At 36.3% G+C, this 57,671-nt stretch carries 43 protein-coding genes, 1 tRNA gene, 1 other RNA gene and 2 pseudogenes (1 of these 47 only partly in view); 9 read left to right on the top strand and 38 right to left on the bottom strand.

The genetic code is table 11. The annotated features are described in order from the left end of the window. Positions 1–705, bottom strand: the 5' portion of a protein-coding gene (locus BN2628_RS06435) for an RtcB family protein (protein WP_021931526.1). It extends 465 nt beyond the left edge of the window; the window shows 705 of its 1,170 coding nt (coding positions 1–705); it begins with the start codon at positions 703–705; its stop codon lies off the left edge, out of view. 93 nt (positions 706–798) lie between these two features. Here BN2628_RS06435 and BN2628_RS06430 point away from each other — a divergent pair, with 93 nt between their 5' ends. After that, positions 799–1,809, top strand: coding sequence for a helix-turn-helix transcriptional regulator (locus tag BN2628_RS06430; protein ID WP_021931527.1), 1,011 nt, complete (start codon positions 799–801; stop codon positions 1,807–1,809). Positions 1,810–2,214: 405 nt separating this feature from the next. Here the strand turns inward: BN2628_RS06430 and eno are convergent, their stop codons facing one another. After that, complete coding sequence (eno, locus tag BN2628_RS06425) at positions 2,215–3,495, bottom strand: phosphopyruvate hydratase (RefSeq protein WP_044230956.1); 1,281 nt, start codon at positions 3,493–3,495, stop codon at positions 2,215–2,217. A 39-nt stretch (positions 3,496–3,534) separates the two neighbouring features. After that, positions 3,535–3,894, bottom strand: a complete 360-nt coding sequence (locus BN2628_RS17775) for a DUF6686 family protein (RefSeq protein ID WP_074024030.1) — start codon at positions 3,892–3,894, stop codon at positions 3,535–3,537. Between the two features lie 219 nt (positions 3,895–4,113). On the opposite strand from BN2628_RS17775, the gene fldA reads away from it, so the two are divergent. From fldA to BN2628_RS06405, 3 genes are all read left to right on the top strand, one after another. After that, positions 4,114–4,620, top strand: coding sequence for a flavodoxin FldA (fldA, locus tag BN2628_RS06415; protein ID WP_044230955.1), 507 nt, complete (start codon positions 4,114–4,116; stop codon positions 4,618–4,620). Positions 4,621–4,649: 29 nt separating this feature from the next. Continuing rightward, a complete protein-coding gene (locus tag BN2628_RS06410; RefSeq protein WP_044230954.1) occupies positions 4,650–5,027 on the top strand; it encodes a DUF2023 family protein in 378 nt (125 codons plus the stop codon). Positions 5,028–5,551: 524 nt separating this feature from the next. Further along, positions 5,552–6,103 (top strand): hypothetical protein, encoded by a 552-nt coding sequence (locus tag BN2628_RS06405; protein WP_044230953.1) that lies wholly within the window; start codon positions 5,552–5,554, stop codon positions 6,101–6,103. 17 nt (positions 6,104–6,120) lie between these two features. Here the strand turns inward: BN2628_RS06405 and BN2628_RS06400 are convergent, their stop codons facing one another. From BN2628_RS06400 to BN2628_RS06350, 11 genes are all read right to left on the bottom strand, one after another. Then, the gene (locus tag BN2628_RS06400) at positions 6,121–6,903 is read right to left on the bottom strand and encodes an EFR1 family ferrodoxin (RefSeq protein WP_044230952.1); all 783 of its coding nucleotides are present in this window, start codon (positions 6,901–6,903) and stop codon (positions 6,121–6,123) included. Between the two features lie 130 nt (positions 6,904–7,033). Then, a complete protein-coding gene (locus BN2628_RS06395) occupies positions 7,034–8,698 on the bottom strand; it encodes a T9SS type A sorting domain-containing protein (protein ID WP_055096548.1) in 1,665 nt (554 codons plus the stop codon). A 139-nt stretch (positions 8,699–8,837) separates the two neighbouring features. Then, positions 8,838–10,181: a RagB/SusD family nutrient uptake outer membrane protein gene (locus BN2628_RS06390; RefSeq protein ID WP_044230172.1), complete on the bottom strand. Its 1,344-nt coding sequence runs from the start codon at positions 10,179–10,181 to the stop codon at positions 8,838–8,840. Positions 10,182–10,201: 20 nt separating this feature from the next. Next, positions 10,202–13,471 (bottom strand): SusC/RagA family TonB-linked outer membrane protein, encoded by a 3,270-nt coding sequence (locus BN2628_RS06385; RefSeq protein ID WP_044230174.1) that lies wholly within the window; start codon positions 13,469–13,471, stop codon positions 10,202–10,204. Positions 13,472–13,638: 167 nt separating this feature from the next. Then, a complete protein-coding gene (locus tag BN2628_RS06380) occupies positions 13,639–16,302 on the bottom strand; it encodes a zinc-dependent metalloprotease (RefSeq protein ID WP_044230176.1) in 2,664 nt (887 codons plus the stop codon). Between the two features lie 644 nt (positions 16,303–16,946). After that, on the bottom strand, positions 16,947–17,600 hold the full coding sequence (locus BN2628_RS06375) for a TIR domain-containing protein (protein ID WP_052431591.1): 654 nt from the start codon (positions 17,598–17,600) through the stop codon (positions 16,947–16,949). A gap of 197 nt (positions 17,601–17,797) precedes the next feature. Further along, positions 17,798–18,460, bottom strand: coding sequence for an FtsZ/tubulin family protein (locus tag BN2628_RS06370; RefSeq protein WP_044230178.1), 663 nt, complete (start codon positions 18,458–18,460; stop codon positions 17,798–17,800). Between the two features lie 1,081 nt (positions 18,461–19,541). Beyond that, the gene (locus BN2628_RS06365) at positions 19,542–20,726 is read right to left on the bottom strand and encodes a class I SAM-dependent rRNA methyltransferase (protein ID WP_044230180.1); all 1,185 of its coding nucleotides are present in this window, start codon (positions 20,724–20,726) and stop codon (positions 19,542–19,544) included. A gap of 29 nt (positions 20,727–20,755) precedes the next feature. Then, positions 20,756–22,078: an RIP metalloprotease RseP gene (gene rseP, locus BN2628_RS06360; RefSeq protein ID WP_044230182.1), complete on the bottom strand. Its 1,323-nt coding sequence runs from the start codon at positions 22,076–22,078 to the stop codon at positions 20,756–20,758. A 13-nt stretch (positions 22,079–22,091) separates the two neighbouring features. Further along, positions 22,092–23,249 (bottom strand): 1-deoxy-D-xylulose-5-phosphate reductoisomerase, encoded by a 1,158-nt coding sequence (locus BN2628_RS06355; RefSeq protein ID WP_044230183.1) that lies wholly within the window; start codon positions 23,247–23,249, stop codon positions 22,092–22,094. A gap of 156 nt (positions 23,250–23,405) precedes the next feature. Next, a complete protein-coding gene (locus BN2628_RS06350) occupies positions 23,406–24,275 on the bottom strand; it encodes a murein hydrolase activator EnvC family protein (RefSeq protein ID WP_044230184.1) in 870 nt (289 codons plus the stop codon). A gap of 198 nt (positions 24,276–24,473) precedes the next feature. Between BN2628_RS06350 and BN2628_RS06345 the strand changes: the two genes are divergently transcribed. Together BN2628_RS06345 and BN2628_RS06340 are read left to right on the top strand one after the other, a co-directional pair. Continuing rightward, positions 24,474–26,426, top strand: a complete 1,953-nt coding sequence (locus BN2628_RS06345) for a glycoside hydrolase family 97 protein (protein WP_044230185.1) — start codon at positions 24,474–24,476, stop codon at positions 26,424–26,426. A 455-nt stretch (positions 26,427–26,881) separates the two neighbouring features. Further along, positions 26,882–28,072: an OmpA family protein gene (locus BN2628_RS06340; RefSeq protein ID WP_044230186.1), complete on the top strand. Its 1,191-nt coding sequence runs from the start codon at positions 26,882–26,884 to the stop codon at positions 28,070–28,072. An 83-nt stretch (positions 28,073–28,155) separates the two neighbouring features. On the opposite strand, the gene BN2628_RS06335 is transcribed toward BN2628_RS06340, so the two are convergent. The 9 genes from BN2628_RS06335 to BN2628_RS06295 all read right to left on the bottom strand — a co-directional run bounded on the left by BN2628_RS06335 (position 28,156) and on the right by BN2628_RS06295 (position 39,302). Next, complete coding sequence (locus BN2628_RS06335) at positions 28,156–28,998, bottom strand: hypothetical protein (RefSeq protein WP_044230187.1); 843 nt, start codon at positions 28,996–28,998, stop codon at positions 28,156–28,158. Between the two features lie 255 nt (positions 28,999–29,253). Beyond that, a complete protein-coding gene (locus tag BN2628_RS06330; protein WP_052431592.1) occupies positions 29,254–29,685 on the bottom strand; it encodes a hypothetical protein in 432 nt (143 codons plus the stop codon). 119 nt (positions 29,686–29,804) lie between these two features. Beyond that, complete coding sequence (gene leuB, locus BN2628_RS06325; RefSeq protein WP_044230188.1) at positions 29,805–30,881, bottom strand: 3-isopropylmalate dehydrogenase; 1,077 nt, start codon at positions 30,879–30,881, stop codon at positions 29,805–29,807. Positions 30,882–30,915: 34 nt separating this feature from the next. Then, on the bottom strand, positions 30,916–32,418 hold the full coding sequence (locus BN2628_RS06320; RefSeq protein ID WP_044230292.1) for an alpha-isopropylmalate synthase regulatory domain-containing protein: 1,503 nt from the start codon (positions 32,416–32,418) through the stop codon (positions 30,916–30,918). 117 nt (positions 32,419–32,535) lie between these two features. Then, a complete protein-coding gene (leuD, locus tag BN2628_RS06315; RefSeq protein WP_044230189.1) occupies positions 32,536–33,126 on the bottom strand; it encodes a 3-isopropylmalate dehydratase small subunit in 591 nt (196 codons plus the stop codon). A 30-nt stretch (positions 33,127–33,156) separates the two neighbouring features. Further along, the gene (gene leuC / locus BN2628_RS06310) at positions 33,157–34,551 is read right to left on the bottom strand and encodes a 3-isopropylmalate dehydratase large subunit (protein ID WP_055096545.1); all 1,395 of its coding nucleotides are present in this window, start codon (positions 34,549–34,551) and stop codon (positions 33,157–33,159) included. Between the two features lie 100 nt (positions 34,552–34,651). After that, complete coding sequence (locus BN2628_RS06305) at positions 34,652–36,148, bottom strand: 2-isopropylmalate synthase (protein ID WP_044230191.1); 1,497 nt, start codon at positions 36,146–36,148, stop codon at positions 34,652–34,654. A gap of 524 nt (positions 36,149–36,672) precedes the next feature. Continuing rightward, the gene (locus BN2628_RS06300) at positions 36,673–37,533 is read right to left on the bottom strand and encodes a sigma-70 family RNA polymerase sigma factor (RefSeq protein ID WP_044230192.1); all 861 of its coding nucleotides are present in this window, start codon (positions 37,531–37,533) and stop codon (positions 36,673–36,675) included. A gap of 257 nt (positions 37,534–37,790) precedes the next feature. Then, entirely contained in the window at positions 37,791–39,302 is a 1,512-nt protein-coding gene (locus BN2628_RS06295; RefSeq protein ID WP_021931558.1) for a Do family serine endopeptidase, read from the bottom strand. A gap of 789 nt (positions 39,303–40,091) precedes the next feature. Between BN2628_RS06295 and rnpB the strand changes: the two genes are divergently transcribed. Continuing rightward, positions 40,092–40,447, top strand: an RNA gene (rnpB, locus tag BN2628_RS10075) — RNase P RNA component class A. A gap of 152 nt (positions 40,448–40,599) precedes the next feature. Beyond that, positions 40,600–41,970 carry a YihY/virulence factor BrkB family protein gene (locus tag BN2628_RS06290; protein ID WP_021931560.1) on the top strand — a complete coding sequence of 457 codons (1,371 nt, stop codon included), beginning with the start codon at positions 40,600–40,602 and terminating at the stop codon, positions 41,968–41,970. A 58-nt stretch (positions 41,971–42,028) separates the two neighbouring features. Here the strand turns inward: BN2628_RS06290 and BN2628_RS06285 are convergent, their stop codons facing one another. The 6 genes from BN2628_RS06285 to BN2628_RS06260 form a co-directional block, all read right to left on the bottom strand. Continuing rightward, on the bottom strand, positions 42,029–42,493 hold the full coding sequence (locus tag BN2628_RS06285) for a TspO/MBR family protein (protein WP_021931561.1): 465 nt from the start codon (positions 42,491–42,493) through the stop codon (positions 42,029–42,031). Positions 42,494–42,608: 115 nt separating this feature from the next. Beyond that, positions 42,609–43,376 carry a TIGR03915 family putative DNA repair protein gene (locus BN2628_RS06280; RefSeq protein ID WP_021931562.1) on the bottom strand — a complete coding sequence of 256 codons (768 nt, stop codon included), beginning with the start codon at positions 43,374–43,376 and terminating at the stop codon, positions 42,609–42,611. Next, on the bottom strand, positions 43,373–44,638 hold the full coding sequence (locus BN2628_RS06275) for a putative DNA modification/repair radical SAM protein (protein WP_021931563.1): 1,266 nt from the start codon (positions 44,636–44,638) through the stop codon (positions 43,373–43,375). The genes BN2628_RS06280 and BN2628_RS06275 overlap by 4 nt, the downstream gene beginning before the upstream one ends. Positions 44,639–44,865: 227 nt before the next feature. Then, entirely contained in the window at positions 44,866–46,614 is a 1,749-nt protein-coding gene (locus BN2628_RS06270; protein ID WP_021931564.1) for a phospho-sugar mutase, read from the bottom strand. Between the two features lie 101 nt (positions 46,615–46,715). Continuing rightward, positions 46,716–48,353 carry a dipeptidase gene (locus BN2628_RS06265; protein WP_021931565.1) on the bottom strand — a complete coding sequence of 546 codons (1,638 nt, stop codon included), beginning with the start codon at positions 48,351–48,353 and terminating at the stop codon, positions 46,716–46,718. A gap of 53 nt (positions 48,354–48,406) precedes the next feature. Beyond that, positions 48,407–50,113 carry a M23 family metallopeptidase gene (locus tag BN2628_RS06260; RefSeq protein ID WP_055096543.1) on the bottom strand — a complete coding sequence of 569 codons (1,707 nt, stop codon included), beginning with the start codon at positions 50,111–50,113 and terminating at the stop codon, positions 48,407–48,409. A gap of 304 nt (positions 50,114–50,417) precedes the next feature. Between BN2628_RS06260 and BN2628_RS06255 the strand changes: the two genes are divergently transcribed. Continuing rightward, positions 50,418–50,491, top strand: a tRNA-Asp gene (locus BN2628_RS06255). A 78-nt stretch (positions 50,492–50,569) separates the two neighbouring features. Here BN2628_RS06255 and BN2628_RS17550 read toward each other — a convergent pair. The 9 genes and pseudogenes from BN2628_RS17550 to BN2628_RS17540 all read right to left on the bottom strand — a co-directional run. Further along, the gene (locus BN2628_RS17550) at positions 50,570–51,166 is read right to left on the bottom strand and encodes a sugar O-acetyltransferase (RefSeq protein WP_055097117.1); all 597 of its coding nucleotides are present in this window, start codon (positions 51,164–51,166) and stop codon (positions 50,570–50,572) included. A gap of 9 nt (positions 51,167–51,175) precedes the next feature. Continuing rightward, positions 51,176–51,646: pseudogene (locus tag BN2628_RS17770) on the bottom strand (GNAT family N-acetyltransferase); the annotation flags it as partial. Between the two features lie 4 nt (positions 51,647–51,650). Further along, entirely contained in the window at positions 51,651–52,061 is a 411-nt protein-coding gene (locus tag BN2628_RS06240) for a hypothetical protein (protein WP_055097115.1), read from the bottom strand. A 99-nt stretch (positions 52,062–52,160) separates the two neighbouring features. Further along, positions 52,161–53,564: pseudogene (locus tag BN2628_RS06235) on the bottom strand (mobilization protein). 226 nt (positions 53,565–53,790) lie between these two features. Next, on the bottom strand, positions 53,791–54,750 hold the full coding sequence (locus BN2628_RS06230; RefSeq protein ID WP_055096541.1) for a toprim domain-containing protein: 960 nt from the start codon (positions 54,748–54,750) through the stop codon (positions 53,791–53,793). A gap of 207 nt (positions 54,751–54,957) precedes the next feature. After that, the gene (locus tag BN2628_RS06225; protein WP_055096539.1) at positions 54,958–56,034 is read right to left on the bottom strand and encodes an AAA family ATPase; all 1,077 of its coding nucleotides are present in this window, start codon (positions 56,032–56,034) and stop codon (positions 54,958–54,960) included. A 14-nt stretch (positions 56,035–56,048) separates the two neighbouring features. Continuing rightward, positions 56,049–56,357 (bottom strand): DUF3853 family protein, encoded by a 309-nt coding sequence (locus BN2628_RS06220; protein ID WP_074024026.1) that lies wholly within the window; start codon positions 56,355–56,357, stop codon positions 56,049–56,051. 266 nt (positions 56,358–56,623) lie between these two features. Beyond that, on the bottom strand, positions 56,624–57,181 hold the full coding sequence (locus BN2628_RS06215) for a hypothetical protein (protein WP_154668413.1): 558 nt from the start codon (positions 57,179–57,181) through the stop codon (positions 56,624–56,626). After that, on the bottom strand, positions 57,171–57,671 hold a 501-nt coding region (locus BN2628_RS17540), incomplete at its 5' end, for a hypothetical protein (RefSeq protein ID WP_257606414.1). The genes BN2628_RS06215 and BN2628_RS17540, both read right to left, overlap by 11 nt.

The raw sequence follows: 57,671 nt of genomic DNA, 5'->3' as shown, positions 1-57,671 counted from the left end.
CATCATAACCTTACGATTGGCAAAAGCTAGATGTTTACAATACTCCATTTCATGCATATAGTCTTTACCCACTTGCTCTTCTATGGGCAAGAATGCAAGTCCGGGTAGTGTATCTGCATACCAACGTTCGCAGAGTATCTCTGCCTGCTTATTGTAATAGTTGGCTACTGTGAGACCGACATGTCGGCTACCAGAGTGTATCATAATCCATACATCATCTTTCTTTGTATCTTTCTGAATTTCAATGAAATGATTCCCGCCTCCCAAAGTGCCAATCTCCTTGAGCATAGCAACTGTCTTATTCCTTAAGAAAGGGCATGCATCGAGATCGAGGTCAGGAAGAAGACTTTTATCCATGGCATTCTTTTGGTGGTCGAAGCCAAGAGGGATTGTTTTACGGATATGCTTCATGATGGCTTTGATTTGATTGACAGAAAGTTCTGAAGCCTTAAGATTGGTTTTCACAGCACACATTCCACAGCCAATATCCACGCCTACTGCGTTAGGGATAACTACACCTATAGTTGCAAGTACACCACCGATAGGCATGCCTTTGCCTGTGTGTGCATCAGGCATGATGGCTATGTGTTTGAAAGCGAATGGGAGTGATGCCAGACTGATAATCTGTGCCATACATGAATCCTCCACATCGTCAAGCCATAATTTTGCGGGTAATCTGGTACCCATAACTACTTTTTGTACCATAATCAATTAATTTTACTACAAAGTAAGGTTTATACTACGCCATCTATTGTCGTAGTTGAAAAATCTTTTTATCTTTATATAAAAATTATATATATGCCATTAAATAGAAATACATTGATACGGATTCGCACGATAGATACTTGTTTACATCGCAGACAAAGACTGTGGACATTGGAAGACCTTCGTCAGGCATGCGAAGACGCATTATATGACTATGAAGGTATTTCGAGTATTAGTACGCGTACTATCCAGCGTGATATAGAACTGATGCGTGGTGATAAACTCGGATACTATGCTCCCATTGTGGTGAAAGATAAGAAGTATTACACTTACGAAGACCCAAACTTCTCTATCACACAGCTACCTCTCACGAAACAGGATTTGGCGGAACTGAGCAGTGCTATGGATATTATCAAGCACTACAATGGTTTTCAAAGTATGGCGGGGCAAGAGGATATCTTAGCCCGTATGCAAGATCAAATTCAAACACAAGAGAGTCACCAACAAGTTATCTTCATCGAAACCAATGCTCGTCTCAAAGGATTAAATTTTCTCTCTAATCTCTATGACCACATCGTAAAGAAGAATCCTATCGTCGTTGACTATCGATCGTTCAACTCAAAACGTAATAACCGTTTCTATCTCTCTCCTTATTTATTAAAGGAGTTCAACAACCGTTGGTTTTTATTGGCCTACAGTAAAAAGATGAATGATATTCAGACTATCGCTTTAGATAGAATGTTGGCGGTATCGAAGGATGAGAAAGGAACTTATGTGGAAAATACTTTCTTCGATCCAAGTATATATCTTGATGAGATGGTAGGTGTTACACGCGACATACATTCCCAAAAGGAGGTTGTCACACTATGGGTGGATGCAGACCAAGCTCCTTATGTTCTAACCAAGCCCATGCATAGCAGTCAACGGTTGGTACAGGAGAACGAAGATGGCAGTATCATTCTGTCACTTGAAGTAATTCTTAATCTTGAACTGGAACGATTAATTCTTGGTTATGGCTGTCACATAGAAGTAAAAACGCCACGATTGTTGCGTCATCGTATAGCACAAGCTATCCTTTTGGCTGCAACGAGATATCAAATGTAAACACATTAATCTGACTTTGGAGATTTGACAGTTGCTATTAGTGTGACCTTGATGGAAACTATACTTTTCTTATCTTTTATTTGGAACAAGTTTGTGATATGTTTTATTTGAAAAAGTGCAATTTAGTTTGATATAAAATATTTGTAACGAGAAATATATGTTGAGAGGTAACATAACATTCTTAGAATCTGTAAGTAATCTGGTAGAATTTTCACTTCTTCGATATTAATGTTGAAGTCATATTTGATTTTATGATATTACTATAAATAAAAACACTCCGGGAATTTTCCTCCGGAGTGTTTTTAGACTTATTATGGCTAAACAGAAAATAACAAAGGTAAAACAGGAGCTTTTCACAAAGTCCCTGTTTTTTTGATCTATTCACAAAATAAGAGATACGTATACTTATTTTATCTTTTTATATCCATAAACAGCTAAATTCCCGAGTTCTTCTTCTATCCGTAATAGTTGGTTATATTTAGCCATTCTGTCTGAGCGGCTTAAAGAGCCGGTTTTTATTTGTCCACTATTTGTAGCAACGGCAATGTCGGCAATAGTTGTATCTTCTGTTTCTCCGGAACGATGGGATGTTACGGTTGTATAACCATTTCGGTGAGCCATTTCTATTGCATCTAAAGTTTCACTTAAAGATCCTATTTGGTTTACTTTAATCAGGATAGAATTGGCACAGCCTTGTTGGATTCCTTTAGCTAAAAATTCAACATTTGTGACAAACAGGTCATCTCCGACAAGTTGGCAACGGTTACCGATTCTTTCTGTAAGTTTCTTCCAACCTTCCCAGTCATTTTCGCTCATACCGTCTTCAATTGAATCTATTGGATATTTGTTTATTAAACTTTCGAGATAATCGATCTGTTCATTTGCGGTACGTTTTTTCCCATTATTCCCTTCAAAAATAGTATAGTCATAAATACCGTCTTTGTAAAATTCTGACGAAGCACAGTCCATACCTATCATGACATCTTTTCCAGGTTCATATCCAGCAGCTTTAATTGCTGATATAATGCTTTCGATTGCATCTTCTGTTCCATTAAGAGCTGGTGCAAAGCCTCCTTCATCTCCTACAGCAGTACTTAATCCTCTGTCATGAAGTACCTTTTTCAAAGCATGGAACACTTCTGCTCCCATGCGTAACCCTTCACGGAAAGATGTTGCGCCTACCGGACGAATCATAAATTCTTGAAAAGCAATCGGGGCATCACTGTGAGAACCTCCGTTGATGATATTCATCATGGGTACGGGCATTACATAAGTATTGGTGCCACCAATATAACGGTATAGAGGGATATCAAGATATTCGGCAGCGGCTTTAGCTACAGCTAAAGATACTCCTAAAATAGCATTAGCTCCCAAGTTCGATTTCGTTTTTGTACCATCTAATTGAAGCATGGCATTGTCTATAGCTCTTTGATTTAGAGCAGACATTCCGACAAGAGCAGGAGCGATGATGGTATTGATATTTTCAACAGCTTTTAGTACACCTTTTCCTCCATATCTTTTTTTATCGTTATCTCGTAATTCAAGGGCTTCATGCTCTCCAGTTGATGCTCCTGAAGGAACAGAAGCTCTACCTTTGACACCGGATTCTAACCATACGTCTACTTCTATAGTAGGATTTCCTCTTGAATCGAGAATCTCTCGACCTAAAATTTTTTCAATTTTCATTTTGTAATAGTTTTAATATTATTTGATTGGGAACTCAATTTAATGAATAATTTTTAAATGAGAAATGAATATCAGGTTTTTCTTTGAGAAATGAATATCAGGTTTTTCTTCATATTTTTTTTGTATCGATATGAGATATTTAAGTTCATCTAATTCTTCATTGTGAAGGCAGCAATAAAAACCATTGATGGGCATTCGTAAAAATATTTTTCGGTTGTTTGGTATATCCTTATTCATTTCTTCATAATAAAATCCGTCAGTTTTTCTGATATAATTTTTGAAATAAAGGAATTCTTCAGTTGTAAAACGGAAAAATAAATTTCCGAATTCAAGTTGATATATTTTGCATCTATCACAGTAAGATAGTTGTCCGTTTGGAGACGTTTTTATAATATCCATAGTTTGAATCAATATCTTTTATGATTACAAATGTCGGGGTTATGTGATAAAAAGTCAATCCTTATTTATAGCGATAATGATAATCATATATACCTGTTATTAGGTATTTTGTTTGACCCTACTTTTAGGGATATGAGGCTTTCATTTTCATTATTATTAGGGATTTAATTACAATATTCCCCTTACTATCTTTGTAACATGACAAAATAAAAATGTAATATGAAAAAAATAGTTATTTTTTATGGCTCGACAACTGGTCGTACCGAAGGTGTTGCCGAGAAAATTGCAGAAAAATTAGGCGTTCCGAGCAGTAATGTGTATAGTGCTTCTGATATAAAGAAAGTGGATATTGGAAGTTATGATGTTTTTATATTAGGAAGTTCTACATGGGGAGATGGGGAATTGCAAGACGACTGGTATGATGCTATAGAGGTATTGAAAAAAGAAAATTTAAAGGATAAAATAGTAGCATTATTCGGTTGTGGTGATTCTTATTCATACGAAGATACATTCTGTGATGCAATGGGAATTCTTTATAAGGAATTAGAAAATACAGGATGTCGGTTCTGTGGTGCTGTAAGTACTGATGGATATGGTTTTTCATCTTCGTCTTCAGTAGTCGATGGAAAATTTGTTGGCCTTGCCTTAGATGAAGAAAATGAAGATAACAAGACTGACGAGCGTATTGATAATTGGGTGGAAGAATTGAAAAAATGTATTGAGTAACAGTAAGTGTTATTTTTATGGATTAGGATATGAATGAGCAAGTATATAATACTTTGTCTGTAAATGGTTCTGGAGTTCCCGGAGAAATTAGGATATTCCTTAACCATATTTATGAATTTAAAAAGGGAATTCGTAATATGGTGCTCTATACAATAAACAAAAAGTATGAGGGATTTGCTATTAGCCGTTTAGAAAAACAGAATATTTGTTTTCTCAAACAGGAAGTAAATGCTCATAAAATAAATTTATTTTTTGGAAAAAAAGAATGTCTGGATGCAGTGAAGTTCATGTTGAATCGTCCTCTGAATCTTTTGACTCCAGAAGAAGACTTTATTTTGGGAGCAATGTTGGGATATGATATTTGCAGACAATGTGAAAGATACTGTTCACGAAAATCGGGACAATAAAGATTTTGGTTACTTTTTTTAGATTTTGATTTATTTGAGAAGGAAGAATAGAGTAGTGATATTCTATTTTGAGGTGCTCGGTCTCTGTCAGAAAATACAGGGATCGAGTATTTTTTATCTAAAAAAGAAGTTTTGAAAGAGGATTTTTTGATGTAATGTTGTTTAGAAAAAGATTATTTTGTCTCTATACAGAAGTTGAAGATTTTTGTACAAAATCAATAGATAGAGTTTTCTGTTATATGATTATTTTGAAAACAAGGTTGCAAAGGAAAGATTACAATATCCTTTTATAAAAGAAAAATATAAGTGATTTGATTGATAATCTTTGAAATGAGAAAATTATATATAGACTTTCTATTATGCAATTATGTTTTGCATATAGAAAGTCTTTTTAGTAATTTGCTTTATGGAATAAAATAAGTTATTTTATATATAATTTGAGGGGGAACAAAAGTGTAATTTTTTGCTTTTTTGTCTCAAAAATGTGATGATTATTTAATTTTGCTTTCAAATTTTCATTCATTATGAAAAAGGATTTATATATTATCTGTGTATTGTTGTTAGCTCTGTTTGGTACTCTAAAATTGTCTGCCCAAGAATATGGTGTGAATAAGGGATACAAGGGGAGTGTTGAATTAGGATTTGCAGCGGGAGCTGGAACTGTAGGTCATAATCGGGGTGAATTTATTCATATCAGTGGATATCAGTTCAATAAATGGTTATCGGCAGGTATAGGAGTTGGAGTACAAGTTTGGCAGGTGACGCAGCAGGTTACGTTACCTTTATTTATCGATATAGAATCGGTTTTTATGGAAAAGACGATATCTCCTTATGTCAACCTTCGAACAGGGTATTGTTGGGGACTGTCCCAAGATGAAATGCTCCCGAAGGATGGGGTTTATTTTAGCCCTACTGTGGGTTTCCGTTGGGGAATATCCTATAAGATGGCATTGAAATTAGGGGTCGGTTATTTAATGCAGAGTAGTGATATTTTACAAAATTATCATACGCTTAATCAATTTAAGGAGAAGATTTATTTTCATTCTCTTATAGCAAAAGTTGCTTTTGAGTTTTGACAGAAAGTAAAAAGATATCATTCATCTTGAATAAACATTTCCGGCTCTTTTCTTTGTTTATATTTCTTAGAAAATTTTTTAGCTGCGAAATGATATAACAATCCGCTGAATTTTCGGGCATGCTGTGGACAGATGGATATACAAGCTGTGCAGGATATACAAAGTTGCTTATTTGTACTTTTAGGATTATTCATGTCTATAGCGTGTACAGGACAAATCTTTGAACATATACCACAGTAGTTGCAATTTTTATTTGTCGACGGAGTTATGGGTATTTTCGATATTTTGCGATAAGGAATATTCCCTTTTATATCTAATGTTTTATAATTGTTGGGGTAAAAGTCTAGATATTTAAAACATTTTTTGCTGAAAGAATCTATTATTTCTATATCTTTTTTATCAGGACGGCCTTTGGCTACATCTGTAAAAATGGAGTGTTGAGCGATAAATGCAGCAGCTCCGATTATATTGAACCCTTGTGTTTCCAATGTATTTTTCAATTCGATAAGAGCATCTTCATAATCCCGATTGCCATATGTGACAATAGCTATAGCTGGAGTATTCATACCATGTAGTTCTTTTAGTAGCTCTTTGCATAAAGACGGTATTCGTCCCGAAAATACAGGAAGTCCGATAATGAGAAGTTCGTTTTGGGAAAGTGTTCTATTTACTTTTCTATGAGATAGAAGTGAATGGTATGAGACCTTCTCTTTGTGAAAGATGGATGAGATTCTTTTTACTATTTTTTTTGTTGTACCCGATGGGCTGAAATATATACTATAAACATTATTTATTTCCATAAATCTTCTTGTTAAAGAGGTAAAGTTATGAATTAATTGTAATATTTATAGTTCTCATAATTTTTCTATTGAACAAAAAAATCCGGTTAACTTATCATGTTAGCCGGATTTTTATCATAGGAACTATATATTATTTCTTAATAAATGGTATTACAGCTATACCATTTGAGGTTTTGATTTTTGCCACATAGTAGCCGGCAGCTAAGTCTGCTACAGCTATTTGGGTGGTGGCAGAAGCTACTTTTATTTCACTGCCTTGAATATTTGTGATAATTACATCACAAGCTTCGGAGAAATTGAGTACGTCGGTAACCGGATTAGGATATACTTTTACATCTATTGTATTGATGGAAGAAGAGTTTATACCAGATAATCCAGATAGAGTATTCATACTTACAGCCAAAGTTGCTACTTCTGCCCCTGCTGTTGCTTTGCTTATAGCAACTTTTGCACCGGTCGAAGCAACTCCATTGATGCTGGTTCCTGCTTCTGTTGTTGTTAGGTCTGTAACATTTTGAGTGCCGAAATCATATGCTTTAAGTGTTGATATTTTCTCTGTTGAATTGTATAAACTGAAAAGCAATGCATTTCCATTTGCTGAGTTGCTTAAAGAATTTCCTTCTGGACCAATGTATACTTTTTGCTTATTATAGTTGTTGTCCATTATAACGAAGAATGGCGTTAATTCTTCGCTGAGAGCTTCTGAATCAAATACATTTTCATATTGAAATTCTCCAACGATAATTAGATTTTGATTGTGTGTGAAGAAATTATTTGTGGTTGTATACCGTGTTTTGAAAAGAGGGTATTCATTTTGAGATTCAAATGCTTTGAATGAATTTAAATTATCGGAAGCATCAATATTTAAGATGCCGATGCCAATGCTATATGTATAGTCAGTTCCTGTTGTTGTATTTTTAAATTCATTTGTACGGGAATTATTTCCTACTGTTATAGTTTGTAATGCTGGAGCTACATAAGATACATATATGTTTCCCTCTTTGGATAATGCAAGTGCGGCACTCTTAATATCCCAGCTATCTATTGGATTCTCGGGAAGAACTGATGCAATTTCTTTGTTTAAAATTAAAGTTTCATTATTGAAAGATAATAGGTAAAGAGCTGCTACAGGGAGCTCCATTCCTAAATCTGGATTTGATATCACTGATCCAGAGAAAGTTTTTCCATCTATAGTTGTATTTCCTGCAAGAATTAATGCCAAATATACATTATCTCCGTAAACGGCCAATCCTTGGGGGTAAGTGGTTGTCATGCCTAAAAAGTCTGTATTATCATGGAGGATTATTTTTCCACTTTTTGCAATACCCTTGGTATCGTATTTTGCAATAATTGTATTGTTATAATCTCCATATGAAGAAGAATTTCCCTTTATTGTCAAGGGCGAGTTGTTCGTGCTTTCTAAAATAACTTCGTCTCCATCACTAATACCGGCAACATATATATTTCCTTCGGAATCAGATGTTATGTAAGTAAGGGTTACATTTCCTTGTAAAGCTACAGCCCATTCAATCTTGCCACTATTATCTAATTTAGCCAAATAGGAACTATTTCCGATGGGGAGGAGAGTTTTATCTCCTATGTTGAAATCCTGGGAATATACTCCACATACGTAAGTGTTCCCATTAGCATCAATATGTGTGAGATCTTTAGCAACGGCATCATCTTTTCCTCTTGGTTCTCCTAATGAAAAACTCCAATCTTGGGTTATTTCTTGAGCGAAAGATAGTGAGGCAACAGTCACCAGACAAATAAATAGTAAAATTTTCTTTTTCATACTGTTAAAATTTAAATGAATACTGAAATTTATTATTTGAAAAGAAATTTTGGAGTTTTTCAGATAACTGTATTTTAAGGGTATTGTAAAATACAGCTATCTAAAAAATTTCTCTATAATTTCTAATTCATTTTTATATTTATAAATAAGGGTTAGCTTCTTTGGCTTCATCCGGAATTTTTATTGTTAGCTCGGGATAATTATCTTCAATACGGTAGGTTTGTCCTTCGTATTCTCGTGTTAATACTGGTCGTTTTTCTTTTTCCATTCTGCGAATATCGAACCAACGGTGACCTTCATATGAAAGTTCCAATTGGCGTTGCAGGTAAACTTCATCTAATAAGGCGTCATCGTCCATCGCATTGATGTCTATTTCTGCTTGTGTATAGGCTGCGGTTTGATATCGCTTTTCGAGCAATTTCAGTAATAGTGTTTTGCATATTTCCGGATGGTGATTTTTAAGTGCTGCTTCAGCTGCATTTAGGTATATTTCACCTACTCGGAAAGAACAACGATATTCACTTGAGCCTCCTTTTATTAAGCTATATCCTCCGACTTCTGTTTTATAAAATTTTCTGGCTCGTTGGTCTTGAGTACCTGGTAAATATAGATTATACAAAGCTTTAGGGACCAGTTTATCTACATTATTGTATGTCGAGGTCATATTCATTTCAAGGGCAACAATGCTCTCTGACGAATTATAGGCATTTGGAAGTGTTCGTCCCGAGACCAGGTCGACAAGTTCGTTTTTCTTTGAAAGTACTCTTTCTGAGGCATTATAGCAGTCTTCCCATCGTCCCATATAGAGGTATACACGCGAACGGAGAGCGTCTACCGATAATGTGTTAAACCTGTAATTGAGTCCGGTTTCCCAAGTTTCAACGTTAAGCTTCTTTTCTGCATTATCTATATCGGACAGAACTGAAGCGTAAACTTCGGCGATGGAAGATGGTTTTAAGACTTCATCCATACTGCTGTTTAATTTCAAAGGAATCCCTGTGCTTGATGTTGCTGTTTCACTATTATAAGGAAGGGCGTATAAATTGACCAGAATAAAATGGTTATATGCCCGCATCATATATGCCTCTCCTACGATTTGGTTGATTTCTGCTTCTGTTCCGTTTGTTATTGATTTTTCATTCTCAATAACGGTATTGGCTATGAATATCATTTTGTAATACTTTTCCCAATCAAAATAGGTTGTAGACCCTGAAGGGTTTACGTTATTCCATAACCAAAGGTCCAGAAATGTGTCTTTATCATAAGAATCTAAATTTTTTGATGTCATATCGATTTCGTCGGAAATAAAAGCTGTCAATCCTCTCGAACTCGGCATCAAATAATAAGCTTCTGTCATTAGTTTTCGGTAATCTTGTGCTGTTTCGGGGATAACCCGCCCGGTAGGAGTGATATCGAGAAAGTTGTCACATCCGGTAGTTACCAAGAGTGAGATTATTAATAATATGGATGTTAATTTCTTCATAACTTATGTATTTGTTTTGTTTAGAAATTAAGATTCAGAGTAAGTGTTACTGATTTAGGTATAGGTTGTGCATATTCATTACCCATTGTTTCAGGATCGAGATAATTGGTATAGTCAGCAGCCCATACGAGTAAATTTCGGCCTTCAAGAGATATAGTGCCGGAAGTCATCTTGAATATATTCAATACGCTTTCAGGTAATCGGTACCCTACACGGATACTTTGTAAACGCATGTAGTCGGCTTTTTTTACCCACAAATCCAAATAGCGGTCTACATACAGGCTCTCATAAGCATAATAATCAGCTCTTCGCTTATCGTCAGGCATCAATGTCGGGAATACGGTATTTGTGTTGGTCGGAGTCCAACGGTTTAAAATGTCTCTATTTGTATTCATACCTCGGTCAAAAAGAGTAGGGGAGTAAGATGGAGATGTTTGTACTACGTGGCCAAGGTTGAAAATACAGTTGATTCCGATTTCGAATCTTTTGATTCTGAAAGTATTGAAAAAACCTCCCGTCCATACAGGTTCTGTTGTTCCTGCATATTTGTACCGGTTTCTTCTTTCTTCTACAGAAAGGTTTGAAGCATAAGACCCATTTTCGGTTGTTTTTATATTAAAATATTCTTCGGCGGAAACTTTGTTTCCAGCACTGGTTATAAATAGAGGATAACCTTCACTGTCGAGACCTCCGAACGGATAAGCAAATATAGAACCGACTGCATAACCTCTAAGTGATGGAGTCAATTGGGTTTCCGGAGTACTGATTTCCAGTATTTTGTTTTGGTTGTAAGCGATATTGAATGTCGTATGCCAATCGAAATTTTTCATTTTGATATTATGTGTATTCAAGCTCAATTCGACACCTTGATTCTTCATCGATGCCCAATTGATTGTAGTTGATGAGAATCCGGTTTCCAGTGGCAACATTTGAGTTCCGATTAGGTCTACCCCTTTACGGAAATAATAATCTCCCGTGAGGTTGATACGGTTGTTTAATACGGAAAAATCAAATCCTATGTTTGAAGAATGAGTTTTTTCCCAACGTAATTTTTCATTAGGAGGTGATGATATCGATATAACTTCTTCTGTCGTTCCCGGCAAGATAGTTCTATTTTCATATTTCCCAAGAATTTTAGGAGAAGTGTTCTTGTCGATGTTGCCTTGTAGTCCGTAAGATGCCCGGATAGCCAGATTGTCTATCCATTCTATACCATTCATAAACGATTCGGATGAGATACGCCATAGTCCGCTGACAGAGTATAGAGGAAGATAACGGTATTTCTTGTCTACTCCGAAGAGGTCAGAACCGTCGAATCGGATACTGGCACCTAACGTATATCGATGGCGAAATGAATAGGAAAAAGTTGCAAATCCTGAAACATAAGCATTTTCCGTTTCACTGATAGTACTTAATGGGAACATGGAGGAGTGTGACTCTTCAGGGAATAAAATCGGTTTGGATTGCATTGTTTTCCGGTCATATCCATATGCAGCATCATATAATGATTTATACCATGTTTTACGGATTTCAGTTCCTAACATAGCTTCTATCTCATGTTCATTCCGTATGTTTTTTCTGAATTCACCCATAGCTTTCCATGTTACTTGCGAGCTTTCTGTGTCTGTTTGCTTGTGAAAACCTCCGTCTGGCAGATAAGAGGCTCCATTCACAATAGAGCGAAGTTTGTCTTTCCGAATTGAATAACTATCTTTATCTGCAATTTTTTCTATTGTACTTTTATCTACCTGCAAACCTACTTGGGAGGTAAGTTTGAACATTGAATTGATTTTTAGTTCCACATCGAAAAGGCTTTTAAAGGATTGTGATGTATTTTCGTGGGATGTATTGGCCCGTTCTTCGAAAATGTTGAAATCTGCGTTTCGGTCATCACCTTTACCTTGTACATTGTCATCATATACGTAGTTATGATTTTCATCATATACCAATTGGTACGGGTTGGCTCTCCGGGAATAGTATGTCGGACTTGAGAAACTATCTGCATCTGTCAAAAACGAATTATTTTTCATTTGATTGGCAAATACGCTTGCTCCGAATTTCAAGTGTTTATTTACTTTATAGGTCGTTTTTCCTGTAAAGTTGAAGCGACTGGCATCTACACCTATGACATTTCCTTTTTCAGTGTAATAACCTAAAGATGTATAATAGGTAGCTCGGTCGCTACCACCGGATATACTTAAGTTGTATTCTTGATTAAATGCATCCCGGAAGAGAATATCGTTCCAGTCTGTCGTTGTATTACGCAGTCGATTGATGGCAGCCTGTGCATCAGAAGAAATAGCATTGAATCCTCCGTTTTTGAATGCCTCCATTTGCCCATATTGTTGCAATATTTGAGATACACCACCTTTTTCTTCACGATAAGTATAGTCTGACTGCAGTAAATCCATTTCTAACTGAACTTTCTCGTCTGAGTTTAGAAGATTGAGCCTATCTATATTAACGTTTGGCGTATAAGAAAGTTTGGTAGAGAATGAAACTTGAGTTTTCCCTTTTTTACCGCTTTTAGTAGTAATGACGATTACCCCATTGGCAGCTCTGGCCCCATATATAGCTGTTGCTGCAGCATCTTTTAATACGGTGATATCTTCTATATCATTGGGATTGATTCCGGCAATAGAGGTATTGTAAATATTATCTATATCTTGTAGTTCTTCCATTTTGGGAATATCTGTTCCTTCAAGAGGAAGCCCATCAAGTACCCATAATGGATCTTGAGTTCCATTAATAGAAGATGTACCCCGAATTCTTATTTTAACGGGGGCTCCAGGGGCACCGGTAGAGGTTACGGCAGATAGCCCTGCTATCTGACCTGCTAAAACTTGGTCGATAGAGTGGGTGTTGCCAATCAACTCATCTGTAATTTTGACTTTAGATATGGCAGATGTCAATTTTCGGCGTTCAATGTTCTGATAACCGGTAACGACAATGTTGTCGAGCTCATAAGAAGATGGTTCGAGATGGATGTTGTAGAAAGTCTCTTTTCCAAGTTTGATTTCCTTTTGGTTATGACCCAAATAACTACAATAAATACGGGTGATACCATCGGGAACATTGATAATGAAACTGCCGTCGATAGCAGTCATTACTCCTATCGATTCTTTTTGATGGTTTATTTTTTTCAGATCGTCAGTTGATACAAACACAGATGCACCTATGAGGGGAAGGTTATCTCCATCTGAGGTTACAAGCCCTTTGACCTCGCGTGTAGCCGCGAATATCGACGTAGTATAAACCATCAGGACTAAAATAAATAAAATCTTTTTCATCTGGCAAAATCTGTATGTCCGGGAAATTGTTATTTCATCGGACGGTTATAATTATTTTTTCTTTAAGGATAATTTTTATATCCCTATTTTGGATAGATAACTCAATATTTCCGAATCTAATGTTCGGAAATATTGCTTGTTACTAAATTTATTTTGTTATACAATTGTTATTTATTCAATCCTAATCCTGTATTGATACGCAAGAGAACATCAGTATAATGATAGCGTGCTGCTAAATCGGATGTTGAATTAACTCGCTTTTGTAACAGGTCTCTAATACGAAGTAATTCTCCTCGTTTTACTGATACAGCATCAGATGTGCGGTTCGACTGTCCGCTGTAGAAATTGACATTACGTACAGAATGTCCGTCTTTTCCTTCAAGGTGCTGACCGTAACAAGGTAATACAAGATCTTGCAGACCTGTGCCTACTAATTTAGGTGCACTTTTTGTTGTAGCTTCTTCTTGTGCTGCAACTAAAAGGGCGTCAACAAAACCTTTTTGTAAAGCTCTCATATTTGCATCGGGTATGCCTCCTCTTTCGGTAACACCGAATATATGCTTATGCATCATATCTAACATTTCGATAGCAGTGAAAGCTTTTTTTCCATTCAGTTTTTCGTTTTCAATCATACGAATAATGCGGTTATTGGTCAATAAATCCCAGAAAATATAACCATGCATGTTTTTCAGCGTATATGAAGGAGAATTTTCGATAGCTCCAATAACGGAGTTCTGAATGGGGAATGTATATTTATTGATTTCAGCATTTAGTAACCAATCTGGACTGGTCAACACCTCATCAAGTAAAAACTGTACGGCTTCCTTTTGCCTGTTTTTTTCAACAAAGGCGTATGTTTCTTGTCCATCACCAATGGCTGTATTTTCGAGATACATACCACCGATATTAGAGAGTACATGGTAAGCATAGAGATTCCATTGTCCGATGATTGCATTATATAGCCGTCCGGCATCCATGTAAGTTTGGCCTTTCTCTCCAGTTGTAGTCCATTCTATAATATGGGGCATGATTCGTTTGATATTGGCCATACCGAATCGAGCTGCCTTTACATTATCATCACCCAAATCTTCAATCATAGCTCTTGGATCAGTAGCTTCTCGCATTGATTGAGCATCTGCAAACCGATATAATGGTCCGGTATGTTTACTCAGAAACTCATAGATAGCGTCTTTTTCTTCATCAGGAGACTGTATATCCCTCCAACGATATCCGAACTCAATTGCAAATATGTCATAAGGACCGATGTGCGGAGCAAGATGGGTCACTCCGTCTCCAGGCTGCGTTACATAATTATATCGAGCATAATCCATGATAGAGGATGCTGTTGAGTTCATCTTGTCCGTAAACGTTTTTGACCGTAACGAATCGGTTGGATAAGCAGCTGAGGCAATCATATTATGGCGTAACCCTAAAGAGTGTCCTATCTCGTGGCAGGCGACAAAACGCATAGCGTCTCCCATAAGGCTGTCTGGTAGTAAGCATTGTTGTGCGGCCGGATTTACAGCTCCGGTTTGTATCGTAATCCAGTTTTTTAGTATAGCAATTACGTTGTGCCACCAGATTACATCAGCTTCGATGATTTCACCTGAACGGGGGTCGTATGTCGATGGTCCCATAGCATTCGATTCTGCCGAAGCGACATAGTTGATAACAGAGTAATTTATATCATCTTCATCTGCGGCAACGCTATCAGGTAGTTCTTTGGCAATAATTGCATTTTTGAATCCGGCTTTTTCAAATGCTACTTGCCAATCTTCTACTCCCTGCTTGATGTATTTTCTCCATTGTACAGGAGTTGTTTTATCAATATAAAATACGATAGGCTTTACAGGCTCTACCAATTCTCCACGCAAATAAGCATCTTTGTCTTCCGGTTTGGGTTCGAGTCTCCAGCGGGTAATCAATTTTCGAGAATCTAATTTTTGTTGCTTATCACTGAAAAATAGTTGAGGGACATAAAAGTATCCGACTAAAGGTGACGTGTAACGTCCAATCATAGGTTTCTCCGGTAACAAGACAATGGACGAACTGACTTCTGCCGTTACGTTACTGATCTGATTGAATTCTTTTACATGTGTTGTCAATTCAGATATAACGACAACATTATTTTCAAAAGCCTTAGTTTTAACAATTCTCGACAGGTTTTTATCGATTGAAGAGCTTATATTTAAATTGGGGAAAAAGCGGTTAATAGGAGAGTCCCCATTGTAAATGTCATTTATTTTAATGACAAAAGCTGTTGTATCTTTATTATATGCTTCTATCTTAAATCCTGTCATTAATGGTGATATGTAATTTTCATCAACAGATTTTCCGATAGCATCACCATCAGGATATTGAGGTTTAGGCTGTATTTCACGAACAAGGATTTTATTATCATCTTTATTCCATTCGAAACGCACCAATTCTGTCTGATAGTTAATCCCTTTATTTATTCCGGCGTCATTTACAACTGCGGGGACTTTGGTCAACTTATTTACAATCAGCATATCCCGATTGAGCAGCTTTATCGGTATTTCGAAATAATAATCATTTTTCTTTTTATGGATGCGAAACATCCCTTCTTGCGTAATAGTTTCTGCCCCAACAATTTTCCCATAATCATTTTTTGATTTGGTCGTATCGCTTTTAGCTGAAACATCTCCTTTTTTTGATTTTCTGGATTTTTTACCTTTTTTTCTGAATATATTAAGTTGGGTTTCTTCTTGTTGTGAATGTATTGTACTATTATCAACAAGGAGGTCTCCTGCATAGCAAGACCCTATAACTGAGAACATAATTCCCCACAAGATAAACTTGCTTTTTTTCATATTTGAGTTAGTGTTTAAGTTAATTCTTCTTGTTTTTTGACTTAATGCGATATTTAATTTAGTAATTTAATTGAATAATTTTCTTTCAATTTATTATATAACATTTTTATAAACCTACCAATTCCAATCTTTTTCAAAAGGCAAAAGTATGTATAGTTTTTTTTATTTGCAAATAATTGTTGCTGTTTTTATGTATTTTCAATCAAAATGATGTTCTTAAAGCTTTTTACCGACAAAAGTTTATCGAAAATATTTTTTTTATGTCAAAAAATAATAGTAAAGTTTAAAGGGGTATATAGAATAAAAAATTGTCATATACATTAAATATACAAGTGATTTTTGTATTCTATAATATGTGGGTATTGGTTAGAATTTATTTTTGTGTTCTATTTTTTATTAATCTTGTGATGGAGTATTATTTTTCTTATGTCTATGACTTTGTTTCTAAATAATATAAAGTGATATGAGCGAGATACCTTTGCTACATTCGATGAATTGGCGGTAGAAATACGATTACAGGACAGTGCTGCGTCAATGATTTGGTATAGGCCGGTAAAATTTGTTCTGGTGTTATTCGTTTGTGTATGATTTCAGAATTTAGACTTAAAGAGCTTTTTTAATTGTAGAAATTCCGAGAGATCTCATCATGAAATAAATCTTTTGTCTTTTATCCATTTTTCGAGAACAGGGATTAGTGTCTGTTCTATGTTGTATGAATCGAATTCTTTATAGAGTTTTCCTGCTAAATCGGAGTTCAGTTTATTAAGTGTACGTTCTTTTAATAGGCAAACAGGTTTTCCTAAGCCTATAAATATGCCGATTTCCATGGCTACATTGGGATTAGGATTCTCTGTAGTAATACGTTCATGAACAGCTATACCGAAATCACAGGCATAGATGTAAGCCAATATATTATTCATAAGGTCATCGGTATATTCTATATCATCGGCACGTAAAGCTGAAATTTTGTATTTGTTTAAAACTTTTTTTATTACTTCGTGTATTTGGGCATGTATGGGTGTTTGTTGAAAACTCATTATTATAAATGCCTTTTTACCAGGAAAATCATTGTGTATGCGATCAATGTATTCAGTCAGATATGTAGGCTTTTTCTGTTCTATGATTATATCTTGTGGGTCTGTTCGGGTTACCGTCTCAAATTCATCATCATTCAGACCAGAAAAGATAGCGACTATTTTTGCTTTTTCTTTTAGAGTTGGATCTTTCGCTACTCCCCAAGTAATTTTTTGTTTGTCGAATTTGGAAAAGAAATACTGAAGTTCTTGGATATGCTCCATTAATAATTCAAATTCCGCACTTATAAATATATTGAGTAGAATGGATTTGGATTTATTTACGTCCTTATCAGTTAAATGAGCATATCTTAATATTTTTTGTAGTGTATCTTGAATAGGGTTTTCTTCAGAACTTGTTTCTGATATGATGATGGATAAATTATGTAATATACTTCTTAAATCTGCAAAATCAATTGTGATTACTCCTTTTTTTTCAGAATGTCGATGATGGAGAAAAAAGTATCGGAAAATAAAGTCGACAATATTTTGAAAGCATTCATCAGCGTGAGCTCTTTATCTCTTTTGATAATGAGGTCACTGGGGAGTATAGCAACAGAATCGATGAGAGTGTTGAGCATCTGAATCGCTGTTGTTGCTATGGAATAACTATTATTTCCTTCGAATGTGAAAGGAACAGATGCTAAAGCAATGGTATATATATGGAGTTCTTTTGCGATTTCTGCTATTTCTATGGCGACTTTACTTCCGGTTTCTCCTCCTAAGGGAGCAATAAGGACGAGCATATAAATATTATCCTTCTGCAATAGTTCTCGAATAACTGCTTTTCTCCCTTTTATTTTGGATAAGTTTTTTTGACGAGATTTACTATCTGCATCTAAGAGTAATATTTGTCTGAGGGGAAGGTTAAGTTTTGTTAGTAGTTTTTCGTCTGAATCTACTGCCAAAAAGTCAATTATGTCGGAGTCGTTTAACTCATCAATTTTTTGAGACTTTTTTGCTTCTTGTCGAGCTTGGTCTCTCAATAAACATTGTTCTTTAATAGATGAGATTATCTGACATGCAGCACTTCCTGCACCAATAACCAGTATTTTGAGATTGTCATCGAATTTATAGTTTTCCATACTCCGTATAATTGTCGATTTTTTACAGTCTGAGACTTATTTTACAAAAATATTAAATTATCTGTTTATTTTTTATTAAGACCTTGTTTAGTATCTCATTTATATTGATAATTTGATGATGATTTATTTTTGTCTATTCTTAACCGTGTTGTATCATGCTTTTTGTAGTTCTATTTTCGCATAAAGTAAGTTTTTATTCTAATTTTACAAAAGCGTAAGGTTTATGTGTCAATAATATTGCGTTACGGTAGTATATCCATATGATAGTAGTTCTGCAAATAAGCATTGATAGTCTTGTTTATTAATATGTTATTCGTACTCTATTGGAAGGAGATATTCCGAAAGAAGGTGTTTTATAGAACTTTATTAAATTGACGAATCTGTTCGATGAGAATAAGGGTGTAGCTTTTCTTCTGTATATTTGCAAAGATAAGCTTTTCTGTGAATATATTGATGGTATATAGAAATGGTTGGTTCTTTTTTGTTTAAAATGATTCCTGATTGTTGGTATATATGATTTATCTATATAAAAGTATAAGCAAAAAAAATGGTTGTCTCACGACAACCAATCTTCGTTAACCTTAAATCTAATACCATGAAAAACACATTGCAAATGTAGAGATAGTTTGTGGTTTGTGCAAATGATTGCACTGTTTTTATCTATATATTAGTTATATTTAACATTTTGATGTGCTGTTTTTTTTGAGGATTTAAGGTAATCAGTTAATTTATAATTGGTTATTTATTCTTTGTTGTGAAATTATTGTTGTTGTATTACAATGTCGGATTACATGAAAAATGAGAAATACACTGTTTAGTTTTAGGAAAAATTTTGTTTGACGATTTATTTTTGAGGAAACAAATTTCGGAAAAGTAAAAATTATTTGAGAAAGACGTTGTTAGGAGATTTAAGATTTAGGAGTCATTGGTATGGTTCTATCATTGGAATTACCTTGTTTGATTATGAGTGGAGAGGTATTTCAGAATGCTTTTAAGAAGTTTTATGTTGGAGAGGTTTGTGTATAAATAGAGCAAAAGACTATCTGATTCCTCTCAGTACAGTCTCTTGCTTTGTCTTTATCTATTCTACGTATAAAACTAATCCTTTAAGATATTCTCCTTCTGGATGATAAATATTTACAGGATGATCGGCAGGTTGGGTTAATTGATGAATAATGCGAACACGTCTTCCCGATTGGGCTGCTGCGCTAAAAACAGCCAGTCTAAAGTTTTCTTTCGATACTACTTGAGAACATGAGAAAGTAAATATTATGCCTCCAGGTTTTATTTTTTCAAAAGCCTTTGCATTTAATTTTCGATATCCTTGTAATGCATTATGCAGAACTTTCCGATGTTTGGCAAATGCTGGAGGATCGAGAATTATGAGGTCATATTGATCTCCCATCTGGTCGAGAAATTTGAATGCATCTTCAGCGAAAGCTTTATGCCGAGTATCTCCAGGGAAATTTAATTCTACGTTTTTACATGTCAAATCTATTGCCTTAGCCGAACTGTCCACCGAGTGTACCAGTTTTGCTCCTCCCCGCATTGCATAAAATGAAAATCCTCCAGTATAACAGAACATATTTAATACGGACCGTCCTTTAGAATAGCGTTCGAGAAGTGCCCTATTTTCTCGTTGATCTACAAAAAAACCGGTTTTTTGTCCCTTCAGCCAATCTACATGAAATTTGAGTCCATATTCAATAGCAATATTTCCGGCTTCTCCTCCGATTAGATATTCATTCTCTGGGTCAAGTTGTGCTTTATAGGGCAAAGTTGTTTCAGATTTGTAATATACATTTTTTATATGGTTACCCAAAACTTGTATAATGGCATCAGCAAGTATGTGTCTTGCATAGTGCATACCGGGAGAATGGGCTTGCATAACAGCCGTTTGGTCGTAGATATCGATAATAAGACCGGGAAGATTGTCTCCTTCTCCATGAACAAGTCTGAAAGTGTTGTTGTAATCTCTGTCAGTGAGCCCTATACTTTTACGTAATTCATAAGCTGTCATTAATCTGTTCTTAAAAAAGTCAAGATCGATTGTAGTGGGTTCGAATGATAATACTCTGACTGCAATGCTTCCAATCTGGTAATGCCCTAAGGCAATAAAATTCCCTTTATTATCTGTTACTTCAACGATATCCCCTTCTTCGGGCTGTTTTTCGAAGCGCTGAATAGCTCCCGAAAATACCCAAGGATGAAACCTTTGTAAGGATTCTTCTTTCCCGGGTTTTAAGTATATTTTGCTATATGTCATATGTAAAATCTGTGTGTTTCATCGGTTCTTTATTTGAAAAAGAATCGAAATATATCATTTCCATTGGCAAAAATCAATAGAGCAAATAAGAATGCCATACCGGCCATTTGAGCATATTCCATGAACTTTTCGTTTGGTTGTCTTCGTGTAATTACTTCATACAAAAGGAAAAGCACATGACCTCCATCTAATGCTGGAATGGGCAATATGTTCATAAACGCTAAAATGATTGAGAGGAATGCCGTCATACTCCAAAATGCTTCCCAATCCCAAACTGGGGGGAAGATACTACCTATAGCTCCAAATCCTCCTAAGTTGCTGGCTCCTTCTTTCGTAAATACATATTTCATATCACTGACGTATCCTTTTAAGGTATTGATACCTTTTTCAATCCCTTTTGGAAAAGATTCCCAAAATCCATAATGGATAGTGACTAACGGATATATGTCAGTAATTGGGGTTAAGGCAATACCCAATTTACCATTTTTATCTACTTGCACAGGCAAGGTCATTTCTTTTCCGGAACGGTAGAAAGTTACATTTACATTTTTCCCTTTTACGCTATCCAAAGCTTTAGTAAGTGTTATAAAATCAGGAACGGGGGTTCCATTAATATTTGTCAAACTATCGCCTGGTTGTATTCCAGCGAGAGCGGCTCCTTGTCCGGGAGAAGCTTCTTTGACGACGATTGGAAATCTGAAGGAGGCAAATTTCTCGTTTTTGTCGATTAATTGTAGCATAAAATTTTCGGGCATGTTTATCTCTACGATTTTTCCATCGCGCTCCACTTTTATTATTTTGGCTTCTGCCATTGCTCGTACAGTTTCTCCCGTTAATGTTTCTAACGGTTTTCCATCAGCTTCTAAGGGAATGTCTCCATCCTTAAACCCGGCCTGATGTGCTACTTCGCTGTAATTGAGTCCGGCTTTTGCATTTTTAAATGGGAGATAGCTATCACCCCAAGTGAATGTAATCATTGAATAAATGAGTAGAGCCAGGATGAAATTAAATAGTACTCCGGCAATCATGACCATAAGACGTTGTCCGGCAGGTTTTGACCGGAACTCCCATGGTTGGGCAGGTTTTGCCATTTGTTCTTTGTCCATTGACTCATCTATCATGCCGGCTATTTTTACATAGCCGCCCAAAGGTAACCATCCGATACCATACTCTGTTTCACTGTTTTTGGGCTTAAATTTGAAAAGGGTAAACCAAGGGTTGAAGAAAAGATAAAATTTTTCTACTCGTATTTTGTATAACCGTGCAAAAATAAAATGCCCGAATTCATGGACAATAACCAGGATAGATAGGCTTAAAATTAATTGCAAAGCTTTGATAAGAAATGTCTCCATCTGTTATAAGTTATTATAAATTTTTGATTAGTTCTTTTGCTTGTATACGACTTTCTTTGTCTGTATTAACGTAGTCTTCGTAAGTCGGATTTTTTATGAAGAACATCTTTTCCATCGTCTTCATGATGAGGGATGTGATTTCTATAAATCCGATTTTTTCATGTAGAAAAGCTGCGACAGCTACCTCGTTTGCAGCATTTAATATGCATGGCATATTTCCCCCTGTTTGCATAGCATGATAAGCGTATGACAAAAGAGGAAATTTTTCTGTATCAGGGCACTCAAATGTTAGATGATGATAATCTTCGATTTTAAGTTTATGACTGGAATTCTTCAATCGATTCGGATAAGAAAAAGCATAGCTTATGGGCAATTTCATATCAGGAGTTCCTAACTGAGCTTTGATAGCTCCGTCTTCGAACTGGATCATTGAGTGTACAATAGATTGGGGGTGTACAACAACTTCAATTTGCTCAGGTTTCACATCAAAGAGCCATTTGGCTTCGATTACTTCAAAGCCTTTGTTCATCATAGTGGCTGAGTCTATTGTTATTTTGTTCCCCATTTTCCAACGGGGATGCTGCAATGCGTCTTTTAGTTTTACAGATTTCATCTGTTCCTGTGTATATGTCCTGAATGGACCACCAGATGCTGTAAGTATAATTTTTTCTATCGGATTGTGTATCTCTCCTGCTAAACATTGGAAAATAGCTGAATGCTCAGAATCGACAGGGATTACAGCTGTTTTATGTTCGAGTGCCAGTTTATTGATAAGTTCTCCTGCCACAACTAATGTTTCTTTGTTAGCCAATGCTATAGTTTTGCCGGCTTTAATGGCTTGTATAGTAGGATATAAACCGGAATAACCAACCATAGCGGTGAGAACCATATCTATGGGTTCTGACTCTACTATTTGGGCAATGGCTTCCTGTCCGGCATATACTTTTACAGGTATGTCTGCTAATGCTTCGGTTAATTTTTTATAGTGTTTTTCGTTAGCAATAATTACTGCTTCAGGCTCAAATCGTCGGGCCTGTTCGATAAGTAAATCAACATTATTATTTGCTGTTAGGGCATATATTTCAAACAAATCAGGATTTTCCGAAACGATTTCTAAAGCTTGAGTTCCTATAGATCCGGTCGATCCTAATATCGCAAGTTGCTTCTTCATATTTACAGTTTTCCAAAAAGTAAGGCAAAGATATAAATTATCTCTCTTTAAATAGTGATAACTATGTAAAATCGGCTTTTAGTTTTTTTATTTTAAGAAGTGAGGGTTAAATAATTTGAATAATTTTCTTTTTTACTCATTTTATGCAAAACCAATTCAAAAAACAATATAATCAGCTGGATCCAATGGTTGTCCCATATACCAAAGTTGAAATTCTATGGATGTGTTTTCGGTAGATATTCTGTCATTGTAATTGTCTACAACTGCAATTTTTTCACCTCCAGTTACTTTATCTCCTACTTTTTTTAATAAACCTCCGGTGTATTTGTATATAGAAATAAAATTGTTCCCATGTTGGACCGCAATTATATAACCTTGTTCTAATGTATAGTTGGCTACAATAATAGTCCCATCGAGAACAGAAGAGACAGCTGCGTTTTTTGAAGTTCGTATATCGATACCGTAATGTCCCCGTTTGGGGTTAAAATTGTTGACGACCTGTCCTTTGGCTGGAGGGTAGAATATGAATCCGTCTGTAGGTATATTATCGTGAAATACATTTAATCGATATTTTTCATCTTTTTCGTATTTTTCTATAAACTCGGAGGTCGTTTCAGAACGGTTCAGAAATGAATCTTTAGGGAAAGTCAGCAAAGAATCTTTTATTTGTTCTATGGAGTCATGCCGAATATTCCCGGTTAAGATACGATTTAAATTTTGCAGGTAATGATCTTTTATTTCAAGTTCTTTTGATAGTGAGTCTATGCGCAAAGCATTATCCATAATTTTTGCACGAGCATCTCTTTTAAGATATCCTGGGAGAAAGTTCTTTAAAGGGGTTCCTGCTATTAAATAAGTTGCTGCCATGAATATGATGATAACAAGTGCAGTAAAAAACATGAATGCCCCTAAACGGGATAATCTGAAAGTCCATACCTCTTCTAATGTATTTTCGTTGAAAAACGAAAGTTTATATTTAGAACGCATTTTTTTCCAAAAGATGCGTGATTTATTTTTTTTATGCATATTACGTCTTTCTGAAGTCTATACACTGCAATATTACAAATTAATTATGACAATAACAAAAACGATGATTTTGTAAATAAAAGAGAACGTTGTATTTGTCGAGACTTTGTGTTGAGTATTTGAAAATATATTTGTATTTTTATGCGTCGACAAAATTGATGAAGTTGTTTTTTATTTGTCTAATTTATAATTGAAACCATGAAGCGATTTATTCTATTATGTGTGGTATTTTTTTCATTTTGTAGTGTCGGAATGTATGGTAAAAATGTTGAGCTGAAATCTCCTGACGGGTCATTGATCGTAGATATTCAGTTGAAAGACAAGATTTATTATTCCATTTATGCCGGAAGTGAGTTGTTATTGAAAGATTGTTCTATGTCTTTGGATTTGAAGGATGAAGTCTTGGGACGGTCGCCAAAGTTGCGGAATATAAAGAGAAATAGTGTAGATGAAACTGTAAAACGGGAAATTCCCTTGAAAAATGCCGAAGTGCGTAATCATTATAATGTTTTGCGGATGGATATGGCCGGAGATTATTCTGTAGAGTTCAGGGCGTACGATAATGGTGTGGCCTATCGTTTCATTACGAACAAAAAAGGAAAAAGAGAAGTTTTGGATGAAGAGTATTCTATAAATTTCCCCGATTCTTATTTGGCACATCTTTCGCAAACGGAAAGTTTCAAAACATCATGCGAAGTCCCTTATACCCATGTAAAGACGACCGAGTATAAAAATGTTGACCAGATGAGCTATTTCCCGGTTTTGCTGGAGACGAACAATGGATACAATATATTGATTTCGGAAGCTGATTTGTACGATTATCCTTGCATGTTTATAAAAAGTTCCGGGAATAATGGTTTTCGGTCGGTATTCCCAAAATGTCCTTTGGAGTTTGGAGAAGATGGGGATCGCAGTGTTAAAATATTGAGAGAAGCTGATTATATAGCAAAAACATCCGGGTCTCGAAATTTTCCTTGGCGTTTCTTTGTAATTTCTAACGATGTTCGGGATATTGTATCCAATGAAATGGTTTATAACCTTTCTTCTCCTTGTGAATTGGTTGATTATAGTTGGATAAAACCGGGACAGGTGAGTTGGGAATGGTGGAGTGGTGCTACACCGTATGGACCCGATGTAAATTTTGTTTCTGGTTATAACTTAGATACCTATAAATATTTTATCGATTTCGCAGCCCGGTATGGTATTCCGTATATATTGATGGATGAGGGATGGGCATTGAGTACACAGGATCCTTACACTCCCAATCCGCAAGTAAATGTGCATGAAATTGTTCGTTATGGAAAAGAAAAAGGAGTTGGTGTGCTGTTATGGCTTACTTGGCTTACGGTAGAAAAGCATTTCGATCTTTTTAAAACATTTTCGGAATGGGGTATCTCCGGTATAAAAATAGATTTTATGGATCGGAGCGACCAGTGGATGGTTAATTTTTACGAAAGGGTAGTGAAAGCTGCTGCCGAAAATCACTTGGTAATAGATTTTCACGGAGCCTTTAAACCTGCGGGCTTAGAACGTAGGTATCCTAATCTGTTGTCGTACGAGGGAGTACGAGGTATGGAATATATGGGAAATTGCATTCCGGAAAATAGTTTGTATTTTCCATTTATAAGAAATGCAGTAGGGCCGATGGATTATACGCCGGGGGCGATGATAAGCATGCAGCCCGAATCGTATAAAGCTGAGCGTCCTAATGCGGCGAGTATCGGAACAAGAGCTTATCAATTAGCTTTATATGTCGTTTTTGAAAGTGCGATTCAGATGTTGGCTGATAATCCTACTCTGTATTATCGCAATCAGGACTGTACTGAGTTTATAACAAGTGTGCCGGTTACGTGGGATAAGACGGAGGTTTTGGATGCTAAAGTTGGAGAATATGTTGTTATTGCTCGAAATAAGAACGGGAAATGGTATGTCGGTGCGATTTGTAATGGAAAAGAGACTCGACGTGAATTGACAATCGATTTTAGTTTTCTGAAAGGAAGCAAAGAATATCGGATGACGTCTTTTGAAGACGGAATCAATGCTGGTAACCAAGCGATGGATTATCGAAAGAAAGAAAGTATCGTTAAATCTGGAGACAAGATAAAGATAGAGCTGGCTCGAAATGGAGGATGGGCAGCTGTTCTTGAGTAAAAAAAATTATAAAATCAGTGGGTATATGTGGATGTCAAAATTGAATTAATGATTGAATTTTTGATATAAGAAAGTTTGATTGGATTATGAGCTGGGTCTTGAAAGTTTTTAATTTGATTTTCAAGACCCAGTTTGTGTCTTTATTTTTCCAAAAATGATATATAGGAATAAGTGTAATAGTTTTATCGATTTATTGTACATTATTATATTCTGTTTTCTGAAAAAAACATATAATTTACTAAATGGCTTTTCTTTTGACTATCCGAACTTTAAGTTCTGTCGGTGAATGTTTTCATGATATTTTTATCTTATCGTTTTGAACAGAATGACGACGCGAGTTGTTTTACCATCAAAAGAAATAAAAATGGAGTGTTTGTATTGTAAATAGGGCCTTTTTTACTCTATCAGGAAACAATTACAAACACATAATAAATGTAAACTAAATTGTCAAAAAGATGAAAACAAAACATGTTCTTTACTCGATGGCGTTGGCCTTGGTAGCTTCCTGGGCGTTTGTCGAAAGTGGAGCAGCTCAAGTAGCTGTGGTTGAAGAGGAGGTGACGGTTGCAGAGATGTTGCCCGGTAAAACTCATTATTATGCAAATAAAGTGGGAGATAATTGGTACATATCTCTTGGTGCAGGAGCTCAGACTTTCCTTACCGAACATAAAGGGAATGTGCAGTATACTTTAGCAATGAATTTTGCTTTAGGCAAATGGATTACTCCATATTTGGGAGTTCGTATTAGTGCAATGGGCGGAGCTCTTCATCCGTTATGGCCAGATAAAGAACATATGAATCATTTTCGCTATGCTGCGGTTTACGGTGATTTGATGTGGGATTTGACGAATGCCTTAGGTGGTTATAATGAAAAACGTGTAGTTTCGGTTATACCGTTTGCTGGTGTTGGAGCTGCGTTAGCATTCAAAAATCCGATTAATGACCATAGGACGTATGGCTTACCTGTATCAGCTGGTATAAAACTGAATTTCCGTTTATCTCATTATGTTGACTTTTTCTTAGAAGGTCGGGCAAATGCTATGGGTGATCATTTTAACGGAGTAGTACAAGGAAAACAAGTGGAATCTATTGTATCGGCTATCGGTGGTTTGACTGTAAAATTTGGAAAGGACCGTTTCAACGCATTTGATCCTTATGGAGAAAGAGTTGTTATTAATGATTTGAATAATAAAGTAAATGATTTACGTTCGAGATTACAAGATTGTGAATCTCGCGAATGTCCTCCTTGTCCAGAGGTTGTTGTTGCAGAGGAAGTTATCCCTGTTCCAGAACCTGTTTCAAATTGTGATGCTGATTTGACTTCAGTAGTTCGCTTTACAATAAATAGTGCAGTGGTTTCTCCTGAAGAGATGGTCAACGTTTATAATATAGCTGAGTGGATGAAGAAAAATCCGGATTGTAACGTTACTGTAATTGGATATGCTGATAAAGAAACTGGTACTCCAGCATATAATAAAGAGTTGAGTAAGAAGCGTGCTGACGCTGTTGTGAAAATTTTGACAGGTAAATATGGCATCAAGGCCAATCGTATCCAGATGATAGGGAATGGTAGTGATTCTCAACCTTATCCTAACAATAATAACTGGAATCGTATTGTGGTGTTTAGTGGAAAAGCTGCTAAATAATATTCTCGATTCGAAATCAAAAATGAGATGTCGTTATTATAAAAGGAGAACGGCATCTCATTTTTTGTTAGAAGAAATTATAGTTAGAAAATGCGTCCAACTAATTTTAAGGAAATCATGGGATAAATCGTTATTTTATCCATTATATCTGTAATACCGGAAGAACTGAGTTCGTCATTCAGTAAATCATTTACACTGGCTATGCTGCTGACAATTTTGGGTTTACCGTGAAACATGACACCCATCTCAAATTGGCATCCAATTCTTTTACGGGGTACCGAACGCCCAAATCCAAGCCCTACATAAGGTTTTATACTATTTATTTTGATTGCAGCATCTACATTGCCTAATTCATTGGCTTGGATAGAGTAATCTCCTAATGCAATACCTGTTTCAAAATCTACTCCTGTTTGTTGAGAATATTTGTTTAAAATCTCAGATACTTCGGTTACTTGTTGTGGCATCTTTCCGGTGACAGATACTAATTTACTCTTTCCGATATATAATCCTGCTACAAAATGAAAAGAGGCTTTTCGAAATGGGTATATATCTACTAATATTTTTCCATTCAATAGACCTAATTTTGCTTTTAGATTAGCTTCTGTATCCAATTCGGAAGAATTCGTTGGCAATCCGTTTTGTTTTAATTCGTTTTTGATATTAGGATATTGATTGACGATATTATCCATTTCTGAACTGGCGAAATCAATATCAAATCCTGTGGAATAGGAGTAAGGAAACATAGCGATACCGGCTCTTAATGCGAAATGTGGATGTAATGGAACAGCGACATCAAGGCCTATACCTGTTGTTCCGGCTTCCAATCCTACAGCTAAGTGTTCGAATGCTTTCATATCTCGTTGTGCGAATGAAATAGTTGTACAGCAAGATAGGAGTAAACAAATAAGAATAATCTGTTTTTTCATTTTATCATTTAATAATTAAATATATAAATAAATTGTAAATTATATTTTATATAACAAAAGTACAGAATCATGGTTTAAAAACAAAAATAAAGGGAGAAATATATATATATTTTATTTATATAAATATCTCATAAAGCGAAAATAGAGTATATTTATATATTGTTTATCAATATGTTAATTGAAGTAATGAAAACTGTTGTAATAAATATTTTATTATATTTCCAGTGTATTAATATTTTGTTTGAATAGTCTTTTTTAGAATCTTCCCATGTTATAAAATGTTACAAAATCTGGGCCGAATCTACCGGATAATGTACTGAAATCAAGTCGTAATTGGTCAAAATAGGTTTCGGCCCCATCTCTATAACGCCATATAAGGGCATCATAGTAATAACTGTTCCATCTCCATTCAAAGGGAAATGTTTCTATTTGGGTGCGGTCGGGATAGACTGTACGTAAGGTTTCTTCTCCATAACCATCCGCCCAGAAACGGAGTTCTTGTGTTACTGTAAATCCTTGGTTGTTTCTAAATGTATCGGACCATATTTTATAACAAAGCATATCAGTAGCCTCTCCTGGATGTCTTGGTCTATCGTCGCCCCATTCTATTTCACAGGCTTGTAAGTTAACAATGGTCAGTAGTATAAATATCCATTTGGTATATATAGAAAATTCTGTTTTTTCCATTTTTATATATTTATAATATTAAGACAAAAAAACAGTCCAAAAGTTTAATATTTGGACTGTTTTTAAAATAAATATAATGATATTTATTTAGACAAATGAGTTTAGAAGGAATGGGAAAGTCATAATTGATAATTGCTGATATAATTTGTTATCCATTCTCCGACCTCAGAAGTAGAGTATGTTTTACCATCTTTGGTTAGGTCTTCAGTAACGATACCCGCTTCTATGGAGGCGTCAACAGCTTTGCGTATCAATTTTCCTTCATTGGGCAGATTGAAAGCATATTCAAACATTAGGGCAGCGGATAATATGGTAGCAATGGGATTAGCTATATTTTTCCCCGCAGCTTGAGGATAGGAGCCATGGATAGGTTCGAAGACGGAAGTATGTATACCTACCGATGCAGAAGGGAGCATTCCTAATGAACCGGTGATGACAGAAGCTTCGTCAGTGAGAATATCTCCAAACATATTTTCTGTAACGACTACATCAAAACGTCCTGGCCATTGTATCAATTGCATGGCAGCGTTGTCTACAAACATGTATTCAGTGGTTACTTCAGGATATTGCTTTTCTATTTTTTGAGCAACTTCTCTCCATAATCGAGAAGTACATAAGACGTTTGCTTTGTCTACCACTGTAAGCTTTTTCTTTCTCTGCATAGCATATTTATATGCTAAATGAACGATACGTTCAATCTCTTCACGGGTATATACACATGTATCATACGCTGTGTTATTGTCTTCACTCCTACCTTGAGGACGTCCGAAATAGATGCCTCCAGTAAGTTCTCGTATGCACATCAGGTCAGTTCCTTTTACAATATCAGTACGTAAAGGAGATTTATGTATCAATGATTCGAATGTGGTTACGGGACGTATATTAGCGTACAATCCTAATTTTTTTCGCATACTTAACAACCCTTGTTCAGGACGAATTTTTGCTGATGGGTTATTATCATATTTAGGGGAGCCTATTGCCCCGAACAAAACTGCGTCCGATTGCATACAGAGTTCGTGAGTTTCGTCAGGGTAGGGGTTCCCACATTCATCGATAGCACATGCCCCGACCAGAGCTTGCTTGTATGTCAGTTCATGTCCGAATTTTTTACATATGGCTTTAGTTACATTCAGAGCTTGAGCAACAATTTCGGGCCCTATCCCATCTCCAGGGAGTACAGCGATGTTCATTTTCATAATAAGTAAATTTTAATATAAATATTTTTTGTTATTACATACTTTCAATTTGATTCAGCATTTTAATAGTCGCCTGTATAGCTGCTTCAGTTTGGTCGGCATCGAGCCCTCGGGTTTTGAATGTGTGCCCGTTATGATTCCATGTGATAACTGTCTGTACAAGTGCGTCTGTTCGTCCGCCAGGAGGAATGTCTACCATATAGTTTGTCAGCATAGGAAACGGTTGTTTCAGTTGTATTTTATAAATCTTTCGTAGAGCTTTTACAAAAGCATCAAATTGTCCGTCACCTATAGATGTCTCTTCATATTGAATACCATGTATTTCCATTTTAATGACAGCGACAGGTCTTAGACCTTGAGCCAGAGCTAAAGAATAATTAAGTACCCGTATTGGTTGGTCTTTGTCATTGTGCTTCAATACGTCTGAAATTATATATGGAAGATCATCTTGAGTTACTAATTCTTTTTTGTCACCGAGAGCTATAATTCGTTCCGTAACTTTTCGCATCGATTCATCATCCAATTCTATTCCCAGAACTTCCAGATTTTTACGAATATTGGCTTTTCCTGATGTTTTCCCCAATGCATATTCCCGAGTGCGACCGAATCTTTCGGGAAGTAGATCATTAAAATATAGGTTGTTTTTGCTATCTCCGTCGGCGTGGACTCCGGCGCATTGAGTAAAGACGTATTCACCGATGACCGGTTTATTGGAAGGTATGCGGATACCGGAGTAAGATTCTACGACACGGCTTACTTGATTTACTTTAGTTTCATCGATATGGGTTTTTTGTTTTAGCTGGTCATGTAATACGGCTAATACACTTGATAAAGGTGCATTACCGGCACGTTCTCCAAGACCATTGATGGTACAGTGGATACCTTTTATACCAGCTTTTACTGCCGATAAGACATTGGCAACTGCCAAATCGTAATCATTATGAGCATGAAAGTCAAAATGGATATCAGGATATTGTTGGCATATATTGTTGCAGAATTCGAAAGTTTGATATGGATTCAATATACCTAATGTATCAGGTAACATGAATCTTTTTATTGGTTCATCTTGTAGACTATTGATAAGATGGAAGACATAATCGGGAGATTGTATCATACCATTAGACCAGTCTTCCAGATAGATATTGATATCAATGTCATTCTTTCGAGCTTTTTCTATTGTTGATTTTATATCAGATATATGTTCTTGTGGAGTTTTACGTAATTGTTGTTCGCAATGTTTTTTAGAACCTTTACAAAGTAAATTCACTATCTTTCCTCCAGCTTGTTTAATCCATCTAATAGAGATTCCTTCATCGATGAATCCTAAGATTTCTATTTTGTTTGAGTGATTGCGTCTTTCTGCCCATTCACAGACTCGCTTTACAGATTCGAATTCACCTTCTGATACTCGGGCCGATGCTATTTCGATTCGGTCGACTTTCAGTTCTTCAAGTAGAAGTCTGGCGATACTCAGTTTTTCTTGAGCTGCAAAAGAAACTCCCGAGGTTTGTTCTCCATCACGAAGAGTGGTATCCATTATTTCTATCGACATACTTATATTTTATTTGTCAGTTTAAGAAAATTTATATATTTCTCTCTATTGAATAAGTCTGATATATATCCAATTTTTAATAGGAGATAGTGATAGAAAATGTTATATTTTATTTTTTTCCCAAGCTTCAATTTTATCTTTCTGGCTCAGCAGGTAATCAATATCATCGAATCCGTTAAGTAAACAATTCTTTTTGTAAGGATTTATATCGAATGTCTCTATAGCCTTATTTGCATTGTTAACGATAGTTTGTTTTTCCAGATTTATAGTTACGGTCGTTTGTGGGTTTTCTCGGATGGCCGCAAACAAATCGGCAAGGAATGATTCGGATACTACGACTGGAAGCACACAATTGTTCAATGCATTGTTTTTGAAGATGTCAGCAAAAAAACTGGATACAACGACTTTAAATCCGTAACCGGCTACAGCCCAGGCTGCATGTTCTCGACTCGATCCACTACCGAAATTTTTTCCGGCCACAAGTATAGAGCCAGTATATGTTGGATCATTTAGAACAAAACTTTTTATTAAATTACCTTCTTTATCGTATCTCCAGTCGCGAAAGAGATTATCTCCAAAACCTTCACGGGTAGTCGCTTTGAGAAAACGGGCTGGAATTATCTGGTCTGTATCTACATTTTCCATAGGTAATGGGATACAAGTTGATGTTAAAGTTTCAAATTTATCTGTCATGATTATTATAGATTAAACATTCTGAATCAATTATAAAAAGTCTCTTGGATCTGTTATTTCTCCGGTGATAGCTGCTGCTGCTGCAACAAGAGGGCCTGCGAGAATTGTTCGAGCTCCTGGACCTTGTCTGCCTTCGAAATTTCGATTTGATGTAGATACCGCATATTTCTCGGCAGGTACTTTGTCGTCATTCATAGCGAGGCAGGCAGAACATCCGGGTTGGCGTAGTTCGAACCCCGCATCATTCAGTATCTTATCTAAACCTTCATTCCGGATTTGTTTTTCTACTTTCCAAGAACCAGGAACGAGCCAAGCGGTTACACATTCAGCTTTTTTCTTTCCTTTAACGAACTGAGCAAAAGCTCTGAAATCTTCAATTCTTCCATTTGTACAACTACCTAAAAATATGTAATCTATTTTTTTCCCGATTAATTTTTCTCCCGGTTTGAATCCCATATAATCCAATGATTTGCAAAAAGATATTTTTCCGGCTTCATCAATCTCTTCAAGAGAGGGAATTGTATCTTGTATACCCATGCCCATACCGGGGTTAGTCCCATATGTAATACGAGGTTCTATTTCTTCGGCATTGAAATATATTTCTTTATCAAATATTGCTCCATCATCGCTTTTTAGCTCTTTCCACTGGGCAATAGCTTTATCCCATTCTTCTCCTTTAGGTGCGTATTCCCTACCTTTTACATAAGCAAAGGTTGTCTCGTCTGGAGCAATCATTCCTCCACGCGCTCCCATTTCTATACTTAGATTACATACTGTCATCCTCTCTTCCATACTTAAAGATCGGATAGTTTCTCCGGCAAATTCTACGAAATATCCAGTAGCACCACCAGTTGTCATTCTTGCAATGACAAACAAAGCGATGTCTTTAGCTGTCACACCTTTTTTCAATTTGCCATCAATTGTGATACGCATTTTTTTCGGCTTTGGTTGTAAAATACATTGTGAAGCCAAAACCATTTCAACTTCGCTGGTTCCTATTCCGAACGCTACGGCACCAAATGCTCCATGTGTAGATGTATGACTGTCACCACAGACAATAGTCATTCCCGGTTGTGTGAGTCCGTTTTCAGGACCAATAACATGAATGATACCATTTTTTTCATGTCCCAAACCGAAAAGTGTCAATCCAAACTCCTGTGCATTTTTGGTCAATTCCTCAACTTGTTTTCGTGAGATAGGGTCTTGTATCGGTTTATCCTGATTTAAAGTCGGAATATTATGGTCGGGTGAGCAAGTTGTTTTTTCTGGACGGAATACTTTTAGATTTCGTTCTCGGAGGCTGTTGAATGCCTGAGGACTAGTTACCTCGTGGCAGTAATGCCTGTCGATGTATAGTTGTGTCGGACCGCCTTCTACTGTTGATACTACGTGAGCATCCCAAATTTTGTCAAATAATGTTTTCATTGGATATATGTTCTTTTAATCATTTGATAAAACGTATTCTTTAAATTCTTCCAATTTAAGAATAATTTTTAATAGATTTAGAATCTGCTTATGATATTTGTTAGATGATGAATTTGTTGATAGCATCTATAAAAGCTTCTACCGAAGCTGCTACAATATCGGTATTGGCTGAAAATCCGTAGTAGTGAGCTCCTTCGTAAGAAACAGTGATGTGTACTTTACCTACATCATCACTTCCTTTGGTAATGGCTTGTATGAGAAATTCTTGTACAGTCATTTTACGATGAATAATTTGTTTTACGGCATTAATTGCAGCATCGACTGGTCCATTGCCTGAGGCCGCAGCTTCGAATTTTTCTCCGGCAATATCAAGACAAATACTGGCTACCGGGCGTACACCGACACCGGAAGTTACTTGTAGATACTCTAAACGGATGCGGGCATTCGCAGAACGCTCTTTTCCGACTAACATCAGTACATCGTCGTCATTGATATCTTTTTTCCGGTCAGCTAACTTTAAGAAATCTTCGTATGCTTTGTCCAGCTTTTCTTTATCTAATTCTACCCCTAATATATGTAACCGATGTTTTAGTGCTGCTCGTCCACTACGAGCTGTCAGTACGATAGAATTTTCATCTATACCAACATCTTTAGGATCTATGATTTCATAGCTTTCCCGATTTTTCAATACACCATCTTGATGTATTCCTGAAGAATGGGCGAATGCGTTTCTTCCGACAATTGCTTTATTGGGTTGTACAGGCATATTCATCAGGCTTGAAACCATACGGCTGATACCATAGATTTTTTGGGTATTTATATTTGTTACGATATTTGTTTCGTGATGACTTTTAAAAATCATAGCTACTTCTTCAAGTGAAGTATTTCCTGCTCGCTCACCTATACCATTAATAGTTACTTCTGCTTGTCGGGCTCCATTCATAATACCCGAAATAGTGTTGGCTGTAGCCATACCCAAATCGTTATGACAATGCGTGGCAATTACGACATTGTCTATTCCCTTTACATTTTCTTTAAGGAATTTAATTTTTCGGCCGAATTCATCGGGCAGGCAATATCCAGTGGTATCAGGAATATTGACAACGGTAGCTCCTGCTTTGATTACAGCTTCTATCACACGTGCTAAGTATTCATTATCGGTACGGCCTGCGTCTTCAGCATAAAACTGTACATCTTCCACAAACTTTTTGGCATATTTTACGGCAGCAACAGCTCGTTCAATAATTTCTTCCCTAGTAGAATTAAATTTGTATTTTATGTGATAGTCAGAGGTACCGATACCAGTATGTATTCTTTTATGTTTGGCATATTCAAGAGCATCGGCAGCAACTTTTATGTCATTTTCTACAGCGCGTGTCAATGCGCAAATTGTAGGCCATGTAACAGCTTTTGAGATTTCGACAACTGATTTGAAATCGCCTGGACTGGATACAGGAAATCCCGCTTCAATAACGTCTACGCCCAATCCTTCTAACGCTTTTGCTACCTGGATTTTCTCGACTGTGTTCAATTGGCAGCCTGGTACTTGTTCTCCGTCTCGTAAAGTAGTATCGAAAATAAATAATCTGTCACTCATTTGTATTTAATTTTATTTTGTTATTGTCATAAAAAAACCTTTCTGCACATGGTGTGAGAAAGGTTTGCATTTTTCTTTTATTGATTTCCCTTTTATAAAAGGTTTGTACCCGCTCACATCCTTTCGGTAAATCCCGATAGAATAATAATATTTAGACCGAGTAGTAGATCAATAAAGTGTCTCATTTTTTATAATGATAAAGTATTGTTTGTTTTATTTTGATTGCAAATATATAGATAGTTTTTTAATCTCAAAATAAAAATGATACTTTTTTATGATAAAAAATTATATCTTGTAAGATAATAACTTCTATTTTATATTAAATTGTAAGTATTCAGTCTCCTTTTGTATTCATTATCAATTTTTTATGGAGGGAGGTAAAGTTTATTGTAATAATGTAGACGTTTTTCTATTTTTTTCTTTATTCGATAGTGTACTTATGCAAATTCAGTACTATGGGCTAAAAAGTCAAAAATAAAAAAGCACCTATACTTAGGTGCTTTTTTTGATAATCTCATTTGCAATTATCCCAAATACGTTTTTAGCAATTTGCTACGAGAACTTTGTCTTAATCTCCTAATGGCTTTTTCTTTAATCTGGCGTACGCGCTCTCTTGTAAGGCCGAATTTATCGCCGATTTCTTCCAGTGTCATTTCCTGACATCCAATACCGAAAAACATTTTGATAATATCACTTTCTCTTTCGGTCAGTGTAGCAAGAGCTCTGTCAATTTCTTTAGCAAGAGACTCGTTAATAAGTGAACGGTCGGCGATTGGGGAATCGTCGTTAACCAATACATCCAACAGACTATTATCTTCTCCTTCGACAAATGGGGCATCTACCGAAATATGACGGCCGGATACTTTCATTGTGTCAGAGATTTTATCTACGGGGATGTCCAACTCGTCAGCAAGCTCTTCTGGTGATGGTCGACGTTCATTTTCCTGCTCAAATTTAGAAAAGGCTTTACTTATTTTGTTTAGTGAGCCTACTTGGTTCAGCGGTAAACGAACGATGCGGGACTGTTCTGCCAAGGCTTGAAGAATTGATTGACGAATCCACCACACCGCATAAGAAATAAACTTAAAACCTCTGGTTTCATCAAATTTTTCAGCAGCTTTAATTAGTCCTAAATTCCCTTCGTTGATAAGATCGGGAAGACTCAATCCTTGATTTTGGTACTGTTTAGCTACTGATACAACGAAACGTAAATTTGCTCGAGTCAGCTTTTCCAAAGCAACTCGGTCGCCTTTCTTAATACGCTGGGCAAGTTCAACCTCTTCCTCAACTGTAATCAAGTCTTCGCGTCCGATTTCCTGAAGATACTTGTCAAGAGAAGCACTTTCCCTGTTGGTAATTGATTTTGTAATCTTTAATTGTCTCATTTTGCAAAATGAAAATTTGGAGTGCAAATATAACGCTTTTTTACCAATATTCAATCCTTATACCATATAAATATATAGTAAGTAGAATATAAATTATATTCGTTTTTAGCGCTTATAGGTACAACACTTATAATAACGATTTGTTTCTGATTTTATTGTGTTATAGCCATTCTTATGATTTGATAAAAGCACAACCTTTTGTCTAATTATAACCAGAAGGTTGTGCTTTGTTATTGTTCTTTATATCTTCGTGCAAATTATTCAGTCAAATCAACGGCATAATATCCGGTTTTACCGTTGGGATAAATACCTGTGATAAACATTACTTTATCCCTATTGTTCCCTTTCATAATACTGTTGAATATATCTTCGACATCGCTTACAGATGATACAGGGGTATTGTTGATGCGGAGAATAATAAATCCATTTCTTATTCCGGCAGCTTGGAATTTACCGGCTTTAATACCGTCAACTTGTACACCATAACGGATATTCAATTCTTGACGTGTCTTGTCTTTCAATTCTTTGAAGGCTGCCCCTAAAGAATCTATACCAACAGCTTTACTTACAGTTGTATTGCCTTGGCTATTTTTCAACGTAACTTCAATGTCTTTTGTTTGTTTATTATGCACGATAGTTACTTTGATCTTGTCACCGGGACGATAGCGGTTGACCTGTTCTTGTAGTTCGGCAACATTTTTAATTTTGACGCCATTAATAGCTTTGATGATGTCACCCTTCTTTATTCCTGCTTCCATAGCAGCACTACGTTCGTTTACTTCTTCTACATATGCACCGTCCTGTACATCAATATCTTTTTCTTTTGCCAATTCGGAGTTTATAGGACGTATAGCAATACCTAAAACAGCTCTTTGTACAGTTCCATATTGTTTTAAATCGGTAATTACTTTACTTACAATACTTGTAGGGATAGCGAATGAATATCCTGAATAGGCTCCTGTTTCGGAATATATAGCAGTATTGATTCCAACTAATTCACCGTTAGTATTAACTAATGCTCCGCCACTGTTTCCTGGATTTACTGCAGCATCAGTTTGGATAAATGATTCGAGCCCCATAGTGTGGTTTTTACTATTACTTGAAATGATCCCTAAGGAGCGGGCTTTAGCACTTACAATACCGGCTGTTACAGTGGAAGTTAGTTGGAAGGGATTACCTACAGCTAACACCCATTCCCCTACCTTCAATTTATCAGAGTCTCCAAAAGTAATGATAGGAAGGTCTTTAGCCTCTATTTTTAATAGTGCAAGGTCTGTAGATGGATCTGTTCCTATGACTTTTGCATTAAAAGACCGTTTGTCATTCAGGGTTACTTCTAATATATCAGCACCGTCTATTACATGATTATTGGTTACGATATATCCGTCAGTCGAGATAATGACTCCCGATCCCATACCGACACGTGGTTGGGGTTGCATATTACCATTACCTCTTTGTCCAAAAAAGAATTCAAAGAAAGGATCTGGCATCATACCTTGTTGTTGAGCTTTTGTGTTTGTTGTCGATTTTATACTTACTACAGCATTTACTGTACTTTCTGCTGCTTTTGTAAAATCTGTTTCTACAGCTGGAGCATGCGAGGTCATCGAATACCCTACTGGTCTGGCAAAAACGGATTCGTTTTCAATACTACTGCTATTTCTTATTGATTTTGATGCATTTAGTAATGAATAAGCACCGATTGAGATGCCCGAACTAATAAGAGCAACAAGAGCGAAACTTAATAGTTTTTTTCTGTAATCTTCCATAATTCTGTTTTATTCAAATGTTAAATTAATGTTCGTTTTAAATATTTCAGTCGTTAAATTTAATACAATATTCGTGCGTTTATTCTATACTGTCATGAATTTTATAAACTTTTAATAGCACACATACCGACTTAACAGCACTTAACGCAAATATGATTGGAGACCCGACAAAGTTGCTGTGTTTTACTGACATAAAGTCTGCATTTATAATTAACAGTATCGAATAATTGACAGATTATTGTTTATTTGATTGTGTTGTAAGGATTCAAAAATGAATACATAATGAGATGAACTGAAATGCTCTTATATTTATAGAATATATTAAGTTGGAATATGGAGAAAAATATATATTTATGTCTGTATTTTTTATTTTTAGATTAGTTGGATTGATATTAAATGATAATGGTGTGCTATTTTATAGATTTTGTCAGACAGTGAATATATATTTTTCATTATAGACCTGATTTATATTAATTGAGTAGAAATAATGTAGAGGGTTACGTTTAAAATTCTATTTCTTCTTTTTTCGAGAATTGATTAGAGATGTAAGATGATATTATTACATGTCAAAATATTTGATTATTTATAATTTGTTACTGCAGTAAGGATTATAGGGTGGTACTCCAAAACTGATTGTTTGGTAGAAGTTGATGCAGAAAAATTTTTTGATAAGATATTGTTCCCGTTATATTTTAATATAAAAGTATATTTGTATTAGGCTTAAAGTTAATCAGATTCCGATACTAATGTTTGCATAAGCCGAGCTGAAGGTGTATCTTTGTACAAAATACAGTAGGACAATCTGTCGCTTATGTTTTTTACATATGAGGAAAGTCCGGGCAACACAGAGCACCATATTTCTTAACGGGAAGCTATCCGTGAGGGTAGAGTAATGTAACAGAAAATAACCGCCTTTAAAAAAGGTAAGGGTGAAAAGGTGAGGTAAGAGCTTACCGGTTTTTATGGTAACATAAAGAGCCGTACATCTTATGGGTTGTAAGGTTATGTATACCGACGTTGTAGGGCTGCTCGTCCGATGTCGGGGGGTAAACCGCTAGAGCTTTATGGTAACATAAAGTCAAGATAAATGACAGATTCCTTTTGAAATGAAGGTACAGAACCCGGCTTATCGGCCTACTGTATTTTTTCTATAAAAAAAGATGTCAGAAGATACAAAATAAGGTATTATTTGTTTTAAAGGATATGCGTTTGTTTCTTTATTTAGAAAGGAAATAAAGATAATGACGATATATATAAATGGGTTACTGTAATCTTTCCTTAATTAATGGTTAGAAAAATGGCAAAGATATCAATCATAGAGCGTTTAAAACAATATTTTCATTGGGGACTTAAATTTGTACTCGAAGATATGTGGCGTATTACAGAGAATGAAGTGTCGGGTACTCGCCAGAGATTGATTAATTTGGTTAAAACTATCTATATATCGATACGCCGTTTTATTGAAGATGATCTTATGTCAAAAGCTTCGGCTTTGACATATAGTACATTATTGGCTGTAGTTCCGGCTTTAGCCTTGATTTTTGCAATAGCGAAGGGTTTTGGATTTCAAAATATCATACAAAGCCAGTTGTTTGATTACATTCCAGCACAAAAAGAAGCCTTGTCTCATGTCCTTACATTTGTGGATGCTTATCTTAATCAGGCCCAAAGTGGAGTTTTTGTAGGAATAGGATTGATTTTTTTGTTTTGGACGGTAATAAGTTTGATGGGAAATGTTGAAAATGTTCTAAATGATATATGGCAAGTAAAGAAAAACCGTTCATTTTATAGAAAGATTACCGATTATACCTCAATGTTTGTTATTTTGCCTATTTTGATGATTGCTTCCAGTGGTTTGTCTATTTTTGTTTCGTCAGGCATAAACAATAGTGTCTATCTCAATTTTATTAGTCCTTTGGTTCGTAACCTTTTATCTTTTGCTCCTTATTTTCTTACATGCCTTCTTTTTACAGGTATATATATACTGGTTCCTAATACGAAAGTAAAATTTTTGAATGCATTTGTTGCAGGTATTATATGTGGAACCGCTTTTCAGATTTTTCAATATGTATATATTAGTGGACAAATTTGGGTATCTAAGTATAATGCTATTTATGGGAGTTTTGCATTCCTTCCGTTATTTCTTTTGTGGATGCAACTTTCTTGGCTTATTTGTTTGTTTGGGGCAGTATTGTCTTTTTCGGCCCAAAATATTCAGAATTATAATTTTGAAAGCGATACTAAAAATATAAGCCGTAGATATAAAGATTTTTTTTCTATACTGATTGCGTCTGTAGTGGTTAAGCGATTTGAAAGTGGAAAAAGTCCTCTTACCAGTGAAGAAATATCTAATTTATATCATATACCCATTAAACTTACAGGGCAAATATTATATCTTTTGGTTAAGATAAATATTCTGATAGAAACAGCTACTGATGATGAACGAGTTTTAGCTTATCAGCCGGCAATGGATATAAATCGGATAACAGTTGGATTATTGTTGTCCCGTATTGATCGATTAGGGTCTGAAAATTTTAAGATTGATCAAGATTATCTCTATCATGACCAGTGGGAATCCCTGATACACTCAAGGGAAGAAATGTACAAAGTTGCTGATCATATTTTATTAAAGAATATGAATTTGAATGAACCGTTGCCGTTAAAGTAATGTTGGCGGAATATTTTTAGGCAAATGGTGGGAGGCTTATTCTTGACTTTATATTTAATTAGTTGTACCAAAAGATATAAAGATTTAGGTAAGTTGCAAAAATTAGCCATAGTATGTACGGAAAAAATAAAGCGGAACTGATTTTGTTTATTTTAAAGCTTTTGCAAGTATAATATATAACAGCAATATCAAGTATTATAATGTTTGCTAAGCCCCATAGAGGGTTGCGTAGATAGAAGAATAGGATACTCCATGAAAAATTGAAAAATAATTGAATGATAAATAACCATATCATATTCTTTTTTTCAGAAGATTTTGAACTAATGATTAGTCCGATCGAAAGTCCCATGCATATATAAAGGAATGTCCAAGCTATAGGGAAGACGATATTCGGAGGTGTTAGCGAAGGTTTATTTAAATGGGGGTACCATTCGTGTATCGACGTTGATTGAAAAAAATTTGCTGTTAATCCCACCAGAAAACAAATAAATATGGGAATGAGAATATTGGCTAACTTTTTCATAATATTGTTTTTCTGTAATAACAGAAATACTGTTTAGTTTGTTTTTACAAATAGGAAAATAATAAAAAAGAGAAACAAATTATTATATGATATGGATATAAATCAGGTGTATTTTCTAATGCTTTTCGATAAGATATTTCCAGAAGCGAACGGGCATGTTTTGACGATGAAGTTTGGGATTTATACGTTCTTGTATTGTGGTTGCTTTGAAGTATTCTTTCCAAAGCTGTTGGAATAATTTCTCATCTTTATCCATGATATTTTCATTTAGTAGACCTGAAATAAATTGGATATCTTTGAGGTTATCAAAAGTTATTTCTTTTACTTCGGATAAGTCATAATAATAACCATAGTTGCGTTTCATGTCATAAATAAGCCATTTTTGGTCTTTAAATCTTCTTTTCAGATGTTCAATAACTAATGATAGGACATTATAAAGAGGTTCTATTGCAGCAAAATAAATTCCGTCAATGGTTTTTTGAAAACGAAGGAATTGAATGATTCTACCTTTTTCTTGCCCGACTTTTCTTCCTATTTTACTTATTTCGAGAACATCGGGATCTCCAAAATTTAATTCAATAGATTGTTTAGCATCTATAACTTTATGTATATATCTGAACATAATAATGTCAATATTTGGCAATTCTGAAAACCAACAGGCAGCTAAACAAGAAAGTGCTAATTTGGACAATTTATGTTGCAGACATATCCATACACGGCTCGATTTTTCATTGTCAGTATATATAGTAATTAGTTCATCATAAAACAAGGGTAGAGAATCTTTTTCGGATAAAAGAAAATCGGGGAAGCTTTTTTTAAAATAAGCGTCGAATATACAAGTTAGTAACCCTTCAAAAGTTTTATCATATATGAAAATTGTCATTCTGCTGAATCAAAAGGAATATTTAGTTGTAGGTTTCTGGGGTTGTTTTTAGGCTTGGAGATAAATAAGTTTTTGATAAAATTGGGAGACATTTCATGTATAGTTTTTGGTGGAAGTTCTCGACAAGTAATAAAATATTGAGCTTTTTTCATAATGATACCTATTTTTTTTAGTTGATATGTTCCCAAATTCCCGTGACGGCGCGATACAATAATCAATTTTGCAGATTTTATGCCTATTCCAGGCACTCGTAACAACATTTCATAATCAGCTCGATTAATGTCTATTGGAAAGTATTCAGGATGGCGTAAAGCCCATGATAATTTGGGATCTATGTCAAGATCCAAATCAGGGAATGTATCATTTACTATCTCGTCTACTCTGAAAGAATAGAAACGAAGCAACCAGTCAGCTTGATATAAACGATTTTCTCTTATCAATGGAGGATGCTTTAGCATAGGTAATCTCTTGTCATATTCATTAACAGGAATATATCCGGAATAGTAAACTCGCTTCATTGTTGGCTTTTGATAAAAGGCTGAAGAAAGTTGCAGGATATCTTTGTCTGTATCTGTCGTAGCTCCTATAATCATTTGTGTACTTTGTCCTGCAGGTGCAAATCGATGAGCATACCTATATTTTTTTCGTTCCTCAACACTTTGTAAAACTCCTTGTTGTATATATTGCATGGGTTCCAGTATACTTTTGAAATCTTTTTCAGGAGCTAATTGTCGTAGACTTTTTTCATTGGGAATTTCTATATTGACACTCAGTCTGTCGGCATAAAGTCCAGCTTCTTTGACCAGTTCTTGACTAGCACCTGGAATACTTTTCATATGGATGTATCCATTAAATCGGTGTATCGAACGTAGGTCTTTTATTACTTTGACAAGTCTTTCCATTGTATAGTCTGGGTTGCGCACAACTCCGGAACTTAGAAATAATCCTTCAATATAATTTCTTCTATAAAATTCAATAGTCAAATTGACCAATTCGTTCACTGAAAATGTTGCTCTTGGCAAATCATTACTTCTCCGGTTTATACAATAGGCGCAGTCATAAATGCAATTGTTGGTAAGCATTATCTTTAGTAACGAAATACATCGGCCATCCTCTGTGAAACTATGACAGATGCCCCATCCGCTGGTATCTCCGATTCCTCCTTTTTTATAGGAACGAGATACTCCACTGGAAGCACATGAAACGTCATATTTCGCAGATTCCGCTAGAATCTTTAGTTTATTGAGGACATTTGTGTTCATCCTTGATAAGGAAATAAATAGAATTGCAAAAGTAAGAATATTCTTTGGGTTTTATCTAAATTAGAATGGATTAACGATTGTGTAAATATTAATGGTTAAACGTTATAAATACAAGTTGGCTGAAGCAGAATAAAATATTATAAGGATAGAATTTTTGTCTGAGAAGATTAAGAAAAAGGAGTTGGAAATGTCCTAACTCCTTTTTCTTATAAATATTGATTTTAGAATTAAATTCCTAAGGATAATTTGACTGCTTCTATTTTTTTGTCAGCTGCAGCATCTGCCTTTTCGTAATCTTCTCGAGATTTCAATTCTCCTTTTACTTCAATATAGAACTTGATTTTAGGTTCAGTTCCTGATGGCCGGATAGAAACTTTGGTTCCATCTTCTGTAAAATATTGTAATACATTTGATGTAGTAGGCATATCAATGGTATATTTTTCATTTTCTGTGAGATCATTAGCTACCAAAGTTGCATAATCTTTGACTAAGATGACCTTAGAGCCGGCAATTTCTTTCATTGGGTTATTGCGATAATTTTTCATCATCGCCTCAATTTCTTCAGCTCCGGATTTCCCTTTGCGGACAACAGAGATACCCTTTTGTTTTGCATATCCGTAGGTTAGATAAATGTCCTGTAACATTTCATACATAGTCTTTCCATTATCTTTAGCCCAGGCTGCAATTTCAGCCATTAAAGCGCAGGCAGATACAGCGTCTTTGTCGCGAACGAAATCTTCAGCGAGGAATCCATAGCTTTCTTCACCTCCACCGATATATTTCATTTTGCCTTCATTTTCTCGTATTACGGCTGCAATCCATTTGAATCCGGTGTAACAGTCAAAATACTTCACATTGTTTTTATCGGCAATATTCTTAATCAATTCTGTAGTAACTATTGTTTTTACAATATATTCGTTTCCTGTTAGTCGTCCTAATTCCCGATACCGAGTGATAAGATAGTTTAAGAATATCATTGCAATTTGGTTACCATTAACCAAGATGAATTCGCCTTTGTCATCTTTAACAGCAATACCTATCCGGTCTGCATCTGGGTCTGAAGCTAAGACTAATTCAGCTCCTGTTTCTTGAGCTTTTTTGATAGCCATGTCTAAAGCAGCCGGTTCTTCAGGGTTGGGAGAGACCACTGTCGGAAAATCTCCACTGACTATATCTTGTTCGGGGACATGAATGATGTTACTAAATCCATATTCCTTTAAAACTGCAGGAATCAGTTTCACACCGGTACCATGTATTGGAGTATAAACAATCTTCATGTCTTTATGTCGTTCGATTGCTTCAGGGCTTAAAGATAAAGTTTTAATTCTTTCGAGGAATAATTTGTCTATTTCTTCTCCGATTATTTCTATTAAATTAGGATTACCTTTAAATTTTATATCTTCTACCGAGCGGATTTTGTTTACTTCGGCTATCGTGTTTTTATCATGAGGTGAAATCATTTGGGCTCCATCATTCCAGTACGCTTTATATCCGTTATATTCTTTAGGATTGTGTGATGCAGTAAGTATAATTCCACTTTGACATCCTAATTCGCGTATGGTAAAAGACATTTCGGGAGTAGGGCGTAAAGATTCAAAAAGGTAAACCTTGATTCCATTTGCAGAAAATATATCAGCAGAAGTTTCAGCGAATAAGCGGCTGTTATTTCGACAATCGTGTCCGATTACGACTTTGATTTGGGGTAAATCTGCAAATTCTTTTTTTAGGTAATTTGATAATCCTTGAGTAGCAGCGCCTACTGTATATATATTCATACGATTTGTTCCAGCACCCATAATACCACGCAAACCACCTGTTCCAAATTCCAGGTCTTTATAGAAAGATTCAATCAGTTCGGTTTTATCTTCATTTTCAAGCATGCGACGAACTTCGGCTTTTGTCTTTTCGTCATATCCTTGTCCTAACCAAGTCTGAGCTTTCGCTGTAACTTCTTTCAATAATGTTTCGTTTTCCATATCTAAAATGTTAGTGTATAAAATTCCTAAACGCAATATACAAATTTAATACTAATTTTTCGAAATTAATGGTTTCGATAAAGATAATTCTATTTGTAGAATTAAAATCTTACTTTTAGCCGTTCTCCCGCATCTTTGGCAACTGCTCGATAATATTCTTCCGAATACCCGGGGAATTCTGGTGATTCGGGCAATCCATAACCATTATCCATAAATTGTCCATCTCTTTCTCTCTTTATATTTCCATCCAAATATTTTACCATCAAGTATTCACCCAATTCTTTCCAGCGTGCAGTTGATCTTTGAGCTTGGGCTACACTATAAGTCGTGAGAAAACGTATAGCTGCATCTTTATCATTTTTATATAGGTCGATTGCCGCTTTCTCTATGGATGGTTGCCAAGTATTGAACTCATTTTCCAATTGTTGCTGTACTGGCCGTATATCTTTTATCATATAATTGTATCGGGCATATGCCATATTTGCTACCCAATTGTGTATCCAGAATGCAGAGGTCCATGAAAGTTTGTATAGACTGCCGTTTTTAGGATTAAAACATTCGGGAACTTCAGTGGCACTACAATAGATAGGTATATATACGCAAGTGTTGGTATCGTCTACTCCAAACCAAAGCACACCGCCGACAGCATCAGGTAACCAGTTGCGCATTTGTGCTACCAGTGTAAATCCGGTTTGTTGGGTCGCAATGGCTCTTTCTTGTGTATATTCGACACTATCTACAGTAAAAGTCATAGGGCGAAAACGATATGGGACTTTAAACGGTCCGGCGCCTACATCTTGAGTCATGTCGAAAGGAGTATTTTCAAAATGGTCGCGCATAGCGTCTTTCATGTCTTGAGCCGATAGTTTTCGATTAGGTTTTACATATAGAGGAATTGGTGTTTTGGATTCTCCGTTGATATAAGATAGGTAATCATCCATCGTATTATTGAATTTACGGAAAAATGACCAGACTCTTGCTTCACACCCACGGAGAGCTCCAAAATCAGCAGGTGCATATGCATTGGCGAAACTGAAATCTTTGTTTAGTCCATCGAAATATCCTTTTTCTCGAGCAAAAGAGATTACATCGGGAGAATAAACACAATTGTCTTTATCATCTAATGGAAATGTGTGGATACGTGCTTGATTGGCATGAGCTGAAATACAATCGTCTGGAATACGTACAGCGACCCATACGGCTCCTTTGTTATGCACACCTTTACCTATCATTTCCATTATCCATACCTCATTAGGGTCAGCAATAGAAAAAGATTCTCCGGAACTGTAATAACCATGTTTTTTTACTAAGTCTGTCATTACTTTTATGGCTTCACGAGCAGTCTTGGCTCTTTGCAATGTAATAAACATAAGGCTACCGTAATCTATTATTCCTGTAGTGTCTACCAATTCTGGACGTCCTCCCCACGTAGATTCAGTGATTGATAGTTGGTATTCATTCATGTTTCCCATAACAGCATATGTCGACTCTACTTGAGGTATATGGCCAAGAGGCTTTCCTGTATCCCATTCTTTGACTTCAAACATTGTATTTTCAGGATAATGAGCTGCAGGGATATAGACTAATGAGCCATACAGGGTGTGAGAATCTGCAGCATATGTGATGAATGTGCTACCGTCTGTTGTCGCTCCACGGCCAGCTAATAGACTGGTACAAGCGTCGGTATTTGTTATATGCCAACAACAGATTGTTGCGAATAGAATAAAGAATTTTTTCATATGTTTTATATTTTCAATTTATTTGTTTAACAGTTGTATTTGTATTTGATTGATTACCAATAAAATTCTTTTTTGTATTGTTTTATATTACCACAAGAATCTATTACCTCGAAATGTAGACTGTGTTTTTTCCCACGAACAGTGCGTGGTGTTTCTAGAGTATGCTGAGCAATTGAGGTTTTTCCATCCATTGAAAATATGACAAATTTTCCGTCAATTTCTCCTCGGAAAGATTTTATTCCACTTTGTGTATCTCCGATTCGGAGTCGAATACGTCCTGATCGTCCCCATTTTTCTGGAGTTAAAGGTGTGATTGTAGGTGGTATACTATCTACCTTAACAGTAAAGCGTCCCAAGTCTCGGACTGATACAGTTATATATCCATTTTCATAATTGCCACAAAATGCGGATTCGCCTTTTTTGCCCAATCGAGCAACGTAGTATTGTTTTTTATCTTGGATTGTATCTTTGGTAATCTGTATTTTTAAGGTTGTGTAAGTATGAAGAGGAATATTCTCTTCCCCTAATGTGTATACTGGTGAGAAATATTCGGAGTATTCATTGTTGTATCCATATTTTAAGTCGATGTTTTCATAAAGTGCTCCTTGTGGTAGTTCCCAGTATATACCTTTTCCTTTAATTATGTTTTTTTTGTGATAAGGCAAATGATATGAGTTTTGTGGAAATGTTGTGTCGGGGATATCTTGTTTACGCCCTTTTATTATCATGTTAACAACGGAAGTATTGCCGTATATGTCAGAAAGCTCATATCGAATCTGGTAGTCTTTTTCTTGTTGAATTTTGAATATACCTCGGTCTATGACATTTGTGTAAATAGGTAATTGATTTCCCGGGGCTACATATGAACGCATGTAAAATGACTTGTTATTTTTCCAGTCGGCATAATCGATAAGAGAATTTACTGCTCGGTTTACATCGAACGAAAGATCATTGATTTCAAAGGAATAGATTGGGGAATTATCAACAAATATTTTCAGCGAATAAATACCATATATGTTTGACGTATTGTTCATATAGTCGTAAGCTTTAATACCAAAGTAAATGTCACCCCAAGCTGTGAAAGTATCATTAATAATGTATTTCCCGGAAGTTTCTATAGCAGGAGTTGCTATTTTTCTATGAGAACTTCCATTGATAACACCTTTACCTTTTACAGGGTAAATCGCTATGGAACGAACGGAGGGACATTTGGTGTCAACTAATTTATTTTTAAAGTAAGGAGCAGGATTGATGAGATTTTCTGATTCTGTATGACGCATTTCGAAATGTAAATGCGGCCCTCCAGAACTTCCTGTGTTACCGCTATAAGCTACAAGTTGTCCTTGCTCTACTTTTAATTCATCTTTTTTTAAATAAAAATTTACGGAAAAACTTTCTTCTTCATATTGTTTTTGTTTCACTATTTTGTCAATATAAGGAGCAAAGCGGTCGAGATGCCCATAGACAGTAGTTATGCCAGATGGATGGTCTATATAAAGAGCTAAACCATAGCCGTAAGGTGATACGCTGATACGTGATACATATCCTTTATCAGCAGCATATATAGGTAATCCTGTTCGACCTTGAGTTTTAAAATCAAGGCCTGTGTGAAAGTGATTGTTTCTTAATTCTCCGTAATTTCCGCTTAGTAATAGAGGTATTTTTAGAGGTGATTTTATGGTAATTGTATCCTTTGCATAAATATTTGACAAGTAAGTCGGTATGATACAAAAGAAAAGAAACAATAGGGAATATTTCATAATTAAGCATTTTTTTGAGGAGATACAAAAATACGAAAAATAACAAAAGGATGAAAGTTTAGAAATTGAATATAAGGATAAAAAGGATAAAAATTAAAGAGGAAGATTATTGTTTTTTGAATAAAAAGATGTTTGTGATGAATTTTTTAAACATATTATTTTCTGCAAATCAATTTTTTAGTGGGAAAAATTTTTTTGATAAAGAAATGAGTGAAATAAAAAAACTGTAGAACTTTTGCTGAATTAAAAAATTTAATATACCTTTGCAGACGCAAAAGAGAACGGGTGCGTTCTTGTAGTAAAGGGTGCGGTAGTTCAGCTGGTTAGAATACATGCCTGTCACGCATGGGGTCGCGGGTTCGAGTCCCGTCCGCACCGCAATAAACATTGAAAATCAATGTTTTATAAAACAAACACCCGATTTTACACCCAAGAATGTAAAGTCGGGTGTTTACATTATTTAGTATCGGGATTAAGTGATTTAATTATTCTGCAAGGATTTCCAACAGCGAGACAATTTTCAGGTATGGATTTGGTCACTACACTTCCTGCACCAATTACACTTCCTTTTCCGATAGTGACCCCTGCAAGAATAATGCTTCCGCCGCCAATCCAGACGTTGTCCTCTACGGTAATAGGTAATGCCTTTGTTCTAAAAAATAATTTTCCTGAATTTTCATCCCAATTTTCGACAAACCTGTCTCCAAAATTTATCGGATGAGTAGCTGTATAAAACTGAACATTTGGGGCAATTAGCACTCTATTACCAATGTAAATATGATTTTCGTCCATCATTGTACAATTGTTGTTGATGATGGTTTGTTCACCTATAAAGATATGTTTTCCACATTGGCAAGTAAAGTTTTGCCCTACGCTTGAATGATTACCAATGCTTCCCAGCATTTTGGAGAGGATTTCTTTTCTTTCTTTTTCTACTGTTTTTATGTCATTTAGTACTGACAAATAATATTTTGTCTTGTTTATCATCATTAACACTTCTGTATCCAAGTAGTTACAATATTGTCCTGACAAAAAATGTTGGTAATTACTCATTTTTTTATTCAATTCATTTACCATTAAGAATTCCTCCAATGTTTCTTCTATTATTTTAAATCCCAACTTAAGATACATATTAACTGCATAGTTGGCTTTTTGTACAGAAAGAGATACACGATTATACCCCTTATCTTTAAGTAATGCTAACATTTCGTTCATTAAATGACTTCCAATACCTTTCTTGCGGTATTCTTTATATAAAGAAATGGAAAGGGAGGGAGTTTGGTTGTCTATATGTCCGTAATCATTCATAATCCGTACCCACACAGCACCTATTACTTTTCCTGCACAATCAGCAACCAAACAAAAATCATCTTTTTTTGTTCCAAAATCTTCAATATATATTTTTAATTCAGGTGCATTTATAACCTCTTTTGAGGGAACTTCCATTCCTTTTGGGATGAAAATAGCCTCATAAAGAAATTCTCTTAATAAGAATGTTTCCTCTTGACGTAAAGGACGAATTTTATAATTTATTGTATTACTCATATCGTTCACACTTTCGTTTCAAATCTGATACATATTGTTTCTGTTGTTTTTTCAAATACCATTTGGCAAATGGATACAACCACCATTTCTTTACAGAAATCATTTCTATAAATTGAATTTCCGTTTTTGCATCAACTTGCTTGAAATATCCAGTCCACGTACCATATAAGTTTTTGTTATCCAAATCAAATGAATATTGGCTATATGGATCAAACACTCTGACTATAAAATGTGTGATAATATCATCGCTATTTCTTTCAGTAAAATGCCTTTTATCAGAAAAGCTAATAGAAACAATATCGCTACGCCATGAATAGTCATTTAATGATGTTACAACTTTCCAAACTGTTTGTATATTACAGTTTAATGTAGCACAAATTGTTGATTTTAGCTGTTTATCCATATAATTCAGTATTATCAGTAATGCCATAAAGGTACGAAAAAGGAGCAACCAAAATGCCATTTGATTACTCCTTTCTTCTAAATTTGAGCAATTTAACAGTTACAATTTGAATCCCCTATTTTTTCTTGGTTCTTCTGTCGGTCTTCGCAAACTTTGCTGTAATTTATCAAACTGTTCCTTGAACCATTCGCCAATCGGTTGTCGGTTTATGGTCAGCATCAGCTTGCTGCCATCGGTCGGATTCTTTTCCACCTTGAAAATATCATTCTTGATGTCAAACTTCCGCCTGTGTTCTTCGGAATAAATCCTGCCATTGCACCTGATAGCCTCTTTCTTCGTCAAAAGGCTCTCTATCATTTCTTTGGTAAAGCCAATGGCTGCGCACAGTTTCTCCATACTCAGCATCTCCCTGAGCATCGGGAACCATTTGAATGCTTTTTCAAGAATAGTATTCAGCCGTGATATTTCCTTGTCTTTGGCTTCAAGTTCTTGATGGTGCATCCCTTGCAGATTGCGTATTTGCTTGCCATGCTGTTCCTGCATGTGTTACATTTGGGCTTTCAAATCATCAATTCCCTTATCCCGTTTGGCAATTTCTTGATGCAATTCTGCATTGGACTGCTCCAGCTTCTTCATTTTCCCGCTGCCGAAAAGAGAACCAACCCCGCTTACTATGACCGTAGCAGCATCGGTGGCTGCGCCTTTGAGCTTGTCCGTGCGTATCTCCGATTTCACCTGACGGAGTTCCTGCTCGGCAAGATTCACCTGTTGCTCCTTATGTCGTTTTACGGCTTCTATACGTTGCAGTTCCGCTTTCTGCTTCTCAATGATAAAATCGTTCCTCTCCAGATGTTCTTTGCCTGTTACGGCCTTTGACTGTCCACGTTCCATCAGCAGGATGTCGGATGCCAAGTTTTGCATCTCGGTCATATCCTCGTCATTGAGTTTACGGCTCTTGCCTGTATCGTGGTTCATCCAGTCGAATACGATATGCGCATGGTAATTCGGCTTGAACCATCTTTCGCCTACTTGGAAACTCTCTTTGTCCTCCGGAACAGGCTGACCGTTCAGCCAATGCCCTTCGTCTTTGTGCAGGAAGATTTGAAGCGGTGTGATGCCCCAACGCCTTTGGCATTCTTCACCAAACTTACGCACATCCTCCAGCGTGGTGTCCGGTCTGATAAGCAATACACCCTCACGGATGGGCGAGCACCCCGCTACCTTGATAATTTTTCCGTTCTTCCCTTTGCGCTCACGCTCCTTTTCCTGCATGGCACGGCCTGTCTTTTCCTTGACCATGCGTTTGATGTTCTCATAGTGCGTCTGCAATTCGGGACTGCCGAAATCCGGATTTATCCACTGCTCATTATCGGCTGTAAGTTCGGGCACGATGTAGATTTTGGACTTGCCGATGTTGCGCATATACTCGGCAGTCCTCCGGTTATGAGCCTCGCTTGATGCCACGTTGCAAGGCTTGACATGTATGCTTGATTTTGTTGCCATCTTTTCAATTTTTGATTCGGTTATTACTAATTTTGTTTGTTGCTTTCCGCTCATAACCGCAGGGGGTTCTTAGGGTTGCAACCCATAAGCGGAGTTTCCAAAGAGAGGGTCACTCTTTGGTCGGGGTTCTCAGGGGTGAAACGCCCTGAGTGGGTCATTAGGGCAAATCCCTAATCCCCTCGGGAGAGCCCACAACTACGCAAGCGAAGCGTGTAGTTATAGTGGGCTATAACCGGAAGCCTTTCGGTTTCTTGAATAATGCCCCATTCCTCTTTCTGACGGATTGCATTTGCTCTTTTCCATCAGCCATGCGCTTCTGCAAATACTCGTTCAGGTCTTTGCATCCGCAGTAGATTTGGGAAGCGTCCCGTATATACCGGGTGCTGTCGTATTCCTTGCGGATTTGCTGCAGGGCTTCCATTCCTGCACGGTCATTGTCAAAAAAGCAGTGGATACGCTCATAGCTTCCCAAGGGGTAGAGTGCCTTGGGAACATTGGCTACGGAGTTCAGCACCATGTAATCCTGCCTGTCGAAATCGGGGCATTGTGAACAGCTTTCAAGCCGCAGGGTCAGAAATGAGAGGTAGTCCATAAATCCCTCAAAAACGTAACACGTGTTCCTTTGTTCTCCCGATTGTCTGATATGGGATATTTCTTTCGGCGCGATACAGCCCTTGAAATATCGGTTGCGTATCTCATAGCCGCCCGATATGTTCGGAAACGCAACGGCGAAGTACCGCTTGCCGTTGTGCGTAAACCGTGCCTCCCTGCATTCTCTTTTCGCCAGTACAGGATTTATTCCCCTTTCCTGCAAATAAGCGAGCAAGGCAGAGGACGAAAACGGCACGATTTCCAACTGCTGGAAACTCGGCTCCGTAAAGGACTGCTTGCGAAAAGAGAAAGAGACGGGATGCACGTGCGGTGCCTGTTCCTCTATGCGTTTCAAAAGGTACGGCACGCTGTCCGTTGCATAGAGGTGCGAAGCCAGTGCGATGATGTTGCCGCCCTTGCCGAGCGCAAAATCATACCATTGGTTCCGCTCGGTGTTCACCTTGAACGATGCTTCGGTTTCCTCCCTGAACGGCGATTTGTACCAGAGATTGATGCCCTGCCGCTTCACTGGGCTATATCCCAAGCTGTGAAGATATTCCTCCAGCCTGATTTGTTTTGCTGTCTGTATGTCCATAAATGATTGTCTTTATCGGTTATCGTTTGTTTTTCTTTTCGCCAGTACCTTTTCATATAGGTTACTGGCTGTATAACCACTTCACTTTATTGTCGTATATATAGGATACGGCTTAAAGTGAAGCGGTTTGATGCTCCCCTGCAACCACTTCGCTTTATCCTAATATATAGACCCTAAGAATAAAGTGAAGTGATTGCGAGGATTGGGCTAATAGTGGAAATCCGGTTCATACCTGTACTTCCTGCCGTTTTCCTGCACTATCATCCGCTTGCTCTTCAACACAGTGATGAGTTTGACCAGCTTGTTGTCGCTTAACGGAATGCCCACCAAGGCATACGATTCTTTCAGTGCTTTGCCCAGTTCCTTATACCCGTATTCGTCCTGCAACGAGAATGCGGCTTCCAGTGCTATCCGGTGCTGCTGCTCGGAAATGTCCTTGTAGGCATCAAACCTTTCGCCTTGGGGTCTGCCGGGTGCTTTGGTTTCTGTTAGGTAGTCCTCCATCAGTTCAGGCAATGCCCTGTCATTGATGCGGAAGGCAAACGGCTCGAAATCCATCGCACGGATGTGCATGGCGGAAACCTTGCTTATGTCCCCGTTGTTCTTGTCCTTTTCCACAAGGAGGACGGTTTCCGCCTTGTTATTCAGTTCCGTGCCGATATGTCCCCTCGCGTTCTCATCGCCCTTGTTCTGGTGGAGTATCGTGTGGATATGTATCTGCCTTTCATCCGTCCACTGCATCAGCTTCGATATGATGCGTGTCGATTCGCTGGGGCTGTTGATGTCATATACCATGTCACGGATGCCGTCTATTATCACCAGACCAAGGTTTTGCGTATGGTAGATTGCCTGTTCGACAATCTTTATGCGCTGTCCAGGCGTGTACTTCCGCAAGGCAAGGAATTCAAAGTTCTCGTTGTTCCTGTCATCGGGCAGCCCGGCCATGCGCATGATGCGTCCCATCACATTCAGGCAGTGATAGGGGCTTTGCTCCGTATCCACGTAAAGCACTTTCCGTTTGGCTTCGGGCAGTTCAGCCGCATACCGGAGTACCGTGCCGTTCTTCAATGCCGCAGCCACGATAGCCGACACATTGAATGTCTTCTTGCTTTTGGCTTTGCCGATGGATGCGCTGAAATTTCCCAACGTACCGATTACGGAACCTTTCACACTGAGAATCTCGGGGGCTTTCTCGTACTTTTCCGACAGGCTCAGCCGTGAGGCTTGCCAGAGGATTACCGCCTGTTCGTCCGATATTTCCTGGATGTCTTTCATATAGTCCATAGCGATTCCTCCCGTTATTTGCGTCCGCCTGTTTTCTTCCCTGCCAGTTCAAGGGCAAGTTCTGCGTCCACGATAATCTTGCGCCCAATCTGGGTGATGGCCTTGTCTATCTTCCCGCTTTTCTTGATGCGGTTAGCAGTGGGCAGGCTGCACCCGAACAGCTTGGCTATGCCGAGTATTCCGTACACATATTTCCTGCTTGTGTCCGTTACAGGCTGCGGCTGCGCTTCCGGCTGACCGGATGCGTGCCTGCTTAACATTATGAACTCTTCGCCTGTCATCTGCCAGACGGGTTTGGATAATAATTCTTGGATATTTGTCATTGTCCAATCTAATTAGTCGTTAAACAATCAGCCCTGCGCACTGGCTGTTATTTCTGTTCTCGAACGATGCAAAATTAGATATGGATACGGGTGGTAAGGATGTGGATAATATAATCAAGTATCGCTGTATCTTGTTGAATATCAGAAAATAAAAATACCACTCAAAAATTAATTTGAGTGGTAAAAGTGGAACTTTCGTAAAATATCAATGTGTATCATAGATTCATAGCAAAAACATGTTTGCTATGGCTTGTCATAATTTATAATCACTCAAGATTATATTTGAATCTAATATTTAAAATTTCTCTCATTTTGTTTATTTGTTCTAGTGTTACTTTGTTTAATTCTTTTCTTGGAATTTTCAATTTACGCATCTTGCTCTTTACGATTTTAACCAATGTTTTTTCCCATTTGGAATCAATGCCAGTATCAGGAATTTCTATTATAATATGATTACTTACTTGAGAAACTTTTTCACCTTTATGTCCATAAGCGATTCTTAGACCTCTTGATTGAAAAATAGCATCAATAATGGAGTAATGATTTTTCAAAGAAAATGCAATGCTAAAATTATAATCTATAGGTTTATAGAATCTTATATTTAATATCCATCTATCGGAGCTAAATAATGTTCCACCCCACTGCACTTCAACATCTCCCATGGATGTATTAGAATGCAATTTAATAATTTCTTTAATATAATCATCTTCTTCAGAACTGATTACTATAGAAGGTATTAGTCGTCCATCTGCGTAATCTCGATTAGCAAATAATCCTTCTTCATTTATATTATATATTGGTGCTGATATTTTTTTAATCATCATAATGAATCTCTTTAATTAATAAACACTCGGCTTTTGATGTGTTATTTTCTCCATCTCGAATAATTATTCTATACTTCTCAATGCGTTTATGTTTCAAGATTTCTGGCATTTGGAAAATAATCCAACCATATTTCATATCTTTAGGTTCTAACTGAATACTATTGTCAAATTTGTCTATTTGAGAATGGTATTTTTTATGAAACAATTTTTTGTCATGGGATAGTTTTATTGTTCTTGTAATACCATTTTCTAAATAATCCATTTCTAATTTTGGGATAACTGTATTTCTATTAGAAGATTTATTTATTATCATAATACAGAACAAAACATTTATGCTTTTTGAAGAGTTATATGATAATCTATAACAATTTTCCAAATATACTGATAGATTTGGTTTTTTAGAAATAAAATCTTCTTTGTTTTTCCTATGGTTTTGAATTGCGATTATTACTTGTATTATTGTAGCAATCAGTGCAATAGCACTGATTGC

It is taken from the genome of Gabonia massiliensis (assembly GCF_001403595.1).
Classification (GTDB): Bacteria; Bacteroidota; Bacteroidia; order Bacteroidales; family Coprobacteraceae; genus Coprobacter; species Coprobacter secundus.
Note: the sequence above shows the minus strand (reverse complement) of the source record. Positions and strands in the feature narration are given on the sequence as shown.

Coding starts and splice junctions, on each gene's coding strand:
- BN2628_RS06430 (WP_021931527.1), top strand. CDS start 799: ATGCCATTAAATAGAAATACATTGATACGGATTCGCACGATAGATACT.
- eno (WP_044230956.1), bottom strand. CDS start 3,495: ATGAAAATTGAAAAAATTTTAGGTCGAGAGATTCTCGATTCAAGAGGA.
- BN2628_RS17775 (WP_074024030.1), bottom strand. CDS start 3,894: ATGGATATTATAAAAACGTCTCCAAACGGACAACTATCTTACTGTGAT.
- fldA (WP_044230955.1), top strand. CDS start 4,114: ATGAAAAAAATAGTTATTTTTTATGGCTCGACAACTGGTCGTACCGAA.
- BN2628_RS06410 (WP_044230954.1), top strand. CDS start 4,650: ATGAATGAGCAAGTATATAATACTTTGTCTGTAAATGGTTCTGGAGTT.
- BN2628_RS06405 (WP_044230953.1), top strand. CDS start 5,552: ATGAAAAAGGATTTATATATTATCTGTGTATTGTTGTTAGCTCTGTTT.
- BN2628_RS06400 (WP_044230952.1), bottom strand. CDS start 6,903: ATGGAAATAAATAATGTTTATAGTATATATTTCAGCCCATCGGGTACA.
- BN2628_RS06395 (WP_055096548.1), bottom strand. CDS start 8,698: ATGAAAAAGAAAATTTTACTATTTATTTGTCTGGTGACTGTTGCCTCA.
- BN2628_RS06390 (WP_044230172.1), bottom strand. CDS start 10,181: ATGAAGAAATTAACATCCATATTATTAATAATCTCACTCTTGGTAACT.
- BN2628_RS06385 (WP_044230174.1), bottom strand. CDS start 13,471: ATGAAAAAGATTTTATTTATTTTAGTCCTGATGGTTTATACTACGTCG.
- BN2628_RS06380 (WP_044230176.1), bottom strand. CDS start 16,302: ATGAAAAAAAGCAAGTTTATCTTGTGGGGAATTATGTTCTCAGTTATA.
- BN2628_RS06375 (WP_052431591.1), bottom strand. CDS start 17,600: ATGGAGCATATCCAAGAACTTCAGTATTTCTTTTCCAAATTCGACAAA.
- BN2628_RS06370 (WP_044230178.1), bottom strand. CDS start 18,460: ATGGAAAACTATAAATTCGATGACAATCTCAAAATACTGGTTATTGGT.
- BN2628_RS06365 (WP_044230180.1), bottom strand. CDS start 20,726: ATGACATATAGCAAAATATACTTAAAACCCGGGAAAGAAGAATCCTTA.
- rseP (WP_044230182.1), bottom strand. CDS start 22,078: ATGGAGACATTTCTTATCAAAGCTTTGCAATTAATTTTAAGCCTATCT.
- BN2628_RS06355 (WP_044230183.1), bottom strand. CDS start 23,249: ATGAAGAAGCAACTTGCGATATTAGGATCGACCGGATCTATAGGAACT.
- BN2628_RS06350 (WP_044230184.1), bottom strand. CDS start 24,275: ATGCATAAAAAAAATAAATCACGCATCTTTTGGAAAAAAATGCGTTCT.
- BN2628_RS06345 (WP_044230185.1), top strand. CDS start 24,474: ATGAAGCGATTTATTCTATTATGTGTGGTATTTTTTTCATTTTGTAGT.
- BN2628_RS06340 (WP_044230186.1), top strand. CDS start 26,882: ATGAAAACAAAACATGTTCTTTACTCGATGGCGTTGGCCTTGGTAGCT.
- BN2628_RS06335 (WP_044230187.1), bottom strand. CDS start 28,998: ATGAAAAAACAGATTATTCTTATTTGTTTACTCCTATCTTGCTGTACA.
- BN2628_RS06330 (WP_052431592.1), bottom strand. CDS start 29,685: ATGGAAAAAACAGAATTTTCTATATATACCAAATGGATATTTATACTA.
- leuB (WP_044230188.1), bottom strand. CDS start 30,881: ATGAAAATGAACATCGCTGTACTCCCTGGAGATGGGATAGGGCCCGAA.
- BN2628_RS06320 (WP_044230292.1), bottom strand. CDS start 32,418: ATGGATACCACTCTTCGTGATGGAGAACAAACCTCGGGAGTTTCTTTT.
- leuD (WP_044230189.1), bottom strand. CDS start 33,126: ATGACAGATAAATTTGAAACTTTAACATCAACTTGTATCCCATTACCT.
- leuC (WP_055096545.1), bottom strand. CDS start 34,551: ATGAAAACATTATTTGACAAAATTTGGGATGCTCACGTAGTATCAACA.
- BN2628_RS06305 (WP_044230191.1), bottom strand. CDS start 36,148: ATGAGTGACAGATTATTTATTTTCGATACTACTTTACGAGACGGAGAA.
- BN2628_RS06300 (WP_044230192.1), bottom strand. CDS start 37,533: ATGAGACAATTAAAGATTACAAAATCAATTACCAACAGGGAAAGTGCT.
- BN2628_RS06295 (WP_021931558.1), bottom strand. CDS start 39,302: ATGGAAGATTACAGAAAAAAACTATTAAGTTTCGCTCTTGTTGCTCTT.
- BN2628_RS06290 (WP_021931560.1), top strand. CDS start 40,600: ATGGCAAAGATATCAATCATAGAGCGTTTAAAACAATATTTTCATTGG.
- BN2628_RS06285 (WP_021931561.1), bottom strand. CDS start 42,493: ATGAAAAAGTTAGCCAATATTCTCATTCCCATATTTATTTGTTTTCTG.
- BN2628_RS06280 (WP_021931562.1), bottom strand. CDS start 43,376: ATGACAATTTTCATATATGATAAAACTTTTGAAGGGTTACTAACTTGT.
- BN2628_RS06275 (WP_021931563.1), bottom strand. CDS start 44,638: ATGAACACAAATGTCCTCAATAAACTAAAGATTCTAGCGGAATCTGCG.
- BN2628_RS06270 (WP_021931564.1), bottom strand. CDS start 46,614: ATGGAAAACGAAACATTATTGAAAGAAGTTACAGCGAAAGCTCAGACT.
- BN2628_RS06265 (WP_021931565.1), bottom strand. CDS start 48,353: ATGAAAAAATTCTTTATTCTATTCGCAACAATCTGTTGTTGGCATATA.
- BN2628_RS06260 (WP_055096543.1), bottom strand. CDS start 50,113: ATGAAATATTCCCTATTGTTTCTTTTCTTTTGTATCATACCGACTTAC.
- BN2628_RS17550 (WP_055097117.1), bottom strand. CDS start 51,166: ATGAGTAATTACCAACATTTTTTGTCAGGACAATATTGTAACTACTTG.
- BN2628_RS06240 (WP_055097115.1), bottom strand. CDS start 52,061: ATGGATAAACAGCTAAAATCAACAATTTGTGCTACATTAAACTGTAAT.
- BN2628_RS06230 (WP_055096541.1), bottom strand. CDS start 54,750: ATGGACATACAGACAGCAAAACAAATCAGGCTGGAGGAATATCTTCAC.
- BN2628_RS06225 (WP_055096539.1), bottom strand. CDS start 56,034: ATGGACTATATGAAAGACATCCAGGAAATATCGGACGAACAGGCGGTA.
- BN2628_RS06220 (WP_074024026.1), bottom strand. CDS start 56,357: ATGACAAATATCCAAGAATTATTATCCAAACCCGTCTGGCAGATGACA.
- BN2628_RS06215 (WP_154668413.1), bottom strand. CDS start 57,181: ATGATGATTAAAAAAATATCAGCACCAATATATAATATAAATGAAGAA.